The 54,062-nt window shown below is 66.5% G+C and carries 59 protein-coding genes and 1 pseudogene (1 of these 60 running past the window's edge); 29 read left to right on the top strand and 31 right to left on the bottom strand.

Features of this window, described 5'->3' with window-relative positions; translation table 11 throughout:
- From pruA to L0D17_RS04190, 6 genes are all read right to left on the bottom strand, one after another.
- Positions 1 to 817 carry the 5' portion of an L-glutamate gamma-semialdehyde dehydrogenase gene (gene pruA / locus L0D17_RS04215; RefSeq protein ID WP_234508349.1) on the bottom strand. It extends 734 nt beyond the left edge of the window, so 817 of the gene's 1,551 nt are visible here — the first part of the coding sequence; the start codon lies at positions 815 to 817; the stop codon falls past the left edge of the window.
- Between the two features lie 11 nt (positions 818 to 828).
- Positions 829 to 1,752, bottom strand: coding sequence for a proline dehydrogenase (locus L0D17_RS04210; protein WP_234508351.1), 924 nt, complete (start codon positions 1,750 to 1,752; stop codon positions 829 to 831).
- Positions 1,749 to 2,411, bottom strand: coding sequence for a GntR family transcriptional regulator (locus L0D17_RS04205; RefSeq protein ID WP_234508352.1), 663 nt, complete (start codon positions 2,409 to 2,411; stop codon positions 1,749 to 1,751). Before L0D17_RS04205 ends, L0D17_RS04210 begins: the two co-directional genes overlap by 4 nt.
- A 78-nt stretch (positions 2,412 to 2,489) precedes the next feature.
- Positions 2,490 to 3,305, bottom strand: a complete 816-nt coding sequence (locus tag L0D17_RS04200) for a hypothetical protein (protein WP_243094002.1) — start codon at positions 3,303 to 3,305, stop codon at positions 2,490 to 2,492.
- Positions 3,268 to 3,927: a CsgG/HfaB family protein gene (locus L0D17_RS04195; protein WP_234508356.1), complete on the bottom strand. Its 660-nt coding sequence runs from the start codon at positions 3,925 to 3,927 to the stop codon at positions 3,268 to 3,270. The genes L0D17_RS04200 and L0D17_RS04195 overlap by 38 nt, the downstream gene beginning before the upstream one ends.
- 186 nt (positions 3,928 to 4,113) lie before the next feature.
- Positions 4,114 to 5,016, bottom strand: coding sequence for a DUF4032 domain-containing protein (locus L0D17_RS04190; protein ID WP_243092691.1), 903 nt, complete (start codon positions 5,014 to 5,016; stop codon positions 4,114 to 4,116).
- A 107-nt stretch (positions 5,017 to 5,123) separates the two neighbouring features.
- On the opposite strand from L0D17_RS04190, the gene L0D17_RS04185 reads away from it, so the two are divergent.
- The 3 genes from L0D17_RS04185 to L0D17_RS04175 are packed head-to-tail and all read left to right on the top strand — an operon-like array spanning position 5,124 to position 8,292.
- On the top strand, positions 5,124 to 6,311 hold the full coding sequence (locus L0D17_RS04185) for a glycine C-acetyltransferase (RefSeq protein WP_243092692.1): 1,188 nt from the start codon (positions 5,124 to 5,126) through the stop codon (positions 6,309 to 6,311).
- A complete protein-coding gene (locus L0D17_RS04180) occupies positions 6,312 to 7,517 on the top strand; it encodes a TaqI-like C-terminal specificity domain-containing protein (protein ID WP_243092693.1) in 1,206 nt (401 codons plus the stop codon).
- A gap of 1 nt (position 7,518) precedes the next feature.
- Positions 7,519 to 8,292: a TaqI family restriction endonuclease gene (locus L0D17_RS04175; RefSeq protein ID WP_081995789.1), complete on the top strand. Its 774-nt coding sequence runs from the start codon at positions 7,519 to 7,521 to the stop codon at positions 8,290 to 8,292.
- 22 nt (positions 8,293 to 8,314) lie between these two features.
- Here L0D17_RS04175 and L0D17_RS04170 read toward each other — a convergent pair whose 3' ends face one another.
- The gene (locus L0D17_RS04170) at positions 8,315 to 8,701 is read right to left on the bottom strand and encodes a hypothetical protein (RefSeq protein WP_243092694.1); all 387 of its coding nucleotides are present in this window, start codon (positions 8,699 to 8,701) and stop codon (positions 8,315 to 8,317) included.
- 129 nt (positions 8,702 to 8,830) lie between these two features.
- Between L0D17_RS04170 and L0D17_RS04165 the strand changes: the two genes are divergently transcribed.
- Positions 8,831 to 10,738 carry a DNA topoisomerase subunit B gene (locus L0D17_RS04165; protein ID WP_234508366.1) on the top strand — a complete coding sequence of 636 codons (1,908 nt, stop codon included), beginning with the start codon at positions 8,831 to 8,833 and terminating at the stop codon, positions 10,736 to 10,738.
- A complete protein-coding gene (gene hrpB, locus L0D17_RS04160) occupies positions 10,739 to 13,021 on the top strand; it encodes an ATP-dependent helicase HrpB (protein WP_234508369.1) in 2,283 nt (760 codons plus the stop codon).
- On the opposite strand, the gene L0D17_RS04155 is transcribed toward hrpB, so the two are convergent.
- Complete coding sequence (locus L0D17_RS04155) at positions 12,978 to 13,430, bottom strand: hypothetical protein (protein ID WP_234508371.1); 453 nt, start codon at positions 13,428 to 13,430, stop codon at positions 12,978 to 12,980. The two genes, hrpB and L0D17_RS04155, sit on opposite strands and share 44 nt — an antisense overlap.
- Positions 13,431 to 13,483: 53 nt before the next feature.
- On the opposite strand from L0D17_RS04155, the gene L0D17_RS04150 reads away from it, so the two are divergent.
- The 8 genes from L0D17_RS04150 (at position 13,484) to L0D17_RS04115 (ending at position 21,763) form a co-directional block, all read left to right on the top strand.
- Positions 13,484 to 13,876, top strand: coding sequence for an SCP2 sterol-binding domain-containing protein (locus L0D17_RS04150; RefSeq protein ID WP_234508374.1), 393 nt, complete (start codon positions 13,484 to 13,486; stop codon positions 13,874 to 13,876).
- The gene (locus L0D17_RS13785; RefSeq protein WP_234508376.1) at positions 13,873 to 14,907 is read left to right on the top strand and encodes an alcohol dehydrogenase family protein; all 1,035 of its coding nucleotides are present in this window, start codon (positions 13,873 to 13,875) and stop codon (positions 14,905 to 14,907) included. Before L0D17_RS04150 ends, L0D17_RS13785 begins: the two co-directional genes overlap by 4 nt.
- Positions 14,908 to 15,129: 222 nt before the next feature.
- On the top strand, positions 15,130 to 15,540 hold the full coding sequence (locus tag L0D17_RS04140; RefSeq protein ID WP_234508378.1) for a hypothetical protein: 411 nt from the start codon (positions 15,130 to 15,132) through the stop codon (positions 15,538 to 15,540).
- A 45-nt stretch (positions 15,541 to 15,585) separates the two neighbouring features.
- The gene (locus tag L0D17_RS04135) at positions 15,586 to 16,596 is read left to right on the top strand and encodes an LptF/LptG family permease (protein WP_234508380.1); all 1,011 of its coding nucleotides are present in this window, start codon (positions 15,586 to 15,588) and stop codon (positions 16,594 to 16,596) included.
- On the top strand, positions 16,593 to 17,636 hold the full coding sequence (locus L0D17_RS04130; RefSeq protein WP_234508382.1) for an LptF/LptG family permease: 1,044 nt from the start codon (positions 16,593 to 16,595) through the stop codon (positions 17,634 to 17,636). The genes L0D17_RS04135 and L0D17_RS04130 overlap by 4 nt, the downstream gene beginning before the upstream one ends.
- Positions 17,633 to 20,101 carry an LPS-assembly protein LptD gene (locus L0D17_RS04125; RefSeq protein WP_234508384.1) on the top strand — a complete coding sequence of 823 codons (2,469 nt, stop codon included), beginning with the start codon at positions 17,633 to 17,635 and terminating at the stop codon, positions 20,099 to 20,101. Before L0D17_RS04130 ends, L0D17_RS04125 begins: the two co-directional genes overlap by 4 nt.
- On the top strand, positions 20,098 to 21,075 hold the full coding sequence (locus L0D17_RS04120) for a hypothetical protein (protein WP_234508386.1): 978 nt from the start codon (positions 20,098 to 20,100) through the stop codon (positions 21,073 to 21,075). Before L0D17_RS04125 ends, L0D17_RS04120 begins: the two co-directional genes overlap by 4 nt.
- A 4-nt stretch (positions 21,076 to 21,079) precedes the next feature.
- Positions 21,080 to 21,763, top strand: a complete 684-nt coding sequence (locus L0D17_RS04115) for an SDR family NAD(P)-dependent oxidoreductase (RefSeq protein WP_243092695.1) — start codon at positions 21,080 to 21,082, stop codon at positions 21,761 to 21,763.
- Here L0D17_RS04115 and L0D17_RS04110 read toward each other — a convergent pair.
- The 11 genes and pseudogenes from L0D17_RS04110 to L0D17_RS04060 all read right to left on the bottom strand — a co-directional run bounded on the left by L0D17_RS04110 (position 21,717) and on the right by L0D17_RS04060 (position 30,114).
- Positions 21,717 to 22,055: a VanZ family protein gene (locus L0D17_RS04110; RefSeq protein WP_234508390.1), complete on the bottom strand. Its 339-nt coding sequence runs from the start codon at positions 22,053 to 22,055 to the stop codon at positions 21,717 to 21,719. The two genes, L0D17_RS04115 and L0D17_RS04110, sit on opposite strands and share 47 nt — an antisense overlap.
- Entirely contained in the window at positions 22,055 to 22,447 is a 393-nt protein-coding gene (mce, locus tag L0D17_RS04105) for a methylmalonyl-CoA epimerase (protein WP_234508392.1), read from the bottom strand. The genes L0D17_RS04110 and mce overlap by 1 nt, the downstream gene beginning before the upstream one ends.
- 4 nt (positions 22,448 to 22,451) lie before the next feature.
- Positions 22,452 to 24,088, bottom strand: a pseudogene (locus tag L0D17_RS04100) (FAD-binding dehydrogenase).
- A gap of 24 nt (positions 24,089 to 24,112) precedes the next feature.
- On the bottom strand, positions 24,113 to 25,057 hold the full coding sequence (locus L0D17_RS04095; protein ID WP_234508395.1) for a 4Fe-4S binding protein: 945 nt from the start codon (positions 25,055 to 25,057) through the stop codon (positions 24,113 to 24,115).
- Positions 25,057 to 26,124, bottom strand: coding sequence for a bifunctional 3-deoxy-7-phosphoheptulonate synthase/chorismate mutase (locus L0D17_RS04090; protein WP_234508397.1), 1,068 nt, complete (start codon positions 26,122 to 26,124; stop codon positions 25,057 to 25,059). Before L0D17_RS04090 ends, L0D17_RS04095 begins: the two co-directional genes overlap by 1 nt.
- A gap of 33 nt (positions 26,125 to 26,157) precedes the next feature.
- Positions 26,158 to 26,901: a twin-arginine translocase subunit TatC gene (gene tatC, locus L0D17_RS04085; RefSeq protein WP_234508399.1), complete on the bottom strand. Its 744-nt coding sequence runs from the start codon at positions 26,899 to 26,901 to the stop codon at positions 26,158 to 26,160.
- Entirely contained in the window at positions 26,898 to 27,122 is a 225-nt protein-coding gene (locus L0D17_RS04080) for a TatA/E family twin arginine-targeting protein translocase (protein WP_234508401.1), read from the bottom strand. The genes tatC and L0D17_RS04080 overlap by 4 nt, the downstream gene beginning before the upstream one ends.
- 40 nt (positions 27,123 to 27,162) lie before the next feature.
- A complete protein-coding gene (gene glmU, locus L0D17_RS04075) occupies positions 27,163 to 28,524 on the bottom strand; it encodes a bifunctional UDP-N-acetylglucosamine diphosphorylase/glucosamine-1-phosphate N-acetyltransferase GlmU (protein ID WP_234508403.1) in 1,362 nt (453 codons plus the stop codon).
- A 9-nt stretch (positions 28,525 to 28,533) separates the two neighbouring features.
- On the bottom strand, positions 28,534 to 29,373 hold the full coding sequence (lgt, locus tag L0D17_RS04070) for a prolipoprotein diacylglyceryl transferase (RefSeq protein WP_234508463.1): 840 nt from the start codon (positions 29,371 to 29,373) through the stop codon (positions 28,534 to 28,536).
- A gap of 15 nt (positions 29,374 to 29,388) precedes the next feature.
- Positions 29,389 to 29,634, bottom strand: a complete 246-nt coding sequence (locus tag L0D17_RS04065) for a glutaredoxin family protein (RefSeq protein WP_234508405.1) — start codon at positions 29,632 to 29,634, stop codon at positions 29,389 to 29,391.
- Positions 29,635 to 29,637: 3 nt separating this feature from the next.
- Positions 29,638 to 30,114, bottom strand: coding sequence for a DUF456 domain-containing protein (locus L0D17_RS04060; protein ID WP_234508407.1), 477 nt, complete (start codon positions 30,112 to 30,114; stop codon positions 29,638 to 29,640).
- A gap of 86 nt (positions 30,115 to 30,200) precedes the next feature.
- Here L0D17_RS04060 and L0D17_RS04055 point away from each other — a divergent pair, with 86 nt between their 5' ends.
- From L0D17_RS04055 to L0D17_RS04030, 4 genes are read left to right on the top strand one after another with little or no spacing between them, the layout of a single operon-like run.
- Positions 30,201 to 31,262, top strand: coding sequence for an alanine dehydrogenase (locus L0D17_RS04055; RefSeq protein WP_243092696.1), 1,062 nt, complete (start codon positions 30,201 to 30,203; stop codon positions 31,260 to 31,262).
- On the top strand, positions 31,259 to 32,587 hold the full coding sequence (locus L0D17_RS04050; RefSeq protein WP_234508410.1) for an acetyl-CoA hydrolase/transferase family protein: 1,329 nt from the start codon (positions 31,259 to 31,261) through the stop codon (positions 32,585 to 32,587). The genes L0D17_RS04055 and L0D17_RS04050 overlap by 4 nt, the downstream gene beginning before the upstream one ends.
- 33 nt (positions 32,588 to 32,620) lie before the next feature.
- The gene (gene topA, locus L0D17_RS04045) at positions 32,621 to 35,092 is read left to right on the top strand and encodes a type I DNA topoisomerase (RefSeq protein ID WP_234508412.1); all 2,472 of its coding nucleotides are present in this window, start codon (positions 32,621 to 32,623) and stop codon (positions 35,090 to 35,092) included.
- Positions 35,092 to 35,352: a hypothetical protein gene (locus L0D17_RS04030; RefSeq protein ID WP_234508415.1), complete on the top strand. Its 261-nt coding sequence runs from the start codon at positions 35,092 to 35,094 to the stop codon at positions 35,350 to 35,352. Before topA ends, L0D17_RS04030 begins: the two co-directional genes overlap by 1 nt.
- On the opposite strand, the gene L0D17_RS04025 is transcribed toward L0D17_RS04030, so the two are convergent.
- Positions 35,294 to 36,421 carry a VanW family protein gene (locus tag L0D17_RS04025; protein ID WP_234508417.1) on the bottom strand — a complete coding sequence of 376 codons (1,128 nt, stop codon included), beginning with the start codon at positions 36,419 to 36,421 and terminating at the stop codon, positions 35,294 to 35,296. The two genes, L0D17_RS04030 and L0D17_RS04025, sit on opposite strands and share 59 nt — an antisense overlap.
- A gap of 151 nt (positions 36,422 to 36,572) precedes the next feature.
- On the opposite strand from L0D17_RS04025, the gene pilA5 reads away from it, so the two are divergent.
- The 10 genes from pilA5 to pilO all read left to right on the top strand — a co-directional run bounded on the left by pilA5 (position 36,573) and on the right by pilO (position 45,418).
- Positions 36,573 to 36,923 (top strand): type IV narrow pilus major component PilA5, encoded by a 351-nt coding sequence (pilA5, locus tag L0D17_RS04020; RefSeq protein ID WP_234508419.1) that lies wholly within the window; start codon positions 36,573 to 36,575, stop codon positions 36,921 to 36,923.
- Positions 36,924 to 36,934: 11 nt separating this feature from the next.
- Positions 36,935 to 38,359, top strand: a complete 1,425-nt coding sequence (locus tag L0D17_RS04015) for an O-antigen ligase family protein (protein WP_243092700.1) — start codon at positions 36,935 to 36,937, stop codon at positions 38,357 to 38,359.
- Positions 38,356 to 38,772, top strand: coding sequence for a type II secretion system protein (locus tag L0D17_RS04010; RefSeq protein WP_234508421.1), 417 nt, complete (start codon positions 38,356 to 38,358; stop codon positions 38,770 to 38,772). The genes L0D17_RS04015 and L0D17_RS04010 overlap by 4 nt, the downstream gene beginning before the upstream one ends.
- Before the next feature lie 10 nt (positions 38,773 to 38,782).
- The gene (locus L0D17_RS04005) at positions 38,783 to 39,244 is read left to right on the top strand and encodes a type II secretion system protein (RefSeq protein ID WP_234508423.1); all 462 of its coding nucleotides are present in this window, start codon (positions 38,783 to 38,785) and stop codon (positions 39,242 to 39,244) included.
- Positions 39,244 to 39,702 carry a hypothetical protein gene (locus L0D17_RS04000; protein ID WP_234508424.1) on the top strand — a complete coding sequence of 153 codons (459 nt, stop codon included), beginning with the start codon at positions 39,244 to 39,246 and terminating at the stop codon, positions 39,700 to 39,702. Before L0D17_RS04005 ends, L0D17_RS04000 begins: the two co-directional genes overlap by 1 nt.
- 703 nt (positions 39,703 to 40,405) lie before the next feature.
- Entirely contained in the window at positions 40,406 to 40,933 is a 528-nt protein-coding gene (locus L0D17_RS03995) for a prepilin-type N-terminal cleavage/methylation domain-containing protein (protein WP_234508426.1), read from the top strand.
- 18 nt (positions 40,934 to 40,951) lie between these two features.
- Positions 40,952 to 42,139, top strand: a complete 1,188-nt coding sequence (locus L0D17_RS03990) for a hypothetical protein (protein ID WP_234508428.1) — start codon at positions 40,952 to 40,954, stop codon at positions 42,137 to 42,139.
- The gene (locus L0D17_RS03985; protein WP_234508429.1) at positions 42,117 to 43,760 is read left to right on the top strand and encodes a GspE/PulE family protein; all 1,644 of its coding nucleotides are present in this window, start codon (positions 42,117 to 42,119) and stop codon (positions 43,758 to 43,760) included. The genes L0D17_RS03990 and L0D17_RS03985 overlap by 23 nt, the downstream gene beginning before the upstream one ends.
- 3 nt (positions 43,761 to 43,763) lie before the next feature.
- Positions 43,764 to 44,954 (top strand): type II secretion system F family protein, encoded by a 1,191-nt coding sequence (locus L0D17_RS03980; RefSeq protein WP_234508432.1) that lies wholly within the window; start codon positions 43,764 to 43,766, stop codon positions 44,952 to 44,954.
- A complete protein-coding gene (gene pilO, locus L0D17_RS03975; RefSeq protein ID WP_243092697.1) occupies positions 44,951 to 45,418 on the top strand; it encodes a type 4a pilus biogenesis protein PilO in 468 nt (155 codons plus the stop codon). The genes L0D17_RS03980 and pilO overlap by 4 nt, the downstream gene beginning before the upstream one ends.
- On the opposite strand, the gene L0D17_RS03970 is transcribed toward pilO, so the two are convergent.
- Positions 45,386 to 46,117: a pseudouridine synthase gene (locus tag L0D17_RS03970; protein WP_234508436.1), complete on the bottom strand. Its 732-nt coding sequence runs from the start codon at positions 46,115 to 46,117 to the stop codon at positions 45,386 to 45,388. The two genes, pilO and L0D17_RS03970, sit on opposite strands and share 33 nt — an antisense overlap.
- A gap of 262 nt (positions 46,118 to 46,379) precedes the next feature.
- On the opposite strand from L0D17_RS03970, the gene L0D17_RS03965 reads away from it, so the two are divergent.
- Positions 46,380 to 47,507, top strand: a complete 1,128-nt coding sequence (locus L0D17_RS03965) for an alanyl-tRNA editing protein (protein WP_243092698.1) — start codon at positions 46,380 to 46,382, stop codon at positions 47,505 to 47,507.
- 4 nt (positions 47,508 to 47,511) lie between these two features.
- On the top strand, positions 47,512 to 48,282 hold the full coding sequence (locus L0D17_RS03960) for an SDR family NAD(P)-dependent oxidoreductase (protein WP_234508440.1): 771 nt from the start codon (positions 47,512 to 47,514) through the stop codon (positions 48,280 to 48,282).
- On the opposite strand, the gene L0D17_RS03955 is transcribed toward L0D17_RS03960, so the two are convergent.
- The 10 genes from L0D17_RS03955 to L0D17_RS03910 all read right to left on the bottom strand — a co-directional run.
- Positions 48,279 to 49,397 carry an acyl-CoA dehydrogenase family protein gene (locus tag L0D17_RS03955; protein ID WP_234508442.1) on the bottom strand — a complete coding sequence of 373 codons (1,119 nt, stop codon included), beginning with the start codon at positions 49,395 to 49,397 and terminating at the stop codon, positions 48,279 to 48,281. The two genes, L0D17_RS03960 and L0D17_RS03955, sit on opposite strands and share 4 nt — an antisense overlap.
- 38 nt (positions 49,398 to 49,435) lie before the next feature.
- Positions 49,436 to 49,999 carry a UbiX family flavin prenyltransferase gene (locus L0D17_RS03950; RefSeq protein ID WP_234508444.1) on the bottom strand — a complete coding sequence of 188 codons (564 nt, stop codon included), beginning with the start codon at positions 49,997 to 49,999 and terminating at the stop codon, positions 49,436 to 49,438.
- Between the two features lie 65 nt (positions 50,000 to 50,064).
- Positions 50,065 to 50,442 (bottom strand): 50S ribosomal protein L7/L12, encoded by a 378-nt coding sequence (rplL, locus tag L0D17_RS03945; protein WP_234508447.1) that lies wholly within the window; start codon positions 50,440 to 50,442, stop codon positions 50,065 to 50,067.
- A 10-nt stretch (positions 50,443 to 50,452) separates the two neighbouring features.
- Complete coding sequence (gene rplJ, locus L0D17_RS03940; RefSeq protein WP_234508449.1) at positions 50,453 to 50,974, bottom strand: 50S ribosomal protein L10; 522 nt, start codon at positions 50,972 to 50,974, stop codon at positions 50,453 to 50,455.
- Between the two features lie 201 nt (positions 50,975 to 51,175).
- On the bottom strand, positions 51,176 to 51,865 hold the full coding sequence (rplA, locus tag L0D17_RS03935; RefSeq protein ID WP_234508450.1) for a 50S ribosomal protein L1: 690 nt from the start codon (positions 51,863 to 51,865) through the stop codon (positions 51,176 to 51,178).
- Entirely contained in the window at positions 51,858 to 52,301 is a 444-nt protein-coding gene (rplK, locus tag L0D17_RS03930; protein WP_071677193.1) for a 50S ribosomal protein L11, read from the bottom strand. The genes rplA and rplK overlap by 8 nt, the downstream gene beginning before the upstream one ends.
- A 43-nt stretch (positions 52,302 to 52,344) precedes the next feature.
- Complete coding sequence (gene nusG, locus L0D17_RS03925; RefSeq protein WP_243092699.1) at positions 52,345 to 52,899, bottom strand: transcription termination/antitermination protein NusG; 555 nt, start codon at positions 52,897 to 52,899, stop codon at positions 52,345 to 52,347.
- Positions 52,896 to 53,078, bottom strand: a complete 183-nt coding sequence (secE, locus tag L0D17_RS03920) for a preprotein translocase subunit SecE (RefSeq protein WP_071677191.1) — start codon at positions 53,076 to 53,078, stop codon at positions 52,896 to 52,898. Before secE ends, nusG begins: the two co-directional genes overlap by 4 nt.
- Positions 53,078 to 53,242: a 50S ribosomal protein L33 gene (rpmG, locus tag L0D17_RS03915; protein WP_071677190.1), complete on the bottom strand. Its 165-nt coding sequence runs from the start codon at positions 53,240 to 53,242 to the stop codon at positions 53,078 to 53,080. The genes secE and rpmG overlap by 1 nt, the downstream gene beginning before the upstream one ends.
- 44 nt (positions 53,243 to 53,286) lie before the next feature.
- Positions 53,287 to 54,062 (bottom strand): EF-Tu C-terminal domain-related protein (locus tag L0D17_RS03910; RefSeq protein WP_243094001.1); only part of this gene is annotated, 776 nt, incomplete at its 5' end.

The raw sequence follows: 54,062 nt of genomic DNA, 5'->3' as shown, positions 1-54,062 counted from the left end.
CCGCCGCCTCCTGGATCCAAAGCCCCACCTCGAGGCTCCCCGTGAAGTTGATGAACCGGGTCCTGGGGTGCTCCACCAGGTAGGCCCCCACCTCCTTCCCTTCCCCGGGCAGGAAGTTCACCACCCCCGGGGGGAAGCCCGCCTCGTGGAAGATCTCAAAGACCTTGGCGGCGATGACCACGGTGTCCTCGGCGGGCTTGGCCACCACGGTGTTCCCCACCGCCACGGGCCCGGCGATCATCCCGGTGAAGATGGCGATGGGGAAGTTCCAGGGGGCGATGACCACCCCGGCCCCCAAGGGGATGTAGAAGCTCTCGTTGTCCTCCCCAGGGTAGGGCACCACCTCCACGGAGGGGTACTTGTACTTGAGGGCCTGGCGGGCGTAGTACTCCAGGAAGTCAATGGCCTCCGCCACCTCGGCGCTGGCCTCCACCCAGTTCTTGCCGATCTCGTAGACCAAGGTGGCCTCCAGTTCCCGCCTGCGCCTTTTCATGAGGGCGGCGGCCTTGAGGAGGAGGCGGCTCCGGTCCTCCTGGGGCCAGTCCTTCCAGGCGCGGAAGGCCCGCCAGGCGGCCTCGAGGGCAGCCTCCGCCTCCGCCCGCCCCGCCTTGGCGGTGCTCCCCACCACCTCGCTCGGGGCCGAGGGGTTTAGGGAGAGGATCCTCGCCGGGGTGTCCACCCAAGCCCCGTCAATGTAGAGGCCCCAGTGGCGGCCAAACTCGGCCCGGACCCGCTTTAGGGCCTCCTTCATCTCCCGCTTGGCTTCCTCGGTCTGGAAGGTTTCTATGGGTTGGTTGCGGAAAGGCTCCACCGTCATGGCTTCCTCCTTTAGCCTCCCAAGAGGCTCCTTAGCACCAAGAAGAGGTTCTCCGGCCTCTCGGCGATGCGCCGGCTTAGGTAGGGGTACCAGTCCTTCCCGTAGGGCACGTAGGCCCGCACGGTATAGCCCTCCTGGGCCAGGCGCCGCTGCGCCTCCGGGCGCACCCCGTAGAGGAGCTGGAACTCAAAGGCGGTCCTGGGGATACCGAAGGCCTCGGTGTAGCGCTTCACCTCGGCGATGAGCCTGGGGTCGTGGGTGGCGAAGGCCACGTATAGCCCCTCCCTTAGGGCGAGCTTCCCCAGGTGCAGGTACTCGGCGTCAATGAGGCGCTTGTCCTGGAAGGCCACCTCCTTGGGCTCCCGGTAGGCTCCTTTGACAAGGCGCAGGTTGGGGCGGTAGGGCAGGAGGTCCCAAAGGTCCTTCTCCGTGCGGAAAAGGTAGCTTTGGAGCACAACCCCCACCCCGCTAAACCCCTCCTCCCTTAAGGCCTTGTAGAGGCGCAAGGTGGCCTCCACCCGGGGGGAGTCCTCCATGTCCAGGCGGACGAAGACCCCTTTGGGCTCCGCTTCCCGCAGGATGCCCCTTAGAAGCTCCAGGGCGAGGCCCTCCGAAAGGTCCAGGCCGAGCTGCGTGGGCTTGACGGAAACGTACTTGGGCCAGGGCTTTTCGGCAAGGGCCCGGACCAGGCCCAGAATCCCCTCCTGGAAGGCCCGGGCCTCCTCCTCCGAGCGCACCATCTCGCCCAAGAGGTCCAGGATGGCGTGGACCCCTTGGGCCTCGAGGGCCTCCGCCACCTCAAGCGCCTCCTCCAGGGTCTCCCCCGCCACATAGCGGCGCACCAGGCTTCTCGCCCGCCCCTTGATGAGGGCCTCCACCCGGGGGTTTCCCGCCACGGAGAGCACCGTCTGCCGATAGATGAGGTCCAGGTTCATACGCCTCCTTTCCGAAGCTTCGCCACCACCAGGTCGCGGAAGCGGTACACGTGGGCCTCCACCGCCCGCTTGGCGCCTTCGGGGTCCTTCCGCCTCAGGGCCGAGAGGATGGCCCGGTGCTCCCGCCTTGTGGCCTCGTCCTGGGAAAGGGTGGGGAGGGCGCTCCGGGCCAGGGCCAGTGTGGAGAGCAGGTCCTCGTAAAGCCGGTACAGGGTCCGGTTCCCGGAAAGGCGCACCAAGGCCCGATGGAACTCCAAATCCCGGCGCATCTGCTCGGGGTAGTCCTCGGGGAGGGCCTCGTCAATGGCCCGGAGGCTTTCTTCCAGGGCATCCAGCTCCCAAGGCGCGGCCCGTAGGGCCGCTTCCCGCGCTGCCTCCCCCTCCAGAAGGGCCCGCACCCCGTAGACCTCCTCCACCTCCTCCGGGGTGAAGGCCTTGACCCTCGCCCCCTTGCCCGGCACCAGCTCTACAAGGCCCTCCTCGGCGAGACGCATCAGGGCCTCCCGCACCGGGGTGCGGGAAACCCCGAGCTCCTGGGCCAGAAGGGGCTCGGAAAGCCTTTCCCCAGGGGCGAAACGCCCGGAGAGGAGGAGGTCTTTGAGGTGGCTGTAGACCGCCTCGCGCACCTGGTTGGGTCGGCGGAAGCCCAAGGTCTGCATCCTGTATACAATATAGGGGACCCAGGGCCACAATCAAGGGCGGGGTTTCCCCCGCCCCCGGCCCTAGGCTGGATCGGCCTAACGGACCCGCGCCTCTATGGCAAAACCGCTCACCTCCGTAACCTCCAAGGGAAGAAGCCGAAGGCCCTCTAAAAGCGCCGCAAGCTCGTCCACGGACCCCTGGAAAACCACCTCGGCCTCGAGGACGCCGTTGGCGAAGCTCTTGCGCTCCGCCGAAACCACACCCTTTTGGGCTCCCAGTTCCCTTAGCAACACCGAAGCGTCCGTAAAGCTCTTAAGGCCGGTCACCGTCAGGCGGACCACGGGGCTAGCCCCGGCGGCAGCGAAGTTCTGCTTGCGCAATTCCTGCCCCACCTGCTTGCCCAGGTTGCGCAGGGCCGCAAAGGCCGCTTCCCGCTCAGAGGTGCCTGTCCCCGTCTGCGAAGGGCTCCAACTCCCCACCACCTGGCCCGTGCTGGCCATCACCAACCGCACGTCCGCCGTGGCCTTATAGGTGTAGAAGGTGGCCACGTTGGTGCGGGTGGCCAGGACGCGGGAGGTGAAGACGCGGCTCACCACCACGGCATCGGCCTTAAAGTTGGTGGCCAGGGTAATGGCTGCCAAAGCATCCCCCTGCACCAAGCGGGTGAGGAGCTGGCGGTCCGCTACCTTTTGCACCTGCGCAGCGTCCAGCACCCGAAACCCCCCCTGGAGAAGCTCCTCCCGCAAGGCCGCCTCGTAAAGACCCGCCTCTTCATCCCACCAGTACTCTCCCTGGCTCACCAGGATTAGGGTTTTGGGCCCTTGGCCAAGGGTGACCCCTAGAACAAGGGGGATCAGGAGAAGAACGAAGCGCCTAAGGCTGCTGCTGGTAAGGCTTCCCATCCGGAGCATACTTGAAGTAACTCCTAGGCGTGCGCTTGATGATCTCCTCCACCGCCTTGGAGGTCATCACAGCCAACGCCTTACCCATGGGGGTCTTCTCGTATTGCTTCAACCCACCCACAAGGGCAGCCCCCGGCCCCAGAATGCCTAGGAGCCCCCCGTAGTCCACATCCGTAGCCTCCCCCTCCACGCGGAAAGCGGAAATGATGGCGCCGCTTTGGGCATCCACGATGCGCATATCCACCGCCACGTAAGAGCGCTTCTGCCCCCCGCCAAAGGCACCCAGGAGGCCTCCCAAAATCCCTCCGCCCCCTCCCCGGGTACCACCGGCATCGGGCTCAAAGGCTGTAATGGAGCCTACAACCAGAAGCTCAGCCCCCTGGAGGTTGAGGGGTTTACCCCCGAGGTAAGCCTCCTGTTGGATCTGCGCCAACACAGAACGGTCGTAAAGGATGAAGTGGTTGGTGTTGATGAGGGCGGTCATCAAAAGCTCCGAAATGGAAGCCCCCACCCCCGCAGGGCACTGGGCAGCAGCGCAGATAAAGTTGGCCACCACCGCCTTAGCCCGTGGCCCCGTGTAGTTGGCATAGGGGTTTTCCCCCTCCAAACCCGAAGAGGTCTTGGTGGTCACGCTGGGGGCACACGCTGTCAAAGACGCCAATAGGGCAAGAGCAAGCAGAGCAAAGCTTTTTCTCATAGGTTTCACCTCACTTCTAGGCACCTAAGGGGTCTCTAGGCGCCCGATCCTAACTTATTGCCACGGAACAAATAGGGTCAAGTGCAAATGCACGCGGCTTACAACTGCCTGAGGCTAAGCTTAAGGGTTTTTCCCCCTATGGCTTAACCAGGCCTTGAGCCCGCTCCCCATCCGCTTCCACCAGGGCCCAAACCGGGCCCCGTAGCTTCGGGCCGCCTCCTCGGGGGATAGCTCCACCCCAAGTTCCTGGGCCAGGAAGTACCGGTGGTCCATGATCCAGAGGTAGAGGTCCGCCCCCGTGCGCCCAGGGAACTCCGCCAGGAGCCCAAGCTTCCGGATGGCCTCTAGGGTTGGCCTATAGAGGTTTTGGTACCAGTCCACCACCGCCTCCTCCCACGGGATCTCCCGGCCCTCCTCGAGGCCCCGGAAATACCGCCGGGTGGCGATGTGGTCCAGGAGGATGTCATAGCGGCCCAGGGTGGAAAAGAGGATGTCTTCCGCCTCGGGCACGAGCGCTTTCAGGCGGGTCTTCTCTAGGAAGTTGGCATACTCCGCCTTCAGGATCAGGTCCTTCAAGGTGTCCTTGGCCTCCACGGGCACGGGGACATCCAGGGCGATCACGTAGGCGTCTATGTACTTCTGCCCCGTGGCCTTGGCCAGGGCCACCCGGTGGTTGCCGTCCTTGACAAAGTAGACCTCCCCCACCTGGTAGACCTCTATGGGGGGAAACTCGTACCCCTCTAGCTGCAAGGCCCTAAGCCGCTTCCAGCGTTCCAGGGTGTGCGGGGTCTTGGGCAGGAAACGGCGGTCAAAGTCCTCGTAGCGGTCCACCGAGCCCACCACCTTGTCCACCTCAATGGCCTTTAGGCCCAGGTGGTGCTCCCCCTTGGGCCTGAGCGCCAGGACCTGGTGGAAGGGCAAAAGCTCCGAGGGTTCCCCCCGGAAGCGGTCCAGGAGTTCTAAAAGCCTAGCCCGGCGCTCTAAGCGCTCCGCCTCGGTTTCCGCCTGCAGGTAGCCCCGCATGGAACCGCTACCACTCCCTCCTTCAGGGTAGCCCCTTTGGGTCAGAAGAAGGTGAAAAAAAGCCCAAGGCCTGGACAAAGGCGAAACTCAGGGGTTTAGATAGGGACATGAGCCTTTCCCTGCGTGCCAGGGTGCAAAGCGAGCTGGAGCGGCTAAAGCGCGAGGGGCTTTACATTCGCCCCAAGGTCCTCGAGGCCCCCCAGGAGCCCGTGACCCGGGTGGAGGGGAAAGAGGTAGTCAACCTGGCCTCCAACAACTACCTGGGCTTCGCCAACCACCCCTACCTCAAGGAAAAGGCCAAAGCGTACCTGGAAATGTGGGGGGCGGGAAGCGGGGCGGTGCGCACCATCGCCGGCACCTTCACCTACCACCTGGAGTTGGAGGAGGCCTTAGCCCGGTTCAAGGGCACGGAAAGCGCCTTGGTGCTCCAGTCGGGCTTCACCGCCAACCAGGGGGTTTTGGGGGCGCTCCTACAGGAAGGCGACCTGGTCTTCTCCGACGAGCTCAACCACGCCTCCATCATTGACGGGCTCCGCCTCACCAAGGCCACCCGCCTGGTCTACCGCCACGCCGACGTGGAGCATCTGGAAGAGCTCCTGAAGACCCACGACACCGAGGGCCTGAAGCTCATCGTCACCGACGGGGTCTTCTCCATGGACGGGGACATCGCCCCCCTGGACCGGATCGTGCCCCTGGCCAAGCGGTACGGGGCGGTGGTCTACGTGGACGACGCCCACGGCTCCGGCGTCCTGGGGGAGAAGGGCAAGGGCACGGTGCACCACTTCGGCTTCCACCAAGACCCCGACGTCATCCAGGTGGCCACCCTCTCCAAGGCCTGGGCCGTGGTGGGGGGCTACGCCGCGGGGGCCTTGGAGCTTAAAGACCTCCTCATCAACAAGGCCCGGCCTTTCCTCTTCTCCACGAGCCACCCCCCGGCGGTGGTGGGGGCCCTTTTGGGGGCCTTGGAGCTCATTGAGAAGGAGCCCGAGCGGGTGGAAAGGCTTTGGGAAAACACCCGCTACTTCAAGGCGGAACTGGCCCGCCTGGGCTACGACACCTTGGGGAGCCAGACCCCCATCACCCCCGTCCTCTTCGGGGAGGCCCCCGTGGCCTTTGAGGCGAGCCGCCTGCTTTTGGAAGAAGGGGTCTTCGCCGTGGGCATCGGCTTTCCCACGGTGCCCCGGGGGAAGGCCAGGATCCGGAACATCGTCACCGCCGCCCACACCAAGGAGATGCTGGACAAGGCCCTCGAGGCCTACGCCAAGGTAGGGCGGAAGCTCGGTATAATCCGCTAAATGCTCTTTCCCCCGCCCCTACCCCAAGGAGCCACGGAAAAGAGCCTGGGCCGGGTGGAAACCCCTCCCGAGGTGGTGGACTTCATGGTGGGCCTCGCCGAGGCCCCCCGGGGAGGAAAGGTCCTGGAGCCCGCCTGCGCCGAGGGGCCTTTCCTTCGGGCCTTCCGGGAGGCCCACGGCGGGGGCTTTCGCTTCTACGGGGTGGAGATAGACCCCAAGGCCTTGGATCTTCCCCCGTGGGCGGAGGGCATCCTGGCGGACTTTCTCCTTTGGGAGGGGGAGGGGGATTTTGACCTCATCCTGGGAAATCCGCCCTATGGGATCGTAGGGGACGCCTCTAAGTATCCCATCCATATCCTCAAAGAGGTAAAAGCTCTTTATAAAAAGCTTTTCTCCACCTGGAAAGGCAAGTACAACCTCTACGGGGCCTTTACCGAGAAGGCCGTCTACCTCCTTAAACCAGGGGGGCTCCTCCTTTTCGTAATCCCAACAACTTGGCTCGTTCTCGACGACTTCGCTTTGCTCCGGTCCTTCCTTGCCCGAACAGGAGAGACCGAGGTTTTCTACCTGGGCTCTGTCTTTCCCAAACGGAACGTAAGCGCCGTAGTCCTCCGCTTCCGAAAGGGAGGGCGGGGCCTAAAGCTCTGGGACGCAAGTTCTAGAAGCCCCTTCCTCTGGGACACCTACCCGGAGTGGAAAGGGGAAATGATCCGCTTCGAAACCCCCAAAACCAGGGAGATGGAGGCCAAGGGAACACCAGTAGGGCACATCTTCCATATCCGCTTTGCGGCTCGTAGCCCCGAGTTCCGAAAGCATGAAGCCGTGCGAAAAGAACCGGGCCCCGGATTAGTGCCCGTCCTTACCGGGCGTAACCTCAAATCGGGATTTATCGACTACGAGACCAACTACTCGGGCCTCTGGATGCCTCGGGAGCGGGCCAAGGAGCTTCGGGACTTCTACGCCACGCCCCACCTCGTGGTAGGCCACACCAAGGGGGTTCGAGTGGTGGCCGCATGGGATGAAAAGGCTTATCCTTGGCGGGAGGAGTTCCACCTGATCCCCAAGGCCAAGGCCCCGGAGGATATCGTCGCTTACCTCAACTCCGCAACCGTCCAGGAGTACGTAGCTACCCTTTATCGGGATTTTGTTCCCCATCTCACCTTAAGGATGCTGGAGCGGGTACCTATCCTTACCAGGGAGGTATAGGATGCGTAATGCTTTGAAAGCTTTTGAGGCATTTCTCGGAACGCTGGACCTAAGGGGATACGAAGAGAAGTACCGTTCCATAAAAACGGTGGAGCAGGACCTTCCCAGCGATCTTAACCCGTTGCCAGACCTTTACCGAGACTATTGGAAACCAACTCACCCAAACCCCTCCTTTCCAAGCTATGAAGACTTCTTTGCCACATGGTGGAATCAACGGCTTGAGGCTCTAGACAGATTCATACAGAAATACTTTTGGGGATGCTCCTATCAGTTTGTCCGCTTAGGACTCGAGGCCAGGCTCTACCGAACCGCAATCTCCATATGGACTCAATTCCACTTTGGTTATCGTTGGTTGACTTCCTGTAGTCTATCCATAGACGCCTCTCCCGAGCTAGACCTGAAGGGAGTAGACATTCTCGTCAGATTACCTCCAGGCACCTCCATAGGCCTTCAAGTCAAAAAGGAAACCTACCGCTCAGAAGCTCGCGGAGAAAACCGCTTCTTGAAGCAGAAACGAGCCCATGCGCTCCTCGAAGTTCCCTACACGCTTGAAACGGAGGCAGAGCTTCTGAAAAGAGCAGAAAGGGCCCGATCCCGGGGAGAACTCTATCGCCTTTGGGCTAAGGTAGCTAGCCATTTGGAACACCTTCCTAATGGATTCGTGATTTTCAAGGAAAGCTATGTCCTGTGCATTGAAGACTTCCTTCAAAAAAACCACCATGCGCTATCAGGCCACATCCCCTGGGAACAGGTGGCCCGAGAAGCTCTCGCCTAAAGCGGCCCCTTTTGGCCTCACCCTACCGTCCCGTGACGTAAACCCGCACCACGAGGCCCACGGCGAAAAGAAGCCCCAGGGCCACGAAGACCTCGGGCCGCTTAGGAGGGTCCTTGAGGCCCCGGTAAAACCACCCCCCGGGCTCGAGGCCCCCCAGGTAGTGGAGCCCCGCCGCCAAGAGAAGGCCATAGAGGAGGTGGAGCCCCTCCTTGGGCCTCAGGCCCAAGAGGAGAAGGCAAAAACCCAAGGCCACCTGGAGGATAGCCACCCAGGCCACCCCCCGGAGCGCCGCATAAAAGCGGGAAGGCAAGGGGCGGAAAAACCCCGCTAGCCCCACCAGGGCCAAAGCGGGCACCGCTACCAGCAAAAGGAGGCCCAAAAGGGCGTGGAGGAAGAGCAGGACCGGCATGGCCGCATCATACCGGGGAAAGAGGGAGCTAGTTATATTCCCTCCATAAACACCCCTACCCCAAGGCCGCCGTCCTGCCCATGCGCAAGGGCAAAATCCCCGCCCGGCTAGGTGTGGTATACTGGAGGGGTGAGCTACGACGCTTCCGCCATTAAGGTGCTCAAAGGGCTAGAAGGGGTGCGCCACCGCCCCGCCATGTACATCGGCGGCACGGGGGTGGAGGGGTACCACCACCTCTTTAAGGAAATCCTGGACAACGCCGTGGACGAGGCCCTGGCGGGCTACGCCACGGAGATCGTCACCACCCTGAACCCCGACGGCTCCCTCACCGTGGAGGACAACGGTCGGGGCATCCCCGTGGACCTCATGCCCGAGGAGGGGAAGCCCGCCGTGGAGGTCATCTACACCACCTTGCACTCCGGGGGGAAGTTTGAAAGCGGGGCCTACAAGGTCTCGGGCGGCCTCCACGGGGTGGGGGCGAGTGTGGTGAACGCCCTTTCCGAGTGGACCGTGGTGGAGGTCTTCCGAAACGGCCTGCACCACCGCATCGCCTTTAGCCGGGGCGAGGTGACCGAACCCCTCCGGGTGGTGGGCGAGGCCCCCAAGGGCAAGACGGGGACCCGGGTCACCTTCAAGCCCGACCCCGAGATCTTCGGCGCCCTCGCCTTTGACCCGAGCAAAATCCGGACCCGCCTGCGGGAGGTGAGCTATTTGGTGGCGGGGCTCAAGCTCGTCTTCAAAGACCTCCAGCACGGCAAAGAGGAGGTCTTCCTGGACAAGGGGGGCGTGGCCTCCTTCGCCAAGGCCTTGGCGGAAGGGGAGGAACTCCTTTACGAGAAGCCCTTCCTCATCCGGGGCCAGGAAGGGGACGTGGAGGTGGAGGTGGGCCTCATCCACACCAAGGGCTACACGGCGGAAATCCTCACCTACGCCAACATGATCCCCACCCGGGACGGGGGCACCCACCTCACCGCCTTCAAGACCGCCTATAGCCGGGCGCTAAACCAGTACGCCAAAAAAGCGGGCCTCAACAAGGAGAAAGGCCCCCAGCCCACGGGGGACGACCTCCTGGAGGGCCTCTACGCCGTGGTGAGCGTGAAGCTCCCCCAGCCCCAGTTTGAAGGGCAGACCAAGGGGAAGCTCTTAAACCCCGAGGCGGGAAGCGCCGTGAGCCAGGTGGTCTACGAGAAGCTCTTAGAGCTCCTGGAGGAGAACCCCCGCATTGCCAAGACCCTTTACGAGAAGGCCCTGCGGGCGGCCCAGGCCCGGGAGGCGGCCCGGAAGGCCCGGGAACTGGTGCGGCGGCAGAACCCCCTGGAGTCGGACGACCTCCCGGGGAAGCTCGCCGACTGCCAGACGGAAAACCCCGAGGAGGCGGAGCTTTTCATCGTGGAGGGGGACTCCGCCGGGGGAAGCGCCAAGCAGGGCCGGGATAGGCGCTTCCAGGCCATCCTGCCCCTTCGGGGGAAGATCCTCAACGTGGAGAAGGCGGGGCTCTCCAAGGCCCTAAAGAACGCCGAGGTCAGGGCCATGGTGGCGGCCATCGGGGCGGGGATTGGGGGCACGGGGGACGAGGCCCACTTTGACCTGGAAGGCCTCCGCTACCACAAGATCATCATCATGACCGACGCCGACGTGGACGGGAGCCACATCCGCACCCTCCTCCTCACCTTCTTCTACCGCTACATGCGCCCCCTGATTGAGCGGGGGCACGTCTACATCGCCCAGCCGCCCCTTTACCGCCTCCAGGTGGGGAAGAAGGTGGAGTACCTCTACTCCGAGGAGGAGCTAGCAGAGCGCCTCAAGGAGCTAGAGGGCAAAAGCTACGAGGTGCAGCGCTTCAAGGGCCTGGGGGAGATGAACCCCGAGCAGCTTTGGGAAACCACCATGAACCCGGAAAAGCGGGTTCTCAAGCGGGTGGAGCTCCAAGACGCCCTGGAGGCCAGCGAGCTCTTTGAGAAGCTCATGGGCCAGGACGTGGCCCCCAGGCGGGACTTCATTGAAGAGCACGCCCGCTACGCCGAGCTGGACATCTAGATGGCGTGGCTGGACGAGGCGGTGGCCCTGCTCCTCCAAAGGGGCCGCCTTCTCCTCAAGGCCTACCCTGGGGCGGGGAAGAGCACCCTCTTCCCCCTGAGGCTTCTCAAGGCCCTACCCGGGCGGATCCTCCTCTTTGAGCCCAGGCGGGTGGCGGCCCGGGCGGTGGCGGCGAGGCTTGCGGAAAACCTGGGGGAACCCTTGGGCAAGACCGTGGGCTACCGGGTGCGCCTCGAGGCCAGGGAGAGCCCGGAAACCCGGCTCCTCGTCATGACGGAGGGCCTCCTCACCCGGCTCCTCCTGGAGGACCCCACCCTGGAAGGGGTTTCCGCCGTCCTCCTGGACGAGGCCCACGAGCGCCACCTGGAAGGGGACCTGGCCCTCGCCCTCCTCCTAAGGGTGCAGGAAACCCTAAGGCCCGACCTCAAGCTCGCCCTCCTCACCGCCACCCCCGACCCCGACCTGGAAAGGACCCTGGCCGGGGCCACCTTGGCGGTGGAAGGGGAAAGCCACCCCGTGGAGATCCTTCACCTGGAAAGGGTGCCGGAAGGCCCCCTAGAGGCCCTGGTAGCCCGCTACGCCCGGAAAGCCTTCCTGGAAGGGGAAGGGGATGTCCTGGTCTTCCTGCCGGGGAAGGCGGAGATAGAGAGGACGCGCAAGCTCCTCCTGGACCTTCCCGCCTTTCCCCTCCACGGGGGGCTTCCCTTGGCGGAGCAGGCGGCCCTCCTCAGGCCGGGGCCCCGGAGGATCGTCCTGGCCACGGACGTGGCGGAAACGAGCCTCACCCTGCCCGGGGTGCGGGCGGTGGTGGACACGGGCCTGGCCAAGAAACCCCGCTTTGACCCGAGGACGGGCCTCACCCGCCTGGCCCTCGCCCCCATCCCCGAGGACTCCGCCCGGCAGCGGGCGGGGCGGGCGGGGCGGCTTGGCCCGGGGAAGGTGTACCGCCTCTACCCCATGGGCCCCTTCCCCCCCAAGCGGCCCGAGATCCTCGAGGCCGACCTCTCCCGGGCGGTCCTCCTGGCCTTGGCCTTCGGGGAAAGGCTAGAAGACCTCCCCCTCCCCACCCCGCCCCCTAAGGGGGCCCTGGAGGCGGCCCATGCCCTCCTCCACCTCCTGGGGGCGGTGCGGGAAGGCCGCCTCACCCCCTTGGGCCAGCGGATGCTCCGCCTCCCCACCCACCCCCGCCTGGCCCGGATGGCCCTGGCGGCCGAGGAGCTCGGCCTCCTCCCCTTGGCGGCGGACCTCATGGCCCTCCTGGAGGAGCGGGACCCCCTGGAAGGGGAAAGGGACCTCCTCGCCAAACTGGAAGCCCTCCTCCTGGCCCGTAAGGAGGGGCGGGGGGCTTTCCTGGGGGTGGAGCGGGCCTCGGCCCTTTGGCGAAGGCGGCTCGGCACCCAACCTTTGGAAAGCCTCCCCCACCCGGAAGCGGTGGGGCGGCTTCTCCTCTTCGCCTACCCCGACCGGGCGGCCATGCGGGTAGGCCCCGGGCGCTACCGCCTGTGCACCGGCCCCCTCCTCCACCTGGAAGGGGACGGCCCCCCGTACCTGGTGGCGGTGGGGGCGGAGCTACCGGGACGGGTCCTCCTCCACGCCCCCTTGGCCCGGGAAGACCTCCTGGAGCGGGCGGAGGTGGGCGCCTGGACGGGATGGGAGGAGGGGCGGCTACGGGGGTACCTGGAGAGGCGGTACGGGGCCCTTCTCCTGGAGAGGCTTCCCACCGACCCCGGCCCCCCCACCCCAGCGCAGCTAAGGGAGGTCTTCAAAGAGGGCCTCCCCCTCCCCGAGGAGGCCCGGCAGGTCCTCCTCCGCCTCGCCTTCCTTAGGGACCACGGGGTGGAGGTGCCCGAGCTCACGGAAGAAACCCTCCTTCAGGACCTCACCTGGCTCCTCCCCTGGACGCAAGGGGTTAGGCGGGTGGAAGAGCTTCGGGAACTCCCCTGGAAGGAGATCCTCCTTAGCCTTCTAGGGGAGGCGAGGAAAGCCCTCGAGGCCCTGGCCCCCGAAACCCTCACCCTCCCTTCCGGCAAGCGAAAGCGCCTCCAATACCGGGAGAGCGCCCCACCCCTCCTCTCCCTCCTCATCCAAGAGGCCTTCGGCCTCAGGGAAACCCCCAGGGTCCTGGGGGGGAAGGTCCCCGTGGCGGTGGAGCTCCTCTCCCCCGCCCGGCGCCCGGTGCAGGTGACCCAGGACCTCCAGTCCTTCTGGGAAAAACGCTACCCCGAGGTGCGGCGGGAGCTCATGCGCCGCTACCCCAAGCACCCGTGGCCGGAAAACCCCTAAAAAGCTCCGCCCGAAAGCCCCGTTCCCTCGCCCGCTCCACCAGGAGGGGGTTATCGTCCAGGTAAAGGGCCTCCTCGCCCAAAACGGCCACCGCCTGGGCCAAAGCCTCTAGCTTGTTTGGGTGGAAGAAGGCGGCAAGCCCTTCCGGAGGAGGCAGGTCGGAAACCAGGTAAAAGGGCGTGGGGAAGGCCAGGGGCCGGGGGACGAAGGCCCGGGGGTAGAGCCTCGAGGCCCCCGGGAAAAGGGTGTCCAGGACCCCTGGGCCTTCCTCCTTTAGGCGGGGGAGGAGGTCATAGAAGGCCTGGGACACGTAAAAGGGGCTTTCCCCGCCCGCCTCGGCCAGGAGCCGGATGAGGCGGGGCTCCACCGGCTCGCAGTACACCCCCGAGAGGTCCAAGAGGTAGACCACGCCTCCTAGCCTAAGCCTTCTAGGGTTATACTCGGTGCAAACGGAGGTAGGGCATGGAGCTTTTTAGCGAGGCGTGGGCGAAGGCGTACTGCGAGAAGCTTTCCCAAAGCGAGGCCTACCGCAAGGCGGCGGCCACCTGGGAGGGGAGCCTGGCCCTTAGCGTCCGCCCCGACCCAGGGGCGGGCCTGCCCCAGGGGGTCGCCGTGGTCCTGGACCTCTGGCACGGGGCCTGCCGGGGGGCGAGGGTGGTGGAGGGCGAACCGGAGGCGGACTTCGTCATAGAGGCCGACCTCGCCACCTGGCAGGAGGTCTTGGAGGGGAGGCTTGAGCCCCTCACCGCCCTCATGCGGGGGTTCTTGGAGCTCAAAAAAGGCTCCCTCGCCGCCTTGGCCCCTTACGCCCAAGCGGCCCAGGAGCTGGTAAAGGTGGCCCAGGAGGTAGCGTGAAAGGGGTGGTGTACCAGGGGCCCTTCCAGGTGGCGGTGGAAGAGGTCCCGGAGCCCAAGCTGGAGGCGGAAACCGACGCCATCGTGGAGGTGGAACTCGCCGCCATCTGCGGCTCGGACCTCCACATCTACCACGGCAAGATCGCCGGGGTCCTGCCGGGCACCGTCCTCGGCCACGAGTTCGTGGGCCGGGTGGTGGAGAAGGGGCCTTTGGTGCCCTTCGCCCTAGGGGAAAGGGTGGTGGGGAGCTTCCAGGTGGCCTGCGGGGACTGCGTGGCCTGCCGCAAGGGGCGCTTCTTCGCCTGCCTGAAGGGCGGCGTCTACGGCTTCGGCCTGGCCCTGGGCAACCTGCAAGGGGCCCAGGCCGAGCGGGTAAGGGTCCCCTTCGCCCGGACAAGCCTCTTTCCCATCGGGGACCTCCCGGCGGAGGAGGCCATCCTGGCGGGGGACATCCTCACCACCGCCTACGGGGGGGTGAGGCCCTTCTTGGAGCCGGGGATGGTGGTGGCGGTGGTGGGCTCGGGGCCCGTGGGCCTCATGGCCCAGATGGTGGCCCACGCCCTGGGGGCGGGGGTGGTCTACGCCATAGACCCCGAGGAAAGCCGCCTGGAAAAGGCCAAGGCCCTGGGAAGCCTCCCCCTAAACCCCAAGGCGGAAGACCCCGTGGCCCGCCTGCGCAAGGACACGGAGGGCCAGGGGGCCGACCTGGTGGTGGAGGCGGTGGGAGGGGATGGGGAGGCGTTGCGCCTCGCCTTCCGCCTGGCGGGGCCTGGAGGGACTGTGTCCAGCCTCGGGGTACCCACGGCGGAGAAGGTGGAGTACCCTTGGCTTTCCGCCTTCAGCCGGGGCATCACCTTCCGGAGCGCCCTGGCCAACATCCCCCGCTACATCGGCGAGGTCTTGGCCCTGCAAAGGGCAGGGAGGCTAAAGGGAAGCTTCGTCTTCAGCCACCGCCTTCCCCTGGCGGAGGCGGCGGAGGGTTACCGGCTCTTCCACGAGCGCCAAGCCACCAAGGTGGCCCTGGTGCCCTAAAAAACAAACCCGCTGCCTTTGCGGGCGGCCTTCCTTCTTCGTCTGACTCCTTTAGTATACCACGCTTTGCCGATATGTAAAGTGCTATGCAGAAAAACCCGGCCCGGAGGGGGTTCCTGTGGGGTGCGGCGAAGCTTTTGAGAACCATTCCCGGTACATTGTGCGCCTTCGCCCCACGCCCCCGGGCTTTCCCGGCTAGGCTTAGGGAAAGGGGGTGGTACCATGCGGTACTTGGTGGTGGCCCACCGCACGGCCAAAAGCCCTGCGTTGGCGGCCAAACTCCGGGAAATCCTGGCCCAAGACCCCGAGGCCCAGTTCACCCTGTTGGTGCCCGCCGTGCCCCCGCCGGGCTGGGTGTACGAGGAGGAAGAGGTGAAAAGGCGGGCGGAGGCCGAAGCGGAGGCGGCCAAAAGGGCCTTGGAAGCCCAGGGTATCCCCATCGCCGAGGCCAAGGCGGGGGATGTTTCCCCCCTCCTCGCCCTCGAGGAAGAGCTCGCCACCCACCCGGGGGCCTACCAGGCCATCGTCCTCGCCACTTTGCCCCCGGGGCTATCCCGCTGGCTCAGGCTGGACGTGCACACCCAGGCTGAGCGCTTTGGCCTCCCCGTGATCCACGTGATCGCCCATCCCTAGGGGCCTCTTTCGCCTTTCTCATGCTCTTTCCGTATACTTGGCCGGGTGTTGGGCCGCTACGTGCTGCGGGAGGTGCTCCTCCCCTTCCTGGTGGGGGTGCTCCTCTTCGTCGCCCTCCTCACCTTTGACCTCCTCTCCAGCCTCTCGGGGGTCCTCCTCAGCCGGGGGGCGGGGGCGGAGGATATCCTCCGCCTCATCCTCTTCCGTCTCCCCTGGACCCTGAGCCTGGCCTTGCCCCTGGGCCTCGTCTTCGCCCTCTTGGTGGGGCTATCCCGCCTGATCCGGGGGTCGGAGCTCAAGGCGGCCTACGCCGGGGGGGTGCCCCCTTGGGCCCTTCTCCGGCCCCTCCTTCTCCTTTCCCTCTTCATCGCCCTTTTGAACCTGGCGAACCTGGCGGAGGTGAGGCCCAGGGCCCTCGAGGCCTACGACGCTGCGCTTTCCCGCCTCCTCTACGGGGAAGGAGCCCTAAGCGGGGTTCTGCGCAAGGAGCTTTACGCCCCCCCGGGCCTTGGGGTGTACTACACCGAGGAGATCCACCCCGAGGGGGCGGCGAACCGCCTGTATGGGGTGCGGGTGGTGGACGGGGAGGGCAGGGTCTATAGCGCCGCCGAAGGCGTGTGGGACAACACGGGCTGGCACCTCAAGGGCCACGTGCTGGAGGGCGAGGAGGTGCGGGCCTTCCAGGGCACCCTCCCCTTCCCCGCAAGCTTCCGCCCCAAGGAAAGCCTGGGCTCCCGCGACCCCTACGACACCACCACCCTAAGGGAGCTTTGGGAACGGGGGAAGGTGGAGGCCTCGGCCCGCTTCGCCCTGCACCGCCGCCTGGCGGACGCCCTGGGGGCCCTCTTTCTGGGCTGGGTGGCAGCGGCTCTGGGCCTTTCCTTCCGGGAGGCGGCCTGGGCCTTTTTGGCCGTGGTCCTCCTCATCTTCGGCTACTACGTGCTCTGGACCCTGAGCGCCCAGCTCGCCCGCTACGACGTGAGCCCCCTCCTGGCCCACCTGCCCAACCTCTTCTACGGGGCCTTGGCCCTTTTCCTCACCTGGAGGCTACGGTGAAGACCCTGGACCGCTACCTTCTCCGGGAAGCCTTGGGGCTTTTCGGCCTGGGCCTCCTCTTCATCGTCCTCCTCTTCCTGGCGGGGGCGGTCTACGAGGTCCTGGCCCCCCTGGTGGCCAAGGGGGCTGACCCCTACACCCTCCTTGCCTACCTCCTCTACCGCACCCCGGAGGCCGTGGCCCGGGGGGCCCCGGTGGCCTACCTCTTCGCCCTTTTGCTCCTCCTTTCCCGTATGGCGGAGGACTCGGAGCTCAAAGCCCTCCTGGCCCTAGGCGTGCGGCGGGAGCGGGTGCTCTTACCCTTTCTGCTTTTGGGAAGCGGCGTGGCCCTCTTCACCTTTCTCCTGGGGGAAAGCCTGGTGCCTAGGGCGCTCGCCCAGGGGCAGGACCTCCTGAGGCGGCAGGTCCTGGAAAGGCCCCGCACCCTCCTCACCCCCGGGGCCACCTTCCAGGACGCAAAGGGCCGGGTGGTGTACGTGGGGGAGGTGGCGGGGGATAGGATTGGGAAGCTCCGGGTGGTTTCCCGGGAGGAGGTCCTGTTGGCGGAAAAGGGGAGCTTCCAAGGGGGGGTGCTAAGGGTGGAGGAGGGGAAGCGCCTCACCTACGAAGGGGACCGCCCCCGCACCCTGACCCGCTTCCGGCGGGGGGAGCTGGTGCTCAAGGACCTCACCTTTGAGCCCTGGCAGAACCCGGCGAACCGGATGACCCTGGCCGAGCTCCGGCAGGAGGTCCAGAGGCTTCGGGCCCAGGGGGTGCGGGCGGGCCTCGAGGCCACCACCTACTACCGCCGCTTCGCCGAGCCCGCCGCCGCCCTGGTCTTCGCCCTCTTCGCCACGGGGCTCGCCTTCTACCTCCTCGGGGGGAGCCGGAGCCTGGGGCTCGTGGGGGTGGCGGTCCTCACCTTCTTCTACTACGCCACCTGGAGCGTGGGGCGCATCATGGGGGAGCAGAACGCCCTGGACCCCATCCTCGCCGCCTGGGGGCCCATCCTGGTCTACGGCCTCCTCGGGCTCCTCCTTTTCCTCGGGGGTAGAAGGTGAGGTGGGCCCTCCTCCTCCTCTTCCTCCTCCCCTTCGCCTGGGCGGAGGAGAACGTCCTCAAGGTCCTGGAGGCGGAGAGGCTGGAGCTACGGGAAGAAGGGGGAGAGGAGGTCTACGTCCTCGTAGGAAGCCCCGTGCGCCTGGAGCGGAACGGGGAGGCTTTAGAGGCGGAGCGGGTCACCTACTTTCGCGCCCGGAGGCTCCTTTACCTCTCGGGGAAGGTGCGCTACCGGGACAAGGAGGGCCGGCTCATTGAGGCGGAAGAGCTCCAGGTGGACCTGAAGGACGAGAGCTTTGACGCCCTCTCCGTGCGCATAGAGGCCAAGGACCTCCTCCTCACCGGACCCCTTTGCCAACGGGCGGCGGGGGCCATCCTCCTGGAAAGGGGCTACGCCACCCCTTGCGCCTCCTGCGGCCAGGAGGTGCCGGACTACGCCTTCCGCGCCCGGGAGATCGTCCTGTACCCGGGGGACCGGGTGGTGGCCCGGGGGGTGGTCCTCCTCTGGCGGGAAGAACCCCTCTTGGAGCTTCCCGTGCTCCTCCTCTACCTCTCGGAAAGGCGGCCCCGGCTGGAGGTGGGCCAGGACGAGGGGGGGTTCTTCTTCAAGGCCGACCTACCCTATGTGGCCGCCTTCGGCCTCGGGTACACCCTTTTCCGCTACTACCAGGGACGGGGGTTTGGCCTCGGCTTTGACCACCAGGGCGTGGGGGAGGCCAAGGAGCGCTACTTCTTCCTCCACACCCCACCGGACACCTTCCAGTACCGGGGGGAGTACGCCCTGAAGAAGCGGGAGTTTTCCCTCACGGCCCTCCTGGAGCGGGACGACACCCGGGAGAAGCTTTCCCGCTTCCGCCTAGAAGCCCTCCTTCCCGGCACCCCTACCCCCCAGGACCTCCGCTACGCCCTAAGGCTCGAGGGCTTCCTGGACCACGACGAAAGCACCCCGCCCCCCCGCACCCTGCAACGCCTCCCCGAGCTCGAGGTCCAGTCCCCCACCTTCCGGGAAGGCCCCTTTAGCCTCCAGGCAAGCCTTACGGTGGGCCGCTACCTGGCGGAGACCAACCCCCTAAACCGCTCGGCCCGCGCCCTAGGGCCCTACGCCGAGGCGGGGAGGGCCCTTTTTGCCCATGCGGAAAGCCTCGCCTTGAGCCCCTGGCCTGGGGGCGCGCTCCGGGCGGAGGGCCGCTTCCGGGGCTTCTACTACACCACGCAAAACCCCGATGGGGAGTACGAGCGGCAGGTGGACTGGAGCCTAAGCGTTAGCCTCCGCCAAACCCTTGGGGGCTTTAGCCTGGAAGGGGCCTACGGGCGGAGCGTCCAGGAGGGGGAAAGCCCCTTCCGCTTTGACGCCCTCCCCACCCGGCGAAGCCACCAGGCCACCCTGGCCCTGGGCTTCCAGGAAAGGCCCTTTTCCCTAAGCCTCAAGGGGGGGCGGGACCTGGAGGGGAACAGGTACCTCCCCCTCGAGGCCGAGGCGAGGCTCCAGGACCCGGGGTACGCCCTGCGGCTCTACCACAAGCGGGGCCTGGAGGAGGAAGGCCCCCTGGAAACCCAGGCCGAGGCCAGCCTCACCCCCTACCCCTTCTCCCTCCGGGCAAGCCTCCGCTACGACCATGCCAAGGCCCGCTTTGACCCCCTCACCCTCCAGGGGGCCTACGCCCTGCCGGCGGGAAGCCTCTCCCTCACCCACCGCCACGGCCTAAACGGGGAAGGAGCCCTCACCACCGACCTCACCTTCGCCCTCAGGGAAAGCGGGGACGCCTACACCCTCCAGGGCCGGCGGGACTGGCAGAAGGATACCCTTTCCCTCCAAGGCCAGGCCATCCTGGGCCCCCAAAGCCTCTCCCTCCAGGCCACCCTGGACCGGGAGGCCCTGGGCTACGCCCTGGGCTTCCGCACGGGGGTGGCCCCGGGGCCCCTTCTGGACCTTCTCCTTTCGGGCCGCTTCCAGGAGGGGCCTCGAGGGACCAACCTCCGGCTTTCCCTCTCCCAGGCCCTGCCTGAAGCAGGCTTTCGCTTTGGGGCGAACCTTCACCTCCCGGAGGTGCAGGATCGGGAGATTTACCTGAAGGACGCCACCTTTAGCGGGGGCGTGGAACTTTGGCAACCCATCCCCCTGGACGAAGGGGTGCTTCCGGGGCTTTCCCTCTCGGGAAGCCTAAGCTACCTCCGCCAGCCCACTAGGCCCGAAGGGTACACCCTGGCCTTAAGGGCCTTCGGCCCCACCCTCACCTTCCTGGGCCGGGAGAACACCAAACTCCACCTCACCGCCCTCCTCACGCAGGACCTGCCGGGAGAAACGCTAAGGCCCAAGTTTATCCTTACCTTAGACCGGTGTTGCTGGGCCTTGCGCTACACCCTGGACGCCGCCAAGGGCGAGGTGCGCCTGGCCTTCCTCTACGGGGGCCAGGCGGCGGAGGTCCTCATGGGCGAGGAGGGCGTGCGCTTGGGAGGTCTTCCGTGAGAAGGCTTTTCTTCCTCCTAACCCTGGTCCTGGCCGCCTGCACGGGAAGCCAAGAACCCCCCTTGCCCGCCCTGGTGGCGGCGGGAGGAAGCGGGGAGGTGCACTTCTATAAGGCCTCGGACCTGCAACGGGGCACGGGAAGCCCCGTGGCCACCTGGACTGCCCCGAACCTCCAAGACCTGGCCTACAGCAACGCCTTCCGAAGGCTTTTCCTCCTCTTCCCCGACCGCCTCGAGGCCTACCCCACGGCGGGCTTCACGGAAAGCGCCGCCCCCCAGGGCACCCCGGCCACGGCCTCCTTGGGGGTGGACTGCACCGGGGGCTACCTGCGCCTGGGGGCGAACCAGGCCCTGGCCCACTGCCCAGGGGCCAACCGGGCCTTCCTCTTCGCCCTCCCCGACCTGGGAAGCCCAAGGGAGGCCGACCTCACGGGGCTTCCTTCTGGGGTGCGCCTCGCCCTCTTCCCCCAAGGGGGGTTAGACCTCCTCGCCTACCTCGCGGAAGGGACCCTGGGCTACCGCCCCGCCGCAGATCCCACGGGCACCCCCTTCCAAGAGGTTTCCCTCCCGAGCCTCACCCCCACCGAGCTCCGCCTGGACCCGGGGGGAAGGCTTTTAGGGGCGGGCCGCACGGCCACGGACACCCTTTTCCTCGCCTGGAACGGGGTGGAAAACCCCACCTCGCAAAGCCTCGGGCTTTTCCCAGGCCCCGTCCGCCTGGCCCTGGACCCCGTGCAGGGCCTGGTGGCCTATGGCCAAGGCTTCCGGGTCCTCTCCCCCCGGGACTCGGGGGCGCGGAACGCCTATACCGCCTACGCCGCCGCCGCCGTGGGCCAGGACGCCTACCTCTACCTGGCCCGGGGGAGCTTCCTGGAGGTCTACGATCTCCAGCAAAACCCCCTCCCCACCTATCCCCAAGCGACCGCCTCCATGGGGTTTAGCCCCAACGCCCTCGCCTTCATCCCCGTAGAATGAAGCCATGCTCCAAGGAAAAGCCTTCTTGGTCACGGGAGCGGGCGGGGCCCTGGCCCGGGCCCTTATCCCCGCCCTCCATCAGGCGGGAGCGAGGCTCTTCCTCTCCGACCCCCGGCTTGAGCGCATGGCGGAGAGGGCGGAGAAGGTGGGGGCTAAGACCTTCGTGGCCGACCTCACCCGCCTCGAGGAGGCCGAGGCCTTGGCCCGCTTCGTGGAGCGGGAAGCCCCCCTCTACGGCGCGGTGCACACCGTGGGCGGCTTCGCCGCCGGGCGCTTTTTGGACTCCGACCCGGGACTCTACGACTGGATGCTAGACCTCAACCTCCGCACCGCCTACAACCTCCTAAAGGCCGTCCTCCCCTACATGGAAAGGCGGGGGGAAGGCTTCTTCGCCGCCATCGCCGCCGGCCCCGCCTGGACGGGGGCGGGCCCCGGCCGGGCCCTCTACGCCATGGCCAAAACCGCCCTGGCGAGCCTTCTGAAATCCCTCCAAGGGGAGGTGGAGGGGGTGCGCTTCCTCGTGGTCTACCCCATGGGCACCCTGGACACCGAGGCCAACCGCCGGGCCATGCCCGAGGCGGACCCGAGCCGCTGGATCGCCCCCGAACTGGTGGCGGAGGCCATCGTGCGGGCCGCCTCGGCTAGGGGCGGGAGGTTTTTGGAGCTTCCCATCTACCCCCCGCTTTAGCCCCGAAAAAGGCCCCCAAGGCGTCCGCCACCAGGTCTAGGCCGAAGGCCTCCCGGCCGGGGATGAAGCTTTGGTGGTACTCGTCCACCACCCCGTAGGCCGCCCCCAGGAGAAAGGCCCAGGGAAAGCGGCCTAGGCCCAAGCGCAGGAGAAGGCCCAAGAGGGCGTAGGCCAGGAAGTGGGCCCCCTTGTCCCAGGGGTGGGGAAGCCCAAGCCCGGTTTGGGGCTGGTCCGAAAGCCACCAGAGGAGGCCCATGTGGAGGAGAGCCAAGAGGAGGAAAAGGGGGCGCACTAGGCCTCCACCAGCTCCCAAAGGACCCCAAGGCCAAAGGAGGGGTGGAGGAAGGCCACCCTGTGCCCCCCAAAGCCGGGCCTAGGCGCCTCGTCAATAAGCTTCGCCCCCGCCGCCTTCAGCCGGGCGAGCTCCCCTTCAATATCGGGCGTGGCGAAGGCCAGGTGGTGGAGGCCAGGCCCCCGCTTGGCCAGGAAGCGGCCCACGGGGGTTTCGGGCCCCAGGGGAGCGAGGAGCTCCAAAAGGGCCTCCCCTTCCCCCCTAAGGAGGGCCACCCGCACCCCTTGCGCCGGAACCTCCCCTTCCGCCACCACCCGGTAGCCCAAAAGGAGGTAGCGCCCCTTGGCCTTCTCCAGGTCCTCCACGGCGATGCCCACGTGGTGAAGCCGCATGGGGCTATTCTAGCCCCTCCAGAAGCGCCCTGGCCGCCTGGCGCCCCGTGAAGAGACACCCCCCCAAGAAGGTGCCCTCCAAGGCCTTATAGCCGTGGAACCCACCGCCCCCGAACCCCGCCGCCTCCCCCACGGCGAAGAGCCCGGGAAGGGGCTCGCCCCTCGGCGTTAGGCCCGGGCCTTGAGGTCGGTCTGGATGCCCCCCAGGGTCTTGCGGGTAAGCGTCCAAAGGCGCACCGCCACCAAGGGGCTTTTCCCCGAAAGGAAGGGGGCGGGCTTGGCCACCCGGAAAATCCGGTCGCCCCGGTAGCGGCGGAAGGCGTGGAGGGCGAGGATCTGGCTGTCCTTGGCGAAGGGGTTTAGGAGCTCTAGGTCCCGGGCCTTGACCTCCCTCTCGAGGCGCACGGGGTCCAAAACCCCGGGAGCCAGGGCGTCCATCTTCCGCAGGAGGTCGGAAAGGTGGTCCGCCACGAGGAAGTCCTTTCCCCGCTCCAAAAAGGCCCGCACGGGGGCGGCGGGGCCCAGAAGGCGGTTTTGGATCACCTGGAGCCAGCGCCTGCCGGTGAGGTCCGGGTTCTGCTCGGACCCCGAGAGGGCGAACTCCTTCTTCAGGGTGCGCAGGTCCAGGATGAACCAGCTCCAGTCAAAACCGGTATGGCGCAGGTGGCGCAGGGTCTCCAGGGCGTCAAACCCGGGGAAGAGGGGCGGGGGGAGGCGCTTGCCTGTGGCGTCCACCCAGAGGGCCGAGGGACCGGGGAGGATGCGGATGCCGTGGCCCGTCCAGATGGGGGTGTGGTTCTCCACCCCCTCGGGGTAGTGCCACATGCGGTCCAGGTTGACCAGGCGCGCCCCCGCCCGCTCCGCCAGGAAGAGGCCCGAGCCGTCCACGTGGTCGGGCACGCCGACGAGCATCCTCTCTGGGGGCCTCCCCATGCGCTCGGGCCAGTAGCGGCGCACCAGGTCCAGGTTGGCCCCAATCCCCCCCGTGGCCAGGACCACCGCCTGGGCGCGGAAGGCGAAGTCCCTTAGGGGCTTGCGGCTCGTGGGCACCCCTCGAGGCTTGGGGTCCTCCTCCAGGACCACCCCCGCCACCCCCACCGCCTTCCCCCCTTCCACCAGGACCTCCTCCACCCGGTGGCGGAGGAAGACCCTCAGGCGCCCCTCGGCGGCAAAGGCCTCCACCCGGCGGAGAAAGGGCTCCAAAAGCCCAGGCCCCGTGCCCCAGACGATGTGGAAGCGGGGCACGGAGTTGCCGTGCCCCGTGGCCAAGCCCCCGCCCCTTTCCGCCCAGCCCACCACCGGGAAAAAGCGGACGCCCAAGGAGGCGAGCCAGGCCCGCTTCTCCCCGGCGGCGAAGCTCAAATAGGCCTGGGCCCAAAGCTGGCCGTAGTAGTCCTCCTCCCGGTGGTAGCCGGCGGAGCCCAGCCAGTCTTGGAAGGCGAGCTCCACGGAGTCCCGGATGCCGAGCCGGCGTTGCTCGGGGGAGTTCACGAGGAAAAGCCCCCCAAAGGACCAGAAGGCCTGCCCCCCCAGGTGGGGCTCCTGCTCCAGGAGGAAGACCCGCTTCCCCCGGGCCGCCACCTCCGTGGCCACCACCAGACCGGCGAGCCCCCCGCCCACCACCACCACGTCCGCATCCATAGCTTGGCGGGGATTATACCAGGTTCAAAGGTCGTACCAAGGGGGCTTGCCCCGGAAAAGTTCTAGCTCTTGGCCCAGCGCCTCCTTGGGGGCGGCCTCGAGGCGGATCACCTGGGGCGGGCAGCTTTCCACGCAGGCCCCGCACCCGGTGCAGGCCTCCACCCTGAGCCTCAGGACGTACTCCTCCCCTTCCCGCACCCGGTAGACCGCCCCCGTGGGGCAGACGTTGGTGCAGACCGGGCAGAGGGTGCACCCCTCCTCCACCCGGATGCTGGGCCAGGCCACCGCCTCCGCCCGGGAAGCGGCGAGAAGGCGAAGGCGAAGCTCCGCCGGCAGGCCCTTTTCCTCCTCGGGCGCTTGGGGCAGGGGAAGCTCGGGGACGAGGTCAGCGGCGGTGCGCTTGGCGCTTCCCAAAAGGGCCTGGAATAGCTCCCGCCTCCCCACCTTCTCCCCGGGAAGCTCCCCTTCCCGCACCTCCACCACCACGGGGAAGTAGCGCTGGGCCTCTTCCGCCATCCGCCTAAGGTGCTCGGGCACCGAGGGCCCCCCGATGGGGCAACGGGCGCAGTCCCCCCGGGCGAGGACCACCCGGCCGAAACGGCTTCCCGCCTCGGCGAGAAGCCCGGGGGTGAGCCGGCCCAGGCAAAGGACCTCCTCCCCCTTCCCCTCCGCCTTGGAGCACCGAAGCTGTCCCTTCCCTCGGATCAGGGCCTCCTGGATGGCCCCCAAGGGGTACTCCAGGGCGAGGCCGGGGCAGACCCCCGTGCAGAGGCCGCAGCCCGTGCACAGGACCTCGTCCAGCTCCACCCGCCACCCCTCCAAACGCACCGCCCCCTTGGGACAGGCCTGGTAGCAGCGGTCGCACCCCCCCACGCTGTTCTTGTAGAGGAGGCAGCGGGCCTCCGTGTAGCGGGGCCTGGGGTCCGTGGCCTTGAGGAAGGCGTTGAGGAGGTTGTCCAAAAGGCCCATTAGCCCTCGGGGAGGAGGTCCCGGATGGCCTCCAGGAAGCGGTCAAACTGGGCGAAGTCCATCTGCTGCTGGTTGTCCGAGAGGGCCACCTTGGGGTTCGGGTGCACCTCCACGTGCACCCCGTCCGCCCCCACGGCCAAGGCCGCCCGGGCCAAGGGGGCGAGGAGATCCGTGCGCCCGGCGGCGTGGGTCACGTCCACGACGACGGGGAGGTGGGTCTCCTGCTTGGCCAAGGCCACGGCGGAGAGGTCCAGGGTGTTCCGGGTCCAGCGCTCAAAGGTGCGGATGCCCCTTTCCGCCAGGATCACCTGCTCGTTTCCTTGGGAAAGGATGTACTCGGCGGCGTAGAACCACTCCTCCATGGTGGCGGAAAGCCCCCGCTTGAGGAGGACCGGCTTCCCGGCGCGGCCCACCTCCTTGAGGAGGGCGAAGTTCTGCATGTTGCGGGCCCCCACTTGGAGGATGTCCGCATACTCCGCCACGAGCTCCACGTCCCGGGTGTCCATGACCTCGGTGACGAAGACCATGCCGAAGGCGTCCGCCGCCTTGCGGCCAAGCTTTAGGCCCTCGAGGCCCAGGCCCTGGAAGCCGTAGGGGCTCGTCCTGGGCTTGAAGGCCCCGCCCCGGAGCACCCTAACCCCCCGGCCCGCCAGGAAGCGGGCGGTTTCCATCATCTGCTCCTCCGACTCAATGGAGCAGGGCCCGGCGATGAGGAGCGGCCTCTCCCCAAAGACCACCCCCTTCACCCGCACCCGGGTGGGCTCGGGCTTGTGCTTTTTGGAGTAGAGGAACTTCTTCTGGTCCTGGCGCTCTTCCAGGTCCAGGCTCGCCTGGAAGATCTCCTTGAAGAGCTTGCGAATGGTTTCGTTGGGAAAGGGGCCGGGGTTTTCCGCCGTGAGGTAGGCAAGCATCTCCTCCTCCCGCTTGGGGTCGTAGTGGGGGAGGCCAAGCTCGGTCTGGATGCGGCCGATCTCCTGCACCAGCCTTCCCCGCTCGGAAAGGAGGCGAAGCAACTCCCGGTTCACCCGGTCCACCTCTTTGCGCAGGGCCAGGATGCGCTCGTCCATGGGCTATTCTATGGGGCAAAGCCCCTTCGGGTGTCAAGCGGCTTCTTCCTTGGGCCTTTGCCGCTCGGCCAAGCGGGCCACCAGGACGGAAACCCAGTAGAGGACGAGAAGGGGCAGGGTGACGATGGAGAGGGAAACCACGTCCACCGTGGGGGTGATGACCGCCGCCAGGCTGAGGAGGAGGACCACGGCCACCCGCCAGTTCCGGGCCAGGAAGGCGGAGGAGAGGAGGCCCAAGCGGGCCAGGAGGTAGCTCACCACGGGCATCTCAAAGACCAGGCCCATGACGGTCATCATCATGAGGACCTGGCCCATGTAGCGGCCGATGGAGATCTGGGGGGTGACCACATCCCCCAGAAAGCCCAAGAGGAAGGGGATGGCGAAGGGCAGGAAGCCGTAGTAGGCGAAAAGGGCCCCCAGGGCGAAGCTAAACCCCGCCCCTAAGAGAAAAGGGCCCGCCAAGCGCTTCTCGTGCTCGTATAGCCCCGGGGCGATGAAGGCCCAGACCTGGTAGACGATGAAGGGCAAGGCCAGGACCAGGCCGCCGAAGGCCGCCACCTTCAAGGAGACCAAAAAGGGCTCGGTGATGTCCAGGACGATGAGGTTCACCTGGATGCCGTTCTGCTTGGCCGCCAGGTCCAAGGGGCGCTTGAGCCAGTCCAAAAGCTGCACCCGGAAGGACCAGGCCACCCCCGTGCCCACCGCCCAGGACAAAAGCGCCCAGAGGAGCCGGGCCCTAAGCTCCTCCAGGTGTTCCACCAACGGGGCTTCCTTCAAGCTTTGGGCTCCTCCTTGGCCGGGGCGGGCTCCGCCTTAGGCTTCACCTCTTCCTTCACGTCCACCGCCTTCTCCAGCTCCTCGCGGATCTCCTGCGCCCCCCGCTTGAACTCCCGGATGCTCTGGCCCAAGGAGCGGCCCAGCTCAGGAAGCTTCTTGGGCCCGAAGATGAGGAGGGCCACCACCAGGATCACCAGGATTTCCGGCATGCCCAGGTTCATAGCCCCAGTTTAGCACCCCTCCTGAAGGAGGAATGAAGCCCTAGCCCTCCTCCCGCTTCCGCTTGGCGTAGCCCTCGAGGTTCCGCTGCCGCCCCCGGGCCACGGCCAAGGCGTCCTCCGGCACGTCGTGGGTGATGACGCTCCCCGCCCCCACCATGGCCCCATCCCCCACCCGCACCGGGGCCACCAGGACGCTATTGGAGCCGATGAAGGCGTTTTTGCCGATCAGCGTCTTGTGCTTGCGCTTGCCGTCGTAGTTGGCGGTGATGACCCCCGCCCCCACGTTGGTCCCCTCCCCCACCTCCGCATCCCCCAGGTAGGCCAGGTGCCCCGCCTTGACCCCGGGGTGGAGGAGGCTATTCTTCACCTCCACGAAGTTCCCCACGTGGACCCCCTCCTTGAGCACCGCCCCGGGGCGGAGCCGGGCCAAGGGCCCGGCGTCGGCTCCCGGGAAGAGGTGGGCCCCCTGGACCACGGTGTGGGCGTGGACCTTGGCCCCGGGTTCCAGGGTGGTGTCCTCCAGGAGGGCGTACGCCCCCACCTCGCACCCCTCCCCGATCCGCGTCCTCCCCTTAAGCACCACCCCAGGCCAGAGGGTCACGTCGGGGGCGAGCTCCACCGAGGGCTCCAGGTAGATGGTTTCGGGGAGGACCATGCGCACGCCCCTTCGCATCCACTCGGCGCGCAGGCGGGCCAAGAGCACCCCCTCCACCCGGGCCAGCTCCTCGCGGGTATTCACCCCCAAAGCCTCCGCCGCCTCGCCCCGCACCGCCACCACCCGCTTGCCGTGGGCCCGGTAGATGGCGATGAGGTCGGGGAGGTAGTACTCCTGGGCGGCGTTTTCGTTTTTCACCTCCTTGAGGGCCTGGAAGAGGAAGCCGTCAAAGGCGTAGGCCCCGGCGTTCACCTCCCGGATGGCCCTGACCTCGGGGGAAGCGTCCTTCTCCTCCACGTTGGCCACCACGTCTTCCCCATCCCTGAGGATGCGGCCATAGCCCGTGGGGTTTTCCAGTTCCACGGTGAGGAGGGCCATCCCCGCCCCTTCCGCCACCTTGGCCAGTAGGGCCTTTAGGGTTTCCGGGGAAAGGAGGGGGGTATCCCCCTGGGTCACCAAAAAGGGGCCGGCGAAGTCCTTAAGGAGAGCCTCCGCCTGCAAGAGAGCGTGGGCGGTGCCGAGCTGCGCCTCCTGGCGGACCGTCTCCACCGGGTAGCCCCTTAGGGCCGCCTCCACCTCCTCCGCCCCGTGGCCCACCACCACCACAAGCCTTTCCGGGCCCAGGGCCAAGGCGGTTTCCACGGCGTATAGGAGCATGGGCTTGCCCAAAAGGGGGTGCAGGACCTTGGGCAGGCGGGACTTCATCCTGGTCCCCTGCCCTGCGGCCAGGATCACGTGCGCATGCATAAGGCTATGCTACCCCGAGGCCACCTTTCCCTGGCCCAGGCGCCTAAGCATGTAGAGGGACAAGAGGATGAGGGGCAGGCTCACCACCTGGGTGGCGGTGAAGAGGCCGATGCCCAGCTCGTCGTTGCGGTAGACGGGAAGCCAAAGGGGGTTCAGGCGGAAAGGCTCTTCCAAGACGGAGCGGAGGACGCTATACCAAAGGAGGAAGTTCCAGAAGGCGTAGCCGGGGAAGGGGTTTTTCCGCAGCCAGTAGAGGGAAAGGGGGAGGAGGATAACCCCCACCAAGGCCCCGTAGACCTGGGTGAGGTGGACGGGCCCCCTTAAGAGCTCGGCGCACCGGTAGACCTGGGAGATGTCGTCAACCCCCGGGCAGACCCCGGGAAACCCCTTGGCCCACTCCGGCCAGGTGAAGCCGATGGGCAAGGTGGTCAGGCGGCCCACGGTGTCCGAGCCGTTCATGAGGTTGCCGATCCGCCCGGCGATGATCCCCAAGGCCACCCCGGGGGTGGCGGCGTCCAGGTAGGGCCAAAGGGGGTAGCCCTTTTTCCGGTGGTAGTAGAAGAAGACCAGCGCCCCGCCCAAAACCGCCCCGTGGAAGGAAAGCCCCCCATGCCAGACGTAAAGGACCTCCAGGGGGTTTTGCAGGAAGTAGCCGGGGGAGGTGAGGACGTAGCCGAGCCTGGCCCCCACCACCCCAAAGACCACCGCCCAAAAGGCCACGGTTTCAAACCGCTCCGCATCCAAGCCCCACGCCTTCAGGCGGCGCTTGGCGAGCTCAAAGCCGATAAAGATGGCGAGGGTCAGGAGGAAGCCGTACCACTGGATGCGCAAGGGTCCGATCTGGATCATCGTGGGGTCCATGGCTCACCCCTTTAGGCGCTCTTTTATCAGGGCCACGAGCTCCTTTTCCCCAAAAGCCCCCTCCAAAAGCACCTCATCCCCTAGGAGGAGCACGGGGACCCGGAAGGTATAGAGGCGGAAAAGCTCCGGGTCTTGGTCCACATCCCGGCGGACGTAGGGCACTCCCAAGGTCCAGAGGGCCCTTTCCGCCTTCTCGCAAAGCCCGCACCCCTGGCGGGTGACGAAGACAAGCTCCATGCCCTCAAGCATACGCTAGAAGACGGCCCGGACCACCAAGAGGCCCATGGCCAGGTGGACGAGGACCTTGGCCACCACGCCCCCCATGAGGCCCACCAGGGTGCCCCAGGCGGCCCTCAGGGCCTCCTCCGGCTTTCGGCCCGCCAGGTACTCCAAGAAAAAGGCCAGGAGGAAGGGGAGCACCAAGACCCCCACCACCCCCAGGAAAAGGCCCAGGACGCCCCCCAGAAAGGCCCCCCATAACCCCGCCCGGCCCGCCCCGTAGCGCCTGGCCCCCCAGAGGGCCGCCAGGTTGTCCAGGGTCATGGCCAAAAGGGCCAGGGCACCGAGGCCAAGCCAAAGCCCCAGGGAAAGCTCCCGGAAACCCAAGAGGAGCTCGTGCACGAAGGCGGCGAAAAGGATCACCAAGGTGGCGGGCACGAAGGGCACGAAGGTGAGGAGAACCCCCGCCACCCAAAGGACCACGAAGAGCCAGTCCGCAAAGGCCTCCACGGCCCAAGCCTAGGGCAAGGGGAGATGAGAAGGGCAAGGGACATCCGCCACCCCTAAAGGCCGTAAGCTCAGGGGTAGGAGGCGGTATGGACTTTGGCCTACCCAAGGAACGGACGCGCCTAAAAATCCCCCCTTCGCTTGGGGAGGAGGTGCGGGAAGGCCGGGTGGCCCTCACCCCTCAAGGGGTGCGGGAGCTCGTGGCCCGGGGCCACCGGGTCTACGTGGAGCGGGGGGCCGGGGAACGGGCGGGCTTCCCGGACGAGGCCTACGAGGAGGCAGGGGCCACCTTGGTGAGCCGGGAGGAGGCCTTCGGCCGGGGCGAGGTGGTGCTCAAGGTGGGGCGGCCCACCCTCGAGGAGATCGCCCTCCTGCGCCCCGGGGCCACCCTCATGGGCTTCCTGCACCTGGCGGTGGCGGAAACGGGTCTCCTGGAGGCCATGGCGGAAAAGGGCCTTAGCGCCATCGGCTACGAGCTCATCGGGGAAGGCGTCAAGCGCCCCATCCTCAAGGCCATGAGCGAGATCGCCGGGCGCATGGCCCCGCAGATTGCGGGGAGGCTCCTCGAGGCCCCCCTGGGCCCGGGCATGCTCCTCTCCGGCCTCCCCGGCATCCCCCCGGCGGACGTGGTCATCCTGGGGGCGGGCACCCTGGGCCGGGCGGCGGCCCGGGCCTTTCTGGGGGCCGGGGCTTCCGTCTACCTCCTGGACAAGGAGCTTTCCGCCCTGGAGGAGGCGAGCCGGGAGGCCCCCGGGGCCATCACCGCCCTGGTCACCCAAAGCCGCCTGGAGCGGTACGTGGCCTTCGCCGACGTCCTGGTGGGGGCGGTGGCGGTGCCGGGGGAAAGGGCCCCCGTGCTCCTCAGCCGGGAGCTCCTTTCCCGCATGCGCCGGGGCTCGGTGCTCTTGGACTTCGCCATTGACCAAGGGGGCGTGGCGGAAACGAGCCGACTTGGCATCTACCAGGAGCTCGGCGTCACCCACTTCTGCCTGCCCAACGTCCCCGCCCTGGTACCCCGCACGGCGAGCCACGCCCTCACCGCCACGCTCCTTCCCTTCCTGCTCCAGGTGGAGGAGGACCCCCTTAAGGTCCCCGCCCTGCGCCAAGGGGCCTACCTCCTCCTGGGCCAGAAAGGAGGCCACCTAGAATGAGCTACCGCAAGAAGCTCACCTCCCCCGAGGACGCCGTGACCCTCATCCGCTCGGGGATGCGGGTCTTCGTTTCCGGCAACGCCGCCACCCCCACGCCCCTCCTCAAGGCCCTCGCCGCCCGCAAGGACGAGCTTGAAGGGGTGGAGCTCGTCCACCTCCTCCAGATGGGGGAAGACCCCTTCGCAAGCCCCGAGATGGAGGGGCACTTCCGCCGCCGCTCCCTCTTCGTGGGCCCGGCGGACCGGGAAGCGGTGAACCAGGGCCGGGCGGACTACGTGCCCATCATGCTCCACCAAGTGCCCTGGCTCTTCAAAAGGCGCATCCTGCCCCTGGACGCCGCCATCATCCAGGTATCCCCGCCGGACGAGCACGGCTTCTGCTCCTTGGGGGTGGAGGTGATCGCCACCAAGGCGGCGGTGGAGGCGGCCCCCATCGTGATCGCCATGGTGAACCCCAGGATGCCGAGAACCCTGGGGGACACCTTCGTCCACGTGTCCCGCCTCACCGCCATCGTGGAGGTGGACTGGCCCCTGCCCGAGCTAAAGCGGGAAGGCTTCGGCGAGGTGGAGCGGAAAATCGGGGAGCACGTGGCGAGCCTCATTGAGGACGGGGCCACCCTGCAGATGGGCATCGGGGCCATCCCCGACGCCGTCTTGGCCAGCCTCTCGGGGCGGCGGGACTTGGGCGTGCACACGGAGATGATCTCCGACGGGGTCCTCGAGGCCTGGGAAAAGGGCCTCATCACCGGGGCCAAGAAGACCCTCCACCCGGGCAAGATCATCGGCACCTTCGTCCTGGGCTCGGAAAGGCTTTACCGCTTCGTCCACGACAACCCCCTCTTTGAGCTCCACCCCGCCGACTACGTGAACGACCCCTTCGTGGTGGCGCAAAACCGCAAGATGGTGGCCATCAACTCCGCCATTGAGGTGGACCTCACGGGCCAGGTGGTGGCGGACTCCATCGGCACCCGCATCTACTCGGGCTTCGGCGGCCAGTTGGACTTCATCCGGGGAGCGGCCCGGAGCGAGGGGGGCAAGCCCATCATCGCCCTCCCCTCCACCGCCAAGGGGCATAGCCGCATCGTCCCCTACCTCCGGCCAGGGGCGGGGGTGGTGACCACCCGGGCCGACGTGCACTACGTGGTGACGGAGTGGGGTATCGCCGAGCTTTTCGGCCGCTCCTTGCGGGAAAGGGCCAAGGCCCTCATAGAGGTCGCCCACCCCGACTTCCGGGAAGAGCTCACCCGGGCCGCCTGGGAAAGGAAGCTCCTTCCCCGGAGCTACCCCGGCGCCGACCTGAAGGGCAAAAGCGGGCCCAACTCTTGACAACCCCGCCCCCACCCCCCTAAATAGGGGGCGATGCCGAAGAAGCGCACGCAAGGGACCAGCGCACCGGCCAAGGGCGGGGCCACCACCTTGGTGGTGGTGGAGTCCCCCGCCAAGGCCAAGAGCATCCAGAAGATGCTGGGCCCCGCCTACGAGGTGCGGGCAAGCCGCGGCCACGTGGCCGACCTCCCCGAGCGGGATTTGGGCGTGGACGTGGAGCGGGACTTCGCCCCCACCTACGAGGTGAAGAAGGACAAGAAGCCCGTGGTGGAGGAGCTCAAGCGGGCGGCCCAGGGCAAGCGCCTCCTCATCGCCACCGACCCCGACCGGGAAGGGGAGGCCATCGGCTGGCACGTGGCGAGGCTTTTGGGCCGCAACCCCCAAGAGCCCATCCGGGTGGAGTTCCACGAGATCACCCCCAAGGTGGTGCGCCAAGCGGTGGAACACCCCCGCCCCATTGACCAGAACCTGGTGGACGCCCAGCAGGCCCGCCGGGTCTTGGACCGCCTCTTGGGCTACAACCTCTCCCCCCTCCTCTCCCTGGAGTTCCGCAAGCGGGCCCTCTCCGCCGGCCGGGTGCAGAGCGTGGCCCTGAGGCTTGTGGTGGAGCGGGAGGAGGAGATTGAGGCCTTCCAACGGGAGGCGTACTGGCTCCTCAAAGGCCTCTTCCAGGCGGCGGGAAAGACCTTCCCCGCCCTCCTCCACGAGGTGGACGGCAAGCGCCTTTGGGCGGGGCAAGGGGAGAAGGAGGGGAAGCTCCACCTCAAGACGGAGGCGGAGGCCAAGGCCCTGGCGGAGGAGGCCCGGAAGCGCCCCTACCGGGTGGTCCGGGTGGAGGTGAAGGAAAGGCGCAAGTCCCCCCCGCCCCCCTTCACCACCTCCACCCTCCAGCAAGCGGCAAGCAGCCGCTTGGGCTACACGGCAAGCCGCACCATGCGCATTGCCCAGCGCCTCTACGAGGGGGTGGACCTCCCCGAGGGCACCGTGGGCCTCATCACCTACATGCGCACGGACTCGGTGCGCATCTCCCCCGAGGCCCTGGCCCTGGCCCGGGAGGTCATCGCCGAGCGCTTCGGGCCAAGCTTCCTCCCCGAGGCCCCCCGGGTCTACAAAAACCGCAAGGAAGGCGTGCAGGATGCCCACGAGGCCATCCGTCCCACCGACCCAAGGCGCACCCCGGAAAGCGTGCGCAAGTACCTTTCTGAGGAGGAGTACCGCCTCTACGACCTCATCTGGCGGCGGTTTTTGGCGAGCCAGATGAAGGACGCCCTCTACGAGCAGACGGCGGTGGTCCTCGAGGGCCAAGGAACCCCCCGCCTCCTCTTCCGTGCCTCGGGCTCGGTGCTCAAGTTTGAGGGCTACCTGAAGGCCTGGGGCAAGGAGGAAGAGGACGAGGAACCCCCGGTGCCCCCGGTGCCGGAAGGCTCCGAGGCCCAGCTTCTGGAAATCACCCCCGAAGAGCGCTTCACCGAGCCCCCGCCCCGCTACACGGACGCCAGCCTGGTGAAGACCATGGAGGAGCTGGGCATCGGCCGCCCCTCCACTTACGCCCCCACCCTGGAAACCTTGGAAAAACGTGGGTACGTGGAGCGCAGGGGGCGCACCCTCCTCCCCACCCCCTTGGGCCGGGAGGTGACCCATTACCTGAAGGAGCGCTTCCCCCAGGTGGTGGCCTACGAGTTCACCGCCCGCATGGAAGACCGCCTGGACCAGGTGGAGGAGGGCAAGGCCCCTTGGCCCCAGGTGGTCTGGGAGTTCTACGAGCCCTTCTTGGGGGAACTGGCCCAGGTGCCCAAGAAGACCTGCCCCCGGTGCGGCCGCCCCTTGGAGCTCAAGGTGAGCCGCTACGGGCAGTTCCTGGGCTGCACCGGCTACCCGGAGTGCACCTACACCGAGCCCCTGGAAAAGCGGGAGGCGGAGCCCATAGGGGAAGCCTGCCCCAAGTGCGGCAAGCCCCTTCTGCGCAAGGAAGGCCGCTACGGGAGCTTCATCGCCTGCTCGGGCTACCCGGCGTGCGACTACACCCGGGACGATGGCCGGCCCACGGGGCACACCTGCCCCAAGTGCGGCGGCCGGGTACTGGAAAAAAGGAGCAAGCGGGGCAAGCCCTACTACAAGTGCGAGGAAAACGCCTGCGATTTCCTCTCCTTCTATCCCCTCCTGGACCAAACCTGCCCAAGCTGCGGCTGGCCTTTGGTCAAAAAGGGGGAGGGCGCCTGCATCAACCCGGGCTGCCCGGCGCACGACCCCAAGCTCCTTCCCGCCCCCAAAACCCCAGGCCCCGCCAAGGGCAAGCGAAAGGCCCCAAGCGCCCCCAAACTCCCCCAGGACTTTGAGGCCTTAAAGGCTTTTCTCCCAAGCCTGAAGGAGGAAGAACGCCAGGCGGTGGAGGCCTTAGCCCAGGGGAAGAAGCTTTCCCCAGAGGAAGCCGCCTTGGCCAAGCGGGCCCTCTTTAAGCTCCGGATGCAAAAGGGCCGGGCCAAGAAGGAGGTGGCCCCCGCCTGATGGAAAGCTACAAGCTCCACCTCCTGCGCCTGGCCCGGGCGGAAAGGGTGGAGGTGCCGGGCACCCCCCTCAAGGCCTACCCCCTCCTCGAGGCGGAAGAGCGCCAAGGGGTCGCTTTTTACCTTCTCTTGGAAGGGGAGCTCGTCATAGACCTCCCCGAGGGGCGCTACCTGCACCTCAGAAAAGGGGAAGCCGCCCGGGTCACGGAGCCCCACCGCCTCCTGCCGGTGGAACGGGCGGTGCTTTTGGAGTGGGGCTAGGCCCCACGAGATAGACCGCCCCCCAGGGGCGGTAGACGCTTACAAAGCGGTCCTCCCGCACCCGGCCGTCGGCGTAGCGCACCTTGCGCCGTACCTCCACCCGGGCCCCTTCGGCGGCGAAATCCACTTGCTTGCGCACGCCCGGGGGCAAGGACGGGTCCAGGACCTCCTTGGGGGGAAGGGGCGGCTTGCGCTCGCTGAGGAAGGGGCCCTCCCAGGAAACCTCCCGGTCCTTGGTCCCGAAAAGGTGGAAGCGGAGCTTGGTGCCCACCACGGAGCGCTGGACCAGGATGTGCCCCGGGGTGTCGTTTAGGGCCTTTAGGTCCTTGTAGGGCTGGATGACCGCCGCATCCAGGCCGGGGGGCTTGTAGTAGGCCACCTGGTAGCTGTGGGCGTGGCGCTCCAGGATGGGCAGGCCGGCGAAGAAGAAGGCGCGGAAAAGGGTGGTGGACACCTGGCACACCCCGCCCCCCACCCCCTCCTCCGTGCGGTCCCCCACGATGACGAAGGCCTCCTTGTAGCCTTCCTCCTCCGTGATGGGCCCCAGGGCCTGGTTGAAGGAGAAGGTCCCTCTGGGGATGAGGAGGCCGTCCAGCCTGCTGGAGGCGAGAAGGAGGTTATGGGCCCGCTCCCGGCTGGACCCCCTGAAGTCCGTCTCTCCCGTGGCCAGGTGCTCCCGCACCCCCAGGGCGTAAAGGTCCTTTAGGCTTGGGCTTGGCGGGGTGTAGCGTACGGGAAGCCGGAAGCTCTTCTTCCCTTGGCCCAGGGCTTCCCGGTAGGCCTGTAGGGCCAAAGCTTCGTCAAAGGCGAGCCCCTTCTTCTCCACCCCCCGCCACCGGCCTTCCTGGTAGACAAAGCGGGGCGGGCGGGGTGGGCGGGCGAGGCGCTTGAGGAGGGCTTTTAGCTCCGCCTCCGAGGCCACGGGGTAACGCTCTACCCCCGTGTAGGCCACAAGCCTCCCCTCCTCTATAACGTCCTCCTGAAGCACCAAAAGAGCCTCCAGAGGCGAACCCTGCCCCCAGGCCCCGCCAAGCCCGAGAAGGAGAAGAAGCCATAGCCCCTGGCGCATGCCCCAAGGGTAGCACGCCCCCGGTGAAAGCCCTGTGAAGGATGCCCCTTGCGCCCCTCGCAACCCCATGGTAATCTCCGGCCTAGGTCCCAGCTTTCACACCGTTTTCACACGCCACGCCCATACTGGGACCTGTAAGGGAGGTGCAGAGATGAAGGCAAAAGGCTTCACGCTGATAGAGCTCGCTATCGTAATCGTCATCATCGGGATCCTGGTGGCCATCGCCGTGCCGCGGTTTGTGGACCTCACCGACCAAGCCAACGAAGCCAATGTCAACGCTACCGCAGCTGCAGTGCGCTCCGCTTACGCTATCGCCACTGTTCAGGCCAAAGGCGTCCCCACCTGTGCTCAGATCTTCGCTAACTTGGAAGGTGGCTCAGCCAGCGGAAATACCTGGACTTCCAGCGATGGGGGAACGAGTGTAAGCTGCAATGCCACTAACGACACGCTGACCATCACCCGAGGCACCAAGACCGTCACTCTCAGCTACGCAATCAACTGATCCTCGTGGCTATGGGCACCCCCTCGAGGCCTACCCTCCTCGAGGGGGTTCTTTTACTGAGCCTGTTCGCAGGCCTCACCGCCATCAACCCTTGGGGCCAGGGGCACGAGGCCATCTGGAACGCTCCACGAGAGGCTGGAATGGCCGCCTTCGTCCTCTTGACGCTCCTCGGGGTGCTCGTCCGGAAAAGCCGCCTGCCCCACCTTGGAAGCGAGGGCTTGGCCCTCCTCGCCTCTTTGGGCTTTCTCCTTTCAGGCATCGCCGCCACGCTCCTTTCGCCCCAACCCATCTGGAGCTTTACCGGGTATTCCAGCGTGGGGGATGGGCTGCGGTTTTGGGCGCTAGGGGTGGCCTTCGCCTGGGCGACCTACCTGGCCCTAAAAACGGGCCTCGTTTCCCCCAAGCGCCTCGCAGCCACGCTTTTCCTCGGCTTGGGTCTGCATACCCTGGCCATATTCCCCCAGGTCTGGAACTGGAAGCTGGACTATACGCACACCCAAGGCCAAACGTACGTAAGGTGCTTTGACGAAGCCAAAACCCAGTGCCAAGAAAACCCCAAGGCCACCGCCTCCGGCGTGCACCAAGGGCAGATGCCCATCGGCCTCACCTCCCACCGGGGGCACGCCGCTGGGGTTCTCGCTTTGCTTGGGCTTTTCGTGGCCGGGCATTACCTGGGTAAGCCAAGCCGGCGGCTCCTCTTCCTCTTCGCCCTGGGAAGCCTCGCCCTCTGGTTCACGCAAACCCGTGGCGGATGGCTCGCCCTTTGGGTACCCCTCCTCTCCCTGGGGCTGTTTTGGGCACGTCCCATGCGAACCCCTGGGGTCTGGAGGCTCCTCGCCGCCGGAGCCCTTACCTTCGGCGTTTACTGGGGAGCAACCCACCTCCATCTCGTGGAATTCCGAAGGTTTTTTGCCGAGCTGGGCGCAGATTTCGCCGAGGCCAACGCCTTCAGTTCTGGTCGGCTGGAGCTTTGGCAAAAGGCTCTGGAAGCCTTACCCCTACGGCCCCTTTTGGGTTGGGGTTTTGATGGGTTCGCCCGAGCTTACCCCTACGCCGTAGACTGGAACGGGAAGGAGCAAGACCAGATGCCCATCGCCCTCACGCCCCCCGTGCGGGTTATCCAAGGCGAGGACCGCCTTATTTACCTGGAAGACGCCAAAGGCCTTCGTCTCCTCGCCCCGTCCCCCTACGCCAAGGCCCACAACCTGGTGCTGGACCTCATCTTGTCGGTGGGCATTCTAGGGGGCCTCGCCTATCTTCTATGGCTCGGCCTCACCCTCGGCCAGGCCTCTTGGGACAGGCTCCCATGGGTCCTCGTCCTGGTCGGGTATATCCTTTATGGGCTTACCTGGTACGATAGCGTCCACGTCACCCCCATCGCCCTTCTTGCCTTGGGCGCATTCTGGGTACGGGACGAAACATGGCAAAAGGCTTGACCCTAGTAGAGCTCGCCCTTGTCCTCCTAGTAGTAGGCATCCTCGCCGCTGTGGCTGTGCCTCGCTACCTGGACCTCCAGGCCGAAGCTCGCAAAGCCCAGCAACAAGAGGTTCTAAGGAACCTCCGCTCCGCCTACGCCATCTTCATCGCCCAAAACAGAACCGTACCCACATGGAACCAACTCAAAGCCCTTTTGGGAAACCCCCAGGATCTTAGGCTTTCCTCTTCCTGCCCCTCTGGAACCACCGTGGCCTACTGGGACCATAACCACAACGCCGCCTGCAACGCCGGGGAACGTCTGGCTTACCTGTATGCGGACGAGGCCTGCTCGGTCTTTCTCATCGCGGTGAGCTCCACCACGGTTACCGTGCCCATTCGCTGCTTTCGCGGGCACCCGGATACGCTAGAGTGAGGAACAGGACATGCGGGCCAAAGGCCGTGGCTTTACCCTGACAGAGCTTGCCCTGGTGCTGGTCATTTTGGGGCTTCTCGCCGCCATCGCCGTTCCCAAGTTTGTAGACCTATCCCAGGAGGCGGAAAAGGCTGCGGCGCGCCAGACCCTCATGGCCCTGAACTCCACCGTGCGCATCCTCACCGTCAAGCTTGGGCGCCCTCCGGGGCTAGATGAGGTCTGGGAAGCGCTGGACTCGCCTTATAAGAAGGATACCTGGGAAGAGCCTTTCCTAAAGCGAAACCCTTATGGCCCCTACAACTACCAAATCATCCTCCGCTACCGGCCAGGGCGGGAGTACTGCATGGACGGGTACAACCCCTTTGGCCAGCTGGCCCAAGCGGGGAACCCCGCCACCCAACCGGAGGCCCGCATCGTGGTATTCCGCCCTTATACCTCCGGGATAAGCGCCTATTGCCAGGGGGAGTTCTGATGGGGGAAAGGGGCTATCTCCTCCTACTGGTGGCGTTGATCCTGGTGTTTTTGGGCGTCCTCGTCCTCCCCTACTCCCTTCTTGCCCGCCTCAATGCGGAAAGGACCCTGAGGTCCCAGGCAGGTCTACAGGCCCTCTACCTGGCGGAAGCGGGAGCGTGGGAGGCCATCGCCTTCATCCAAGCAAACCCCAACAACCCCACCTACGCCGCCCAGCCCGTACTGGTATGCCAAACCTCCTCACCCTGTACCTCCAGCGCCGGAGATTACGTGGGAAGGTACTGCTACAGTACGGGAAGCCTAGGGGGAATAAACTGCGCCATTTCCCAAACCAATACTGGGGGCAAAAGGCGTTTTACCATCAACGCCGTGGGCGAGAGCGATGGGGTGGTAGCCCAGGTAAGGGCTGTCTACAACGCCACGGATGACGTGGTGGAAGAATGGGAGGTAGTCCCATGAGCCCCAAGGGTTTTAGCCTTGTTGAAGCTGCTTTAGCCCTACTTCTCCTGTCGCTTCTCCTATTGGTGGTAGACGCCCTATCCTCCACGATCCGTAGTGGTAGCGCCACGCAAGCTTCCCAGGAAGGACTATTCGTAGCAGAAACCGTCCTGGAAAACAATGACCCTTTTCCCAACTGCCCCACTACCCAAAGCCTCACGTTGGGAGGAAAAACCTATCAGGTTTGCCAGAGTTCTAGAAGCGAAACGCTTTCTGGCATTTCCCGAATCATCAGCACAATAAGGGTATACGAAGGAAGCCAACTTTTAGCCGAGGTAACCCAGGTGGCGGTGGCCTCCTCGGGCCCTACCCCAATAGCGGGAAGCTGCGCCCCAGGTGGAAACCGCAGGCAGGTTGTCTTCACCTTACCTTCCACAGGCAACACTTATATTGCCTTTTCCCTAAGCTGGTCCCCACAGACCCCTTCAAACCAACAGCTGCGAGAAATTCGGCAAGTGGCCCCGCTGTTCCTAATCCACTACAGCGGGACCTACGCCTCAGGAAGCGGGTTCGCTAGCTTTGCTTCGCCCCTTTCCTTACTCACCTCTACCCAAATCCGCTTGCGGTTTTCCAGGAACTTCTCACGGAACACTACCTACACCTTCAACCTCCGCCTGCGCGATGCGCTGGGCAGGGAGTATTCGGTAAACTCTTGCGAGGTGAGGTGGTGAAGCAACAGGGTCTAACCCTTGCGGAGCTGGCCGTCGCCATGCTCCTGGCTGGCCTTCTAGCCCTAGCCCTTTCCACCCTTCTCCTCTCCGGTATGCGAAGCCAAGAGGAGGGAAGCCTCCTACAGGCCCAAGCCCTCATGGCGGACCTCAGGGGCTACCTGGGCAAGGATCTGCGCAGCGCCACCAGCGTCGGCCTTACCAACGCTAGCTCTACAGGCTTTGTGGTCCAGGTGAGCGCTTCCCCAAACCCCCTCTGTGTGCAGTACCGCCTGCAAGCGGGCCGCCTCCAAAGAGCCTTGTGGTCGGCAAATAGCTGCGGCAACGGCACGAATACGGGCTTCCAGGACCTCCTCGCCCCTGCCCTTCTTCCCAATGCCGCCTTCTGCTACGAAGACGAGAGGGTTTACCTGATGGACGCCCCGTGCGACCTCAATGTCCTAGACGGCAAAAACCTTACCCTCCGGGTAGGAGGACGTGACTACCGTTTCCCACCTGTGGTGGTGGCCTTGCGCACTGGATAAACTGGGAGCGAACCGAGTATGCCTCTCTTCCTTGTTCTGCGCCAACGCATCCTGCGCCTCGAGAGGGAACACGTGGAAAGCTTCCCGGCGGAAGGCCTTTTGGACGAGGAGGGAAGGCCCCGGTACGAGCGCCTCCTCCACCGCCTGCGCGAGCTTGGGGCCAAGGGGAGCTACATCGGCTTGGGGCCGGAGTTCGCCCTTCTCCGCTGGCAGAGCTTCCCGGCCCTCGAGGGCTTCCCCCTGGAGGAAGCCGTCCTCGCCGAGGCGGAGCGGAGCCCCCTCTTCGCCGGGGAGGAGCTTTTCGCCGACTACCTCCTCACCACCCCCGAGGACGAGCGCAGGGTGCGGGTCCTCTACGCCGCCATGCCCAAGAAGGGAGCCGCCCTCTTGGGCCGCTTGAGGCCAAGCCGCATAGAACCCTTGCCCCTCCTCCTCTGGCGCCACGCCCTCCAACGGAGCGAGGCGCACACCCTTTTGGTCCTGGAAAACCTGGCCCACACCGTGGCCCTTTTTGAAGGGGGGGTGCTCAAGGGCTTCCGCTACCTCACCCTCGAGGCCGATGCCGGCACGGAAGCCCTCGCCGAGGAAGTGGCCCGCTCCCTCGCCCTCTTTGGCCACGCAGGGCGCCCGGAGGAGGCCTGGCTCCTGGGCCTCCCCACCCCACCCCCCCTGCCCCCGGGGCTTTTGGCGGAGCGCATCCACCAGGACGCGCCCCAGGGCCTGGAGGCCCTGGCCCTGGCCCAGGCGCTTTCCCTAGACCTCAAGCCAAGGCGCCGCCCCTTGGGGGAAGGCTTGCCGCGGGAGGCCCAGCTCGCCATCTTTTTGGCCTCCCTCTTCTTCGTCCTGGGGCTCCTTGGGCAAAGCCTCCTCACCCAGATGGCCGCCCGGGAAAGGGGCCGCCTAGAGGCCCTAAAGCGGGAAGCGGCCCTCTTGCGGGAGCAAGCCTTCCAGCCGGCAAGGCCTGAGGGGCTTGGCCTGGAGGAGATCCTCAAGGTGGCGGCGGAAAAGCCGGAAAGCCTTTGGCTCACCCGCCTCGAGGCCGAGGAGGGCCGCCTCCTCCTAGAGGGCAAGGCCCTGGACCCCTACGCTCCCCTCCTCCTCGCCCAACGGCTTGGGGGGAGGGTGGGCCCCCTGGAGCGCGCAAGCCTAGGGGGAAAGACCGTCTACGCCTGGGAGGTGGAGGTTGCAAAGGCCCAAGCTCGGTGAACTCCTCCTGCGCCTAGGGTACATCACGGCGGAGCAGCTCCAGGCGGCCTTGGAGGAGCAAGCCCGCACGGGGGACCTCCTGGGCCAGGTCCTCCTCCGGCGGGGCTACGTGAAGGAGGAAGACCTGGCCCGGGTCCTGGCGGACCAGCAAAGGGCGCCCCTCATCCGCCTGGCGGAAACCTCCCCCGATCCCCAAGCCCTGCGCCTCCTGGATCCCCGCTTCGCCCGGGAGAAGCGGGTCTTCCCCTTTCGGGTGGAGGGGAACCGGCTCCACGTGGCCATGGCCCACCCCTCGGACCTGGCCCTTCTGGACGAGCTCCGCTTCCTCACGGGAAAGGAAATCGTTCCCTACCTGGCCCCAGACCGGGAGATCCTGGAGGCCCTGGACCGCCTCCTGGCGGAGGAGGCCCGGCCCAAGGAGGAGGCCCGGCGCGAGGAGACCGCCCAGGTGGACCTCACCCTCGAGGCCATGCCCGCCGTGCGCTTGGCCCAGGCCCTCCTGGAACGGGCCATCGGCCTCAACGCCAGCGACCTCCACCTGGACCCCGAGGAAACCCACCTGGCGGTGCGGGCCCGCATGGACGGGGTCATCCAGGAGCTAGAACGCCTCCCCAAGGACCTGGAAGCCCCCCTGGCCGCCCGCTATAAGGTCCTGGCGGGCATGGACATCGCCGAAAAGCGCCGCCCCCAGGACGGCCACTTCACCTTCCCCTTTGAGGGAAAGCGGTACGAGGTGCGGGTGGCCTCCGTGGGCACCCTCCACGGGGAGAAGCTCACCCTGCGCATCATCTACCCCACGGGAGTGCGGCTCGGCCTCACGGAGCTCGGCATGCTCCCCGAGGAGCTCGCCCTCTTTCAAAAGCTCCTCCGTAAGCCTCACGGCATCCTCTTCGTCACCGGCCCCACGGGAAGCGGCAAGACCACCACCCTCTACGCCGCCCTGGACCGCCTTTACACCCGGGAGAAAACCTTCGTCACCATTGAAGACCCCGTGGAGTTCCCCCTGGAGGGCGTGGTGCAGATCCCCGTCCAGCCCAAAATCGGCCTCACCTTCGCCGAGGCCCTGCGGAGCGTTTTGCGCCTGGACCCCGACGTGATCCTGGTGGGAGAGGTGCGGGATGGGGATACCCTGGACACCGCCCTCCGGGCGGCCCTCACCGGGCACCTGGTCCTCGCCACCCTGCACGCCAACGACGCCATCGCCGCCATAACCCGGCTCTTAGAAATGGGAGCGGAAAGGCACCTCCTGGCCTCCACCCTCCTCGGCACCGTGGCCCAGCGCCTGGTGCGCCGGGTCTGCCCCCAGTGCGCCCGGCCCCAACCCCTTTCCGAGGAGGCCCGCCTCTTCTTCGGGGAGGAGGCGCCCGAGGAGGAGGTGCGGGGGGAAGGGTGCCCCTTCTGTCGGGGCACGGGGTATAGGGGACGGGTAGGCCTTTACGAGGTCTACGCCCCCGACCGGGAAGCCCTCTACCGCCTGGGCCTAGGCGCCAGCGAAGGGGAACTGCGGGAGCGGGCCAAAGCCCAAGGCCACCGGGACCTGCGGGCGGTGGGGCTCCACCAAGTGCGCGCGGGGATCACCACGGGGAGCGAGCTTCTGCGGGTGCTTGGGACTTGGGAGTAGGCCATGCGCTTCCTGTACGAGGCCACGGACGAAAAGGGAGAACGGATCTACCGGGGGGTCCTCGAGGCGGAAACCCCCCAAGGGGCCAGGCGCCGCCTCCGGGAGATGGGCCTCTATCCCTTGCGTTTGGAGAGGGTAAGGCGCCCGCAGAAAGGGCGGGTACCCCTTCCCGAGCTCGTCCTCTTCATGGAGGAGTTCGCCACCCTGGTGGGGGCCGGGGTGTCCGTGACCCAGGCCCTGCACACCCTCTCCTTGGAAAGCCGGCACCCCCTCCTGAAGGAAGCGGCCCGAGGGGTGCGGGAGCGGGTGGAGGGGGGCGAGGGTCTGGCCCAGGCCATGGACCAGTACCCCCAGGTCTTCCCTCCCCTGGTGCGGGCCCTGGTGGGGGCGGCGGAGGTGGGCGGGGCCTTGGAGGTGGTGCTCAGGCGCATCGCCGAGTACCTGGACAAAAGCCACGACCTGCGGGAAAAGGTGCGCACCGCCCTCCTCTACCCCTCCTTCGTGGTGGCGGTCTTGGTCCTCGTGGTGGCGGTTCTGCTCCTTTTCGTCATCCCCGTCTTCGCCCGGCTTTACGGGGCAGCGGGGGCGGAGTTGCCCTGGCCCACCCGCTTCCTCATCGGCGCCTCCTTCTTCGTGCGGCAAAACGGGTTTTGGCTCCTCCTCTTCCTTGTGGGCCTGGTGTACTTCCTTAGGGCCTACCACCAGACCCCCGGGGGCGCCCGGCTCATAGACGGGCTTCTCCTCCGGCTTCCCCTGGTGGGGCCCATCCTGCACAAAGCGGCCATGGCCCGCTTCGCCCGGACCCTGGCCACGCTTTACGAGGGAGGCGTGCTCATCACCCAGGCCCTCGAGGCCACCCGCAACACCCTGGGCAACGCCGCCCTCGCCGAAGCCCTGGACCGGGTTCTGGAACGGGTGGTCCGGGGGGAGTCCCTTAGCGCTGCCATGGGGCGCGAACCCCTTTTCCTGCCCATCCTGGTACGCCTCGCCCTGGTGGGAGAGGAGGCGGGAAGCCTGGACCAGATGCTTTACCAAGCCGCCTTCCACCTGGAGCGGGAGGTGGACTATGGGGTCAAACGGCTCTCCTCCAGCATTGAGCCCGCCCTCACCGTGGTCTTAGGGGGTATAATGCTCGTGGTCGCCTTAGCGCTTTATCTTCCGCTCTTTGACCTCTCCCGGATCCTGCGCCGATGAAGCTTCCTATCTGGCTTTGGTTCTTCCTGCCCCTAGCGGTTCTCCTTTGGAGCGCCAACGCCCTTTTTTCTACCTACCGGAGCTACCAAAGGACCAAGGCGGAGGTGGTGGCCCTGGAAAGGGAGGTGGAGGCCCTCACCCAGCGCCTGCCCCAGGCTCTGGCCGAAGCCCCCCTACGGGAGGAGGAGCTTCCCCGGCTTTACCAAGGCCTTTTCCGCCTGGCGGAAAGCCAGGGGCTAGAGCTTCACGCCATGGAGCCTGGGGAAGCGGAAAGCGCCGGCAATGTCCGTGCCTGGCGGCTTCACCTTAAGCTCCAGGGTCCCTACCCTGGGGTTTTGGGCTTCCTGGAGGTCCTCCCCTCCCTGGACCAGCCCCTCTGGGTGGAAAGCTACGCCCTCGAGCCCGCCGGGGAACGGGGAGAGCGCCTCGCCCTAGACCTCACCCTCCGGATCCTGGCCCCCTAGGCCCACCGCCCGGTAAAGGGCTTCCTCCTCTTCCGCCGTGAGGTACCTAGCTTCTCCCAAAGGCAAATCCCCAAGGGCCAAAGGCCCCATGGATAGCCGCTTCAGGTAGAGCACCCGGTTGCCCCGGGCGGCGAACATCCGCTTCACCTGGTGGAAGCGCCCTTCCCTTAGGACAAGCTCCACCCACCTGGGGTCCTCCCCGAGGAAAAGCTCGGCGGGAAGAAGCCTCCTTCCATCCAGAAAGAGCCCCTCGGCGAAGGCTTTTTGGTCCTCTGGGGTGGCCGGGTGGAGGAGGTGGACGAGGTAGCGCTTTTCCACCTTGTGCCGGGGGTGGGTGAGGCGGTGAAGGAGTTCCCCGTCCGTGGTGAAGAGGAGGAGCCCCTCGGTGTCCTTGTCCAGCCGGCCCACGGGGGAAAGGTCCCTAAGGGGAAAGCCCCGCAAAAGGGCGTAGACCGAAGGCCCTTCGGTACGGCTCGTCACGTAGCCCCTAGGCTTGTGCAGGAGCACGTGGTGGTGGCGCCGCACCCTAAGGGGCTTCCCGTCCAGGGCCACCTCCGCCTCCTGGGGCACGCGGAAACCAGGGTCCCGCACCACTTCTCCCGCCACGGAAACCCGCCCCGCCCGCACGAGCCCCGCCACCTCCTTGCGGCTCCCAAGGCCCAGGCGGGCGAGGAGCTTGTCCAAGCGCTCTCCCTTCACAACTCCCTGGCCCCTTTCAGCCACCCAAAGGCTTCCCGGGCAAACCCTTCTCGGGTGTGCCCCCTGGGCTCCACGCGCCCGTCCAACCCCTTCGCCGCCTCCTCCCCCCCATCTGGCCGCTTACGCCCACCGCGCAGGATGCCCAGCCGCAATCCCCCCTTCCAGGTTCCGCGCGCCCATGGCCAGGGTGGGGTGGGCTTGGGCGCGCCACCGGGCAAAGGCCTTGCGGTCCAAGGGCGCCATCCTCCTTATCCTAAGGGGCATGAGGCTTTACCAGTTGGACAGCTACGCCACCCGTTTCCGCGCCCAGGTGGTGCGGGCCTGGAGCGACGCAAAGGGGCACTACGCCGTACTCTCGGAAACCCTCTTCTACCCCGAATCCGGGGGGCAGCCTGCGGACACCGGGGTCCTGCGGGGGGCGTTCGGCGAGGTGCGGGTCCTCGGCGCCTACGAGGAGACCAAGGCCTTTGGGGACGTGGTCCACGTCCTCGCCCACCCCGTGCCCCAAGGGGCCTCTGTGGAGGGGGAGATTGACTGGGAAAGGCGCTTCCGCCACATGCAGCGGCACACCGCCCAGCACATCCTCTCCCAGGCCCTCCTACGGGCCGGCAACTACCACACCATCGCCGTGAGCCTGGACTCGGCGGTGTGCACCGTGGACCTCGAGGAGGAACTGGAAGAGGAAAAGCTCCGCCAGGCGGAAGCCCTGGCCAACCTCGCCGTCTACGCCGATTACCCGGTGGAGGCCTTCTTCGTGAGCGAAGCGGAACTGGCCCAGTACCCCCTAAGGCGCCCCCCCAAGGTGCAGGGCCAGGTGCGCCTGGTGCGCATCGGGGACTTTGACCTCGCCGCCTGCGGGGGCACCCACCTAAAGACCAGCGCCCAAGCCGGGCCCATCAAGGTCCTGAAGTGGGAGCGGTACAAGGGGGGAAGCCGGGTCTACTTTATGGCGGGGTGGGAGGCCTTGGAGGACTACCACGCCAAGCACGCCCTCCTCGCCCGGCTCGCCCTCGGCTTCTCCACGAACCCCCTGGAGGTGGAGAAGCCCATCCAGAAACTCCAGGAAGAGCTTTATGCCCTAAAAGGGGAAAACCTAACCCTGAAGGAAGCCCTGGTGGAAGCCCTCCTCCCCAGAGCCCTGGAGGAAGGGGTGCTTTTGGTCCCGGCGCCCGTCCTCGGGGAGCTCGCCAAAAAGCTCCTTTCCTGGAGCGACAAGACCTTCCTCCTCCTCTCCCCCGAGGGCCGCTTCGCCCTCCTGGGCCCCAAGCGGATGGAGGTCCTGGAAAGCCTCAAGGCCCTGGGGGCCAAGGGCGGGGGCAAGGAGGTGGTCCAGGGGGCCCTGCCCAAGGAAAAAGTGGCGGAGGCCCTGGACCCCAAGCGGGTAAGCTAGGGGCATGGGGCTATTTGAGGGGAAAGGCGTCCTGGTCACGGGGGGCGCCCGGGGGATTGGCCGGGCCATCGTCCGGGCCTTCGCCCGGGAAGGGGCCTTGGTGGCGCTATGCGACCTAAGGCCCGAGGGGCAGGAGGTGGCGGAGGAGGTAGGGGGGTTTTTCGTCCGGGCGGACCTGGCGGAGGAGAGGGACCGGGTGCGCTTCGTGGAGGAGGCGGAAAAGGCATTGGGCCGGATTGACGTCCTGGTCAACAACGCCGCCCTCTCCGCCCCCGGATCTGCCCTCACGGTGAAGCTTCCCGAGTGGCGCCGGGTTTTGGAGGTGAACCTCACCGCCCCCATGCACCTTTCCGCCCTGGCGGCCAGGAGGATGCAGCGGGTGGGGGGCGGGGCCATCGTGAACGTGGCCAGCGTCCAAGGGCTTTTCGCCGAGCAGGAAAACGCCGCCTACAACGCCTCCAAAGGGGGCCTCGTGAACCTCACCCGCTCCTTGGCCTTAGACCTCGCCCCCCTCAACATCCGGGTGAACGCCGTGGCCCCCGGGGCCATCGCCACGGAGGCGGTCCTCGAGGCCATCGCCCTCTCCGAGGACCCCGAAAGGACCCGGCGGGACTGGGAGGACCTCCACGCCCTCAGGCGGCTTGGCCGCCCGGAGGAGGTGGCGGAGGCGGTGCTCTTTCTGGCCTCGGAGAAGGCCAGCTTCATCACCGGGGCCATCCTCCCCGTGGACGGGGGGATGACGGCGAGCTTCCTGATGGCGGGCCGCCCCGTCTAGCGGTAAAGCTCCCGGGCGATGACGAGGCGTTGGATCTCCGAGGTGCCCTCGTAGATCTCCGTGACCTTGGCGTCCCGGTAGTAGCGCTCCACCCGGTAGTCCCGGTGGTAGCCGTAGCCCCCCAGGACCTGCACCGCCTCCCGGGTCACCTCCACCGCCACCTGGCTGGCGAAGAGCTTGGCGGCGCTGGCCTCGAGGGTGAACCTCTCCCCTAGGTCCTTCTTCCGCGCCGCCTCCAACACCAGGGCCCGGGCGGCGGCGATCTTCACGTGCATGTCCGCAATCTTAAAGGCGATGGCCTGGTGCTCCCTAAGCTTCTTGCCAAACTGCTCCCGCTCGTCCGCATAGGCCTTGGCGATCTCGTAGGCGCCCCGGGCGATGCCCACCGCCTGGGCCGCCACCCCCACCCGCCCCGAGTCCAACCCCGCCAAGGCGTAGGCCAGGCCCCGCCCCTCCTCCCCCAGCCGGTTCTCCTCGGGAACGAAAACCCCTTCCAGGCGGACCTCGGCGGTGTGGGCGGCGTGGAGGCCCATCTTCTCCTCCGGGGGGCCGAAGGAAAGCCCCTGGGCGTCCTTCTCCACCAAAAAGGCGCTGATGCCCTTCTCCGTGCGGGCCATGACCACGTAGAGGTGGGCCTGGCCGGCGGAGGTGATCCAGCTCTTCACCCCCCAAAGCTCGTACCCCCCCGGCACCCTGCGGGCCTGGGTCCGGAGGCTCGCCGCGTCCGAACCCGCATGGGGCTCCGTGAGGCAAAAGGCCCCGATCCACTCCCCCCGGGCTAGGGGCACCAAATACCTCCGCTTTTGCGCCTCGGTGCCGAAACGGAGGAGCATGTACTGGGGAAGCCCGCTGGTCACGGAAAGGACCACCGCCACGCTGGGGTCGGCGGCGGCAATCTCCTCCAGGGCCAAGGCCCAGGTGACGGAGTCTAGCCCCACGCCGCCCCAGGCCTCCGGGGTGGTCATGCCGAGGAGGCCCAGCTCCGCCAGGGCCTTAAGTTGCGGCCAAGGGTACTTCCCCTCCTTGTCGTACTCCGGGGCCAGGGGGTAAAGCACCTCCTTGGCCACCTTCCGTACCGTGTCCAAGACGAGCCTTTGCTCCTGAGTAAGGGTCATCGCCCCCTATCGTATCACCGCAAGGGGGCAAAAAAACGTCAGGTTTCGCCCCAGCGGGGGGCGCGCTCCGCCTTCAGGCCCAGGTGGTCCAGGATACGCTGGGTGACGAAGCCCAGGAGGTCCTTGATCTCCTTGGGCCGGTGGTAGAAGCCGGGGCTTGCCGGCAGGACCACCGCCCCCGCCTCGGCCGCCTGGACCATGGCCCTCAGGGTGGGCAGGGGTAGGGGGGTTTCCCGGGGCACCAGGATGAGGGGCCTCCTTTCCTTGAGGTGGACGTAGGCTGCCCGGGTGAGGAGGGTATCGGCGAGGCCCCAGGCCACCTTGGCCAGGGTGGTGGCGGAGCAGGGCACCACCACCATCCCCCGGGTGGGAAAAGAGCCCGAGGCGATGGGGGCCCCCAGGTCCCCGTCCTTGTATACCCGGCTTGCCAGAGGGTAAAGGTCCTTGGGGTTTAATCCCATCTCCTCCCACAAGACCCGCTTGGCCCCTTGGGAGAGCACCAGGTGCACCTCGGCGAGGCCCTGGAGGGCTTCTAAGAGGTCCAAGGCGTAGGGCATGCCGCTTGCCCCCGAAATCCCCACCACCACCCGGGGAAGGTCCATGCCTCCCATCCTAAAGGGAAAACCCCAGGCCCAAAGGCCTGGGGGGCACCCCGTGGGGCGGGGGCTTACTTCAGCTCCACCACCGCGCCCACGGCCTCGAGCTTCTTCTTGATCTCCTCCGCCTCGGCCTTGGGGATGCCCTCCTTGACGGGGCCGCCCTTCTCCGCCAGGTCCTTGGCCTCCTTGAGGCCCAAGCCGGTGATGGCGCGAAGCTCCTTGATGACCTCCAGCTTCTTGGCCCCGGCGTCCTTGAGGATCACGTCAAACTCGGTCTTCTCCTCAGCGGGGGCAGCGGCCGCCGCCTGGGCAGGGGCCGCGGCCACGGCCACGGGGGCCGCAGCGGTCACGCCCCAAGCCTCCTTGAGGACGTCAATGAGCTGCTTGAGTTCCAAAACCGTCGCCTGGGAAAGCTCTTCCTTGATGCGTTCTATGTCCAAAGCCATCTTCTACCTCCTACGCCGCCTTCTTCTCCGCGTACGCTTCCAAGATGCCTACCAGTTCCCGGGCCACGCCCCCCAGGACGCCCACAAGCTCGGCCAGGGGCGCCTGCAGGACGCCCACAAGCTCCGCCCGGAGCTCGTCCATGGTGGGAAGCTCCGCCAGAGCCACCACGTCCTTGGCCGAGAGCACCTGGCCCTGCAGAAGGCCGCCCTTCGCCTCGGGGATGCCCTTGGGGTTCTTCTTGGAGAACTCCACCAGGGCCTTGGCCGCCGCCACCGGGTCCTCGTAGAAGACCACGGCGCTCGGGCCCTGAAGCCCGTCCAGTTTGGGCAGGCCAAGCTCCTCCAGGGCGATGCGGATCAGGGTGTTCTTGGCTACAAAAAGCCGCGCCCCCTTCTCCTTCAGGGCCTGGCGCAGGGCGTGGGTTTCCTTGGCGGAAAGCCCCTGGTAGTTCACCAGGAAGAAGGAGCCACGGGCCGCCTCAAGGCTTTCCTTGAGGGCGGCAAGAAGCTCAACGTTGCGCTTGTTTGGCACGCCTTCCTCCCTTTTGGGGCAGGGGAACCCCGACCGGTTTTCGGGCTTTACGAAACGCTCCCCCTCAAGCGCCTCGGCGGGATGTTTAAGGCCTAAAGCCCCCCGCTGTCTTGGGCCTGGGCGCAAGTGCGCCCGGGGTGCCACCCTGGAGTCTAAAAGAAAGGGGGCCTGGCGTCAAGCCAGGCCCCCCTATCCTGCCCTTTAGGAGTGGGGGTTGATGCGGATGCTCGGCCCCATGGTGCTCGTCACGTAGACCGAGCGCAGGAAGGTACCCTTGGCCGCTTCAGGCTTGCTGGCCTCGAGGGCCTTGATGAAGGCGCGGATGTTATCGGCCAGCTTCTCCGGGGGGAAGCTCGCCTTGCCCACGGGGGCATGGATGGCCCCGGTCTTATCGTTGCGGAACTCAATCCGCCCCGCCTTGATCTCCCGGATGATCTCCCCGATGTTGAAGCCCACGGTGCCCGCCTTGGGGTTGGGCAGGAGGCCCCTGGGACCCAGGATGCGGCCCAGCTTGGAGCCCACCGCACCCATCACGTCCGGGGTGGCCACCACGGCGTCAAAGTCCAGCCAACCATCCAGGATCTTCTGGATGATCTCCTCCCCGCCCACGTAGTCAGCCCCGGCCTCCTCCGCCTCCTTGATCTTCTCCCCCTTGGCGATGGCCAAAACCCGCACCTGCTTGCCAAGGCCATGGGGCAAGGAAACGGTGCCCCGCACGTTCTGGTCGGACTTGCGGGGGTCAATGCCCAGCTTGGCGTGGACCTCCACGGTTTCGTCAAACTTGGCCGTGGCCAGCTCTTTCACCAGCTGGGCCGCCTCGTCAATGGTGTAGACCCGGTTCGGGTCCACCTTCTCCAAGAGGGCGCGGTAGCGCTTGCCGTGCTTAGGCATCCTTCACCTCCGGCGCGCCCACCACCTCCACCCCCATGGACCGGGCCGAGCCAGCGATCATGCGGGCGGCGGCCTCCAGGTCGGTGGTGTTCATGTCGGGAAGCTTCTGCTTGGCGATCTCCAGCACCTGCTGCCAGGTGATGCGGCCCACCTTCTCCCGCCCCGGCTTGTGGGCCCCCTTCTCCAGCCCCGCCGCCTTGCGGATCAGGTAGCTGGCGGGCGGGGTCTTGGTGATGAAGGTGAAGGAGCGGTCGGCGTAGATGGTGATCTCCACGGGGACGATGGCGTCCCCCATGTTGGCGGTGGCCGCATTGAAGGCCTTGACGAACTCCATGATGTTGGCCCCGTGCTGGCCCAAAGCCGGGCCCACCGGGGGCGCGGGCGTGGCCTTGCCCGCAGGCAGCTGCAGCTTAACTACGGCAACGACTTTCTTCATTTTTCCCTCCTAGGCTCCCCCCAAGTTGGGGGTGCAGACGCCTTTAGGCCTTGACCACCTGGGAGAAATCCAATTCCACAGGGGTCTCGCGCCCGAAGATGGTGACCATGACCTTGACCTTGCCCTTTTCCGGGTTGATCTCGGTCACGGTGCCGGTAAAGTCCGCAAAGGGGCCGGAGACGACACGGACCTGGTCTCCTTCCCGGAAGGCCACCTGGGCCTTGGGGGCCTCCCGCTTGCCCAGGAGGCCGGAGACCTCGAGGATGTGCCGCACCTCGTCCGGGGAGAGGGGTACCGGGCGGCTACCCGCCCCCACGAAGCCGGTGATGCCCGGGGTGCTCCGCACCACCTCCCAGGCCTCGTTCGGCTCCTCCTCATCCCCCAGGTCCATCTGCACGAAGAGGTAACCGGGGAAGAGCTTCTTCCTGACGACCTCCTTCTTCCCCCCCTCGCGGAGCTCCACCACCTCCTCCGTGGGAATGAGGACCTGGAAAATCTTATCCTGAAGGCCAAAGGCCTGGATGCGCTTTTCCAGGTTGGCCTTGGCCTTCTCCTCCTGCCCCACGTAGGTGTGGACCGCGTACCATTCAATGCTCATCGCAAAAGCCCTATGAGAAAGCGGAAAACCAGATCGTAGAAACCCAGGATCACCATGGCCACCACGGTGAAAAGGAGGACCGCCTGGGTGCCCTCCACGATCTGTTCCCGCGTGGGCCAGGTAACCCGGGCCAGTTCCGCCCGGGCTTCCTGGAAGTAGCGGACAATCCGGGCAAACATCAGACCTTCACTTCCCGGTGCACGGTGTGCTTGTCGCACCAGGGGCAGTACTTCTTCAGCTCCAGCTTGGAGGTGGTGTTGCGCTTGTTCTTCTCGGTGGCGTAGTTGCGGCGCTTGCACTCGGTGCACTCCAAGAGGATCTTGATGCGGACCTCGCTGGCCATGCCTCACCTCGCAAAGAGGGGGGAGGAGGCCTCCCCCCTAGGGCTCACTCCAGGATTTTGGTGACCACGCCGGCACCCACGGTCCGCCCACCCTCACGGATGGCAAACCGCAAACCCTCCTCCAACGCCACCGGCTTGATCAACTCCACCGTAAACGTCACATTGTCCCCAGGCATCACCATCTCCACGCCCGAGGGCAACTGCACCACACCCGTCACATCCGTCGTCCGAAAGTAAAACTGCGGACGGTACCCAGAAAAAAACCCCGTGTGCCTCCCACCCTCCTCCTTCTTCAAAACATACACGGAGGCCTCAAACTTCGTGTGCGGCGTAATGCTCCCAGGCTTCGCCAACACCTGCCCCCGCTCCACCTCCTCCCGGCTCACACCACGCAACAACAACCCCACATTGTCCCCAGCTATCCCCTCCTGCAGCGTCTTCCGGTGCATCTCCACACCCGTCACCACCGTCCGACGCGTCTCCGCAGACAAACCCACAATCTCCACCTCGTCCCCAACCTTCACCTTTCCCCGCTCAATCCGACCCGTCGCCACCGTCCCGCGCCCAGTAATCGTAAACACGTCCTCCACCGGCATCAAGAACGGCTTGTCCACGTCCCGCTGCGGCGTCGGAATGTACTCGTCAATCGCGTCCAACAACTCCCAAATCCGATCCACCCACTCGTTCTCCCCACGCTTCGTCTGAGGATTGCGGTGCATCTGCTCCAACGCCAACAACGCACTCCCCCGGATCACCGGCACCTCATCCCCAGGAAACTCGTACTGGTTCAAAAGGTCCCGTACCTCCATCTCCACCAAGT

The organism is Thermus thalpophilus (genome assembly GCF_022760915.1).
Taxonomy (GTDB): Bacteria; Deinococcota; Deinococci; order Deinococcales; family Thermaceae; genus Thermus; species Thermus thalpophilus.
Note: the sequence above shows the minus strand (reverse complement) of the source record. Positions and strands in the feature narration are given on the sequence as shown.

Bases quoted from the DNA above. Each gene is read 5' to 3' on its own strand.
- L0D17_RS04170 (WP_243092694.1), bottom strand. From the start codon at position 8,701: ATGCCGGTCCTGCTCTTCCTCCACGCCCTTTTGGGCCTCCTTTTGCTG.
- L0D17_RS04210 (WP_234508351.1), bottom strand. From the start codon at position 1,752: ATGAACCTGGACCTCATCTATCGGCAGACGGTGCTCTCCGTGGCGGGA.
- L0D17_RS04180 (WP_243092693.1), top strand. From the start codon at position 6,312: ATGCTCTTTCCCCCGCCCCTACCCCAAGGAGCCACGGAAAAGAGCCTG.
- hrpB (WP_234508369.1), top strand. From the start codon at position 10,739: ATGGCGTGGCTGGACGAGGCGGTGGCCCTGCTCCTCCAAAGGGGCCGC.
- L0D17_RS04090 (WP_234508397.1), bottom strand. From the start codon at position 26,124: ATGGACGAGCGCATCCTGGCCCTGCGCAAAGAGGTGGACCGGGTGAAC.
- L0D17_RS03980 (WP_234508432.1), top strand. From the start codon at position 43,764: ATGCGCTTCCTGTACGAGGCCACGGACGAAAAGGGAGAACGGATCTAC.
- mce (WP_234508392.1), bottom strand. From the start codon at position 22,447: ATGCGGCTTCACCACGTGGGCATCGCCGTGGAGGACCTGGAGAAGGCC.
- L0D17_RS04200 (WP_243094002.1), bottom strand. From the start codon at position 3,305: ATGCTCCGGATGGGAAGCCTTACCAGCAGCAGCCTTAGGCGCTTCGTT.
- L0D17_RS04025 (WP_234508417.1), bottom strand. From the start codon at position 36,421: ATGCGCCAGGGGCTATGGCTTCTTCTCCTTCTCGGGCTTGGCGGGGCC.
- L0D17_RS03990 (WP_234508428.1), top strand. From the start codon at position 40,952: ATGCCTCTCTTCCTTGTTCTGCGCCAACGCATCCTGCGCCTCGAGAGG.
- pilA5 (WP_234508419.1), top strand. From the start codon at position 36,573: ATGAAGGCAAAAGGCTTCACGCTGATAGAGCTCGCTATCGTAATCGTC.
- L0D17_RS04080 (WP_234508401.1), bottom strand. From the start codon at position 27,122: ATGAACCTGGGCATGCCGGAAATCCTGGTGATCCTGGTGGTGGCCCTC.
- L0D17_RS04150 (WP_234508374.1), top strand. From the start codon at position 13,484: ATGGAGCTTTTTAGCGAGGCGTGGGCGAAGGCGTACTGCGAGAAGCTT.
- L0D17_RS04185 (WP_243092692.1), top strand. From the start codon at position 5,124: ATGAGCCTTTCCCTGCGTGCCAGGGTGCAAAGCGAGCTGGAGCGGCTA.
- L0D17_RS04190 (WP_243092691.1), bottom strand. From the start codon at position 5,016: ATGCGGGGCTACCTGCAGGCGGAAACCGAGGCGGAGCGCTTAGAGCGC.
- L0D17_RS04140 (WP_234508378.1), top strand. From the start codon at position 15,130: ATGCGGTACTTGGTGGTGGCCCACCGCACGGCCAAAAGCCCTGCGTTG.
- L0D17_RS03955 (WP_234508442.1), bottom strand. From the start codon at position 49,397: ATGACCCTTACTCAGGAGCAAAGGCTCGTCTTGGACACGGTACGGAAG.
- L0D17_RS04065 (WP_234508405.1), bottom strand. From the start codon at position 29,634: ATGCTTGAGGGCATGGAGCTTGTCTTCGTCACCCGCCAGGGGTGCGGG.
- rpmG (WP_071677190.1), bottom strand. From the start codon at position 53,242: ATGGCCAGCGAGGTCCGCATCAAGATCCTCTTGGAGTGCACCGAGTGC.
- pilO (WP_243092697.1), top strand. From the start codon at position 44,951: ATGAAGCTTCCTATCTGGCTTTGGTTCTTCCTGCCCCTAGCGGTTCTC.
- L0D17_RS04050 (WP_234508410.1), top strand. From the start codon at position 31,259: ATGAGCTACCGCAAGAAGCTCACCTCCCCCGAGGACGCCGTGACCCTC.
- rplA (WP_234508450.1), bottom strand. From the start codon at position 51,865: ATGCCTAAGCACGGCAAGCGCTACCGCGCCCTCTTGGAGAAGGTGGAC.
- L0D17_RS04000 (WP_234508424.1), top strand. From the start codon at position 39,244: ATGGGGGAAAGGGGCTATCTCCTCCTACTGGTGGCGTTGATCCTGGTG.
- nusG (WP_243092699.1), bottom strand. From the start codon at position 52,899: ATGAGCATTGAATGGTACGCGGTCCACACCTACGTGGGGCAGGAGGAG.
- L0D17_RS04205 (WP_234508352.1), bottom strand. From the start codon at position 2,411: ATGCAGACCTTGGGCTTCCGCCGACCCAACCAGGTGCGCGAGGCGGTC.
- L0D17_RS04115 (WP_243092695.1), top strand. From the start codon at position 21,080: ATGCTCCAAGGAAAAGCCTTCTTGGTCACGGGAGCGGGCGGGGCCCTG.
- L0D17_RS04015 (WP_243092700.1), top strand. From the start codon at position 36,935: ATGGGCACCCCCTCGAGGCCTACCCTCCTCGAGGGGGTTCTTTTACTG.
- L0D17_RS04175 (WP_081995789.1), top strand. From the start codon at position 7,519: ATGCGTAATGCTTTGAAAGCTTTTGAGGCATTTCTCGGAACGCTGGAC.
- rplK (WP_071677193.1), bottom strand. From the start codon at position 52,301: ATGAAGAAAGTCGTTGCCGTAGTTAAGCTGCAGCTGCCTGCGGGCAAG.
- L0D17_RS04095 (WP_234508395.1), bottom strand. From the start codon at position 25,057: ATGGGCCTTTTGGACAACCTCCTCAACGCCTTCCTCAAGGCCACGGAC.
- rplL (WP_234508447.1), bottom strand. From the start codon at position 50,442: ATGGCTTTGGACATAGAACGCATCAAGGAAGAGCTTTCCCAGGCGACG.
- L0D17_RS04005 (WP_234508423.1), top strand. From the start codon at position 38,783: ATGCGGGCCAAAGGCCGTGGCTTTACCCTGACAGAGCTTGCCCTGGTG.
- L0D17_RS03965 (WP_243092698.1), top strand. From the start codon at position 46,380: ATGAGGCTTTACCAGTTGGACAGCTACGCCACCCGTTTCCGCGCCCAG.
- topA (WP_234508412.1), top strand. From the start codon at position 32,621: ATGCCGAAGAAGCGCACGCAAGGGACCAGCGCACCGGCCAAGGGCGGG.
- lgt (WP_234508463.1), bottom strand. From the start codon at position 29,373: ATGATCCAGATCGGACCCTTGCGCATCCAGTGGTACGGCTTCCTCCTG.
- secE (WP_071677191.1), bottom strand. From the start codon at position 53,078: ATGTTTGCCCGGATTGTCCGCTACTTCCAGGAAGCCCGGGCGGAACTG.
- L0D17_RS03950 (WP_234508444.1), bottom strand. From the start codon at position 49,999: ATGGACCTTCCCCGGGTGGTGGTGGGGATTTCGGGGGCAAGCGGCATG.
- L0D17_RS04055 (WP_243092696.1), top strand. From the start codon at position 30,201: ATGGACTTTGGCCTACCCAAGGAACGGACGCGCCTAAAAATCCCCCCT.
- L0D17_RS03960 (WP_234508440.1), top strand. From the start codon at position 47,512: ATGGGGCTATTTGAGGGGAAAGGCGTCCTGGTCACGGGGGGCGCCCGG.
- L0D17_RS04030 (WP_234508415.1), top strand. From the start codon at position 35,092: ATGGAAAGCTACAAGCTCCACCTCCTGCGCCTGGCCCGGGCGGAAAGG.
- glmU (WP_234508403.1), bottom strand. From the start codon at position 28,524: ATGCATGCGCACGTGATCCTGGCCGCAGGGCAGGGGACCAGGATGAAG.